General features: G+C 68.6%; 56 protein-coding genes (1 of these 56 running past the window's edge). 23 read left to right on the forward strand and 33 right to left on the reverse strand.

Annotated elements, in window-relative coordinates; genetic code table 11:
• A partial coding sequence (locus M2352_RS20420; RefSeq protein ID WP_264666374.1) for an AMP nucleosidase occupies positions 1-1,075 on the forward strand: 1,075 nt, incomplete at its 5' end.
• A gap of 35 nt (positions 1,076-1,110) precedes the next feature.
• On the opposite strand, the gene M2352_RS20425 is transcribed toward M2352_RS20420, so the two are convergent.
• The 3 genes from M2352_RS20425 to M2352_RS20435 all read right to left on the reverse strand — a co-directional run bounded on the left by M2352_RS20425 (position 1,111) and on the right by M2352_RS20435 (position 3,015).
• Positions 1,111-1,890 carry an oxepin-CoA hydrolase, alternative type gene (locus tag M2352_RS20425; protein ID WP_264666375.1) on the reverse strand — a complete coding sequence of 260 codons (780 nt, stop codon included), beginning with the start codon at positions 1,888-1,890 and terminating at the stop codon, positions 1,111-1,113.
• A gap of 61 nt (positions 1,891-1,951) precedes the next feature.
• Complete coding sequence (locus M2352_RS20430; protein ID WP_264666376.1) at positions 1,952-2,674, reverse strand: LrgB family protein; 723 nt, start codon at positions 2,672-2,674, stop codon at positions 1,952-1,954.
• Positions 2,671-3,015, reverse strand: coding sequence for a CidA/LrgA family protein (locus M2352_RS20435; RefSeq protein WP_264666377.1), 345 nt, complete (start codon positions 3,013-3,015; stop codon positions 2,671-2,673). The genes M2352_RS20430 and M2352_RS20435 overlap by 4 nt, the downstream gene beginning before the upstream one ends.
• A gap of 123 nt (positions 3,016-3,138) precedes the next feature.
• Between M2352_RS20435 and M2352_RS20440 the strand changes: the two genes are divergently transcribed.
• Both M2352_RS20440 and M2352_RS20445 read left to right on the forward strand, forming a co-directional pair.
• Positions 3,139-4,038: a LysR family transcriptional regulator gene (locus M2352_RS20440; RefSeq protein ID WP_264666378.1), complete on the forward strand. Its 900-nt coding sequence runs from the start codon at positions 3,139-3,141 to the stop codon at positions 4,036-4,038.
• 399 nt (positions 4,039-4,437) lie between these two features.
• A complete protein-coding gene (locus M2352_RS20445) occupies positions 4,438-5,973 on the forward strand; it encodes a Fic family protein (RefSeq protein ID WP_264666379.1) in 1,536 nt (511 codons plus the stop codon).
• Positions 5,974-5,990: 17 nt separating this feature from the next.
• On the opposite strand, the gene M2352_RS20450 is transcribed toward M2352_RS20445, so the two are convergent.
• The 7 genes from M2352_RS20450 to M2352_RS20480 form a co-directional block, all read right to left on the reverse strand.
• Complete coding sequence (locus M2352_RS20450) at positions 5,991-8,081, reverse strand: methyl-accepting chemotaxis protein (protein ID WP_264666380.1); 2,091 nt, start codon at positions 8,079-8,081, stop codon at positions 5,991-5,993.
• Positions 8,082-8,348: 267 nt separating this feature from the next.
• The gene (gene rplS / locus M2352_RS20455) at positions 8,349-8,747 is read right to left on the reverse strand and encodes a 50S ribosomal protein L19 (RefSeq protein ID WP_264666381.1); all 399 of its coding nucleotides are present in this window, start codon (positions 8,745-8,747) and stop codon (positions 8,349-8,351) included.
• Positions 8,748-8,751: 4 nt separating this feature from the next.
• A complete protein-coding gene (gene trmD / locus M2352_RS20460; protein WP_264666382.1) occupies positions 8,752-9,582 on the reverse strand; it encodes a tRNA (guanosine(37)-N1)-methyltransferase TrmD in 831 nt (276 codons plus the stop codon).
• On the reverse strand, positions 9,579-10,136 hold the full coding sequence (gene rimM, locus M2352_RS20465; RefSeq protein ID WP_264666383.1) for a ribosome maturation factor RimM: 558 nt from the start codon (positions 10,134-10,136) through the stop codon (positions 9,579-9,581). Before rimM ends, trmD begins: the two co-directional genes overlap by 4 nt.
• A gap of 102 nt (positions 10,137-10,238) precedes the next feature.
• Positions 10,239-10,592, reverse strand: a complete 354-nt coding sequence (gene rpsP, locus M2352_RS20470; protein ID WP_264666384.1) for a 30S ribosomal protein S16 — start codon at positions 10,590-10,592, stop codon at positions 10,239-10,241.
• An 89-nt stretch (positions 10,593-10,681) separates the two neighbouring features.
• Complete coding sequence (ffh, locus tag M2352_RS20475; protein WP_264666385.1) at positions 10,682-12,061, reverse strand: signal recognition particle protein; 1,380 nt, start codon at positions 12,059-12,061, stop codon at positions 10,682-10,684.
• 193 nt (positions 12,062-12,254) lie between these two features.
• Positions 12,255-13,040 (reverse strand): SDR family oxidoreductase, encoded by a 786-nt coding sequence (locus M2352_RS20480; RefSeq protein ID WP_264666386.1) that lies wholly within the window; start codon positions 13,038-13,040, stop codon positions 12,255-12,257.
• A gap of 131 nt (positions 13,041-13,171) precedes the next feature.
• Between M2352_RS20480 and M2352_RS20485 the strand changes: the two genes are divergently transcribed.
• Complete coding sequence (locus M2352_RS20485) at positions 13,172-13,630, forward strand: hypothetical protein (protein ID WP_264666387.1); 459 nt, start codon at positions 13,172-13,174, stop codon at positions 13,628-13,630.
• A gap of 341 nt (positions 13,631-13,971) precedes the next feature.
• Here M2352_RS20485 and M2352_RS20490 read toward each other — a convergent pair whose 3' ends face one another.
• From M2352_RS20490 to M2352_RS20505, 4 genes are all read right to left on the reverse strand, one after another.
• On the reverse strand, positions 13,972-14,943 hold the full coding sequence (locus tag M2352_RS20490) for a replication initiator protein A (RefSeq protein ID WP_264666388.1): 972 nt from the start codon (positions 14,941-14,943) through the stop codon (positions 13,972-13,974).
• A gap of 900 nt (positions 14,944-15,843) precedes the next feature.
• Positions 15,844-16,530 carry a response regulator transcription factor gene (locus tag M2352_RS20495; RefSeq protein WP_264666389.1) on the reverse strand — a complete coding sequence of 229 codons (687 nt, stop codon included), beginning with the start codon at positions 16,528-16,530 and terminating at the stop codon, positions 15,844-15,846.
• Positions 16,527-18,428, reverse strand: a complete 1,902-nt coding sequence (locus M2352_RS20500; protein ID WP_264666390.1) for a sensor histidine kinase — start codon at positions 18,426-18,428, stop codon at positions 16,527-16,529. The genes M2352_RS20495 and M2352_RS20500 overlap by 4 nt, the downstream gene beginning before the upstream one ends.
• 4 nt (positions 18,429-18,432) lie before the next feature.
• Positions 18,433-18,837, reverse strand: coding sequence for a 6,7-dimethyl-8-ribityllumazine synthase (locus M2352_RS20505; protein ID WP_264666391.1), 405 nt, complete (start codon positions 18,835-18,837; stop codon positions 18,433-18,435).
• A 190-nt stretch (positions 18,838-19,027) separates the two neighbouring features.
• Here M2352_RS20505 and M2352_RS20510 point away from each other — a divergent pair, with 190 nt between their 5' ends.
• The 3 genes from M2352_RS20510 to M2352_RS20520 all read left to right on the forward strand — a co-directional run bounded on the left by M2352_RS20510 (position 19,028) and on the right by M2352_RS20520 (position 21,560).
• Positions 19,028-20,083 (forward strand): AAA family ATPase, encoded by a 1,056-nt coding sequence (locus M2352_RS20510; RefSeq protein ID WP_264666392.1) that lies wholly within the window; start codon positions 19,028-19,030, stop codon positions 20,081-20,083.
• Positions 20,073-20,963 (forward strand): ParB/RepB/Spo0J family partition protein, encoded by an 891-nt coding sequence (locus M2352_RS20515; RefSeq protein ID WP_264666393.1) that lies wholly within the window; start codon positions 20,073-20,075, stop codon positions 20,961-20,963. Before M2352_RS20510 ends, M2352_RS20515 begins: the two co-directional genes overlap by 11 nt.
• A gap of 186 nt (positions 20,964-21,149) precedes the next feature.
• On the forward strand, positions 21,150-21,560 hold the full coding sequence (locus M2352_RS20520) for a GlcG/HbpS family heme-binding protein (protein ID WP_264666394.1): 411 nt from the start codon (positions 21,150-21,152) through the stop codon (positions 21,558-21,560).
• 34 nt (positions 21,561-21,594) lie between these two features.
• Here M2352_RS20520 and M2352_RS20525 read toward each other — a convergent pair whose 3' ends face one another.
• Together M2352_RS20525 and M2352_RS20530 are read right to left on the reverse strand one after the other, a co-directional pair.
• On the reverse strand, positions 21,595-21,792 hold the full coding sequence (locus tag M2352_RS20525; RefSeq protein ID WP_264666395.1) for a helix-turn-helix transcriptional regulator: 198 nt from the start codon (positions 21,790-21,792) through the stop codon (positions 21,595-21,597).
• Positions 21,789-22,163, reverse strand: coding sequence for a hypothetical protein (locus tag M2352_RS20530; RefSeq protein ID WP_264666396.1), 375 nt, complete (start codon positions 22,161-22,163; stop codon positions 21,789-21,791). The genes M2352_RS20525 and M2352_RS20530 overlap by 4 nt, the downstream gene beginning before the upstream one ends.
• A gap of 248 nt (positions 22,164-22,411) precedes the next feature.
• Here M2352_RS20530 and M2352_RS20535 point away from each other — a divergent pair, with 248 nt between their 5' ends.
• Complete coding sequence (locus M2352_RS20535) at positions 22,412-23,668, forward strand: DUF1835 domain-containing protein (RefSeq protein ID WP_264666397.1); 1,257 nt, start codon at positions 22,412-22,414, stop codon at positions 23,666-23,668.
• 16 nt (positions 23,669-23,684) lie between these two features.
• Here M2352_RS20535 and M2352_RS20540 read toward each other — a convergent pair whose 3' ends face one another.
• From M2352_RS20540 to M2352_RS20555, 4 genes are all read right to left on the reverse strand, one after another.
• Positions 23,685-24,527: a TIGR03915 family putative DNA repair protein gene (locus M2352_RS20540; protein ID WP_264666398.1), complete on the reverse strand. Its 843-nt coding sequence runs from the start codon at positions 24,525-24,527 to the stop codon at positions 23,685-23,687.
• A gap of 18 nt (positions 24,528-24,545) precedes the next feature.
• Entirely contained in the window at positions 24,546-25,751 is a 1,206-nt protein-coding gene (locus tag M2352_RS20545; protein WP_264666399.1) for a putative DNA modification/repair radical SAM protein, read from the reverse strand.
• A gap of 84 nt (positions 25,752-25,835) precedes the next feature.
• Positions 25,836-26,963 carry an ISAs1 family transposase gene (locus M2352_RS20550; RefSeq protein ID WP_264663417.1) on the reverse strand — a complete coding sequence of 376 codons (1,128 nt, stop codon included), beginning with the start codon at positions 26,961-26,963 and terminating at the stop codon, positions 25,836-25,838.
• Between the two features lie 223 nt (positions 26,964-27,186).
• Positions 27,187-29,436: a heavy metal translocating P-type ATPase gene (locus tag M2352_RS20555; RefSeq protein WP_264666400.1), complete on the reverse strand. Its 2,250-nt coding sequence runs from the start codon at positions 29,434-29,436 to the stop codon at positions 27,187-27,189.
• A 171-nt stretch (positions 29,437-29,607) separates the two neighbouring features.
• Here M2352_RS20555 and M2352_RS20560 point away from each other — a divergent pair, with 171 nt between their 5' ends.
• Positions 29,608-30,033, forward strand: a complete 426-nt coding sequence (locus M2352_RS20560) for a MerR family transcriptional regulator (protein ID WP_454464571.1) — start codon at positions 29,608-29,610, stop codon at positions 30,031-30,033.
• A 227-nt stretch (positions 30,034-30,260) separates the two neighbouring features.
• On the opposite strand, the gene M2352_RS20565 is transcribed toward M2352_RS20560, so the two are convergent.
• From M2352_RS20565 to M2352_RS20575, 3 genes are all read right to left on the reverse strand, one after another.
• On the reverse strand, positions 30,261-30,401 hold the full coding sequence (locus M2352_RS20565; RefSeq protein WP_264666401.1) for a hypothetical protein: 141 nt from the start codon (positions 30,399-30,401) through the stop codon (positions 30,261-30,263).
• Between the two features lie 51 nt (positions 30,402-30,452).
• Positions 30,453-30,584, reverse strand: coding sequence for a hypothetical protein (locus M2352_RS20570; RefSeq protein WP_264666402.1), 132 nt, complete (start codon positions 30,582-30,584; stop codon positions 30,453-30,455).
• A 160-nt stretch (positions 30,585-30,744) separates the two neighbouring features.
• Positions 30,745-31,302: a septal ring lytic transglycosylase RlpA family protein gene (locus M2352_RS20575; RefSeq protein WP_264666403.1), complete on the reverse strand. Its 558-nt coding sequence runs from the start codon at positions 31,300-31,302 to the stop codon at positions 30,745-30,747.
• A gap of 280 nt (positions 31,303-31,582) precedes the next feature.
• Here M2352_RS20575 and M2352_RS20580 point away from each other — a divergent pair, with 280 nt between their 5' ends.
• Complete coding sequence (locus M2352_RS20580; RefSeq protein WP_264666404.1) at positions 31,583-31,834, forward strand: hypothetical protein; 252 nt, start codon at positions 31,583-31,585, stop codon at positions 31,832-31,834.
• Positions 31,835-31,843: 9 nt separating this feature from the next.
• On the opposite strand, the gene M2352_RS20585 is transcribed toward M2352_RS20580, so the two are convergent.
• From M2352_RS20585 to M2352_RS20605, 5 genes are read right to left on the reverse strand one after another with little or no spacing between them, the layout of a single operon-like run.
• Complete coding sequence (locus M2352_RS20585) at positions 31,844-33,079, reverse strand: allantoate amidohydrolase (RefSeq protein ID WP_264666405.1); 1,236 nt, start codon at positions 33,077-33,079, stop codon at positions 31,844-31,846.
• A 16-nt stretch (positions 33,080-33,095) separates the two neighbouring features.
• Entirely contained in the window at positions 33,096-33,842 is a 747-nt protein-coding gene (locus M2352_RS20590; protein WP_319802057.1) for an amino acid ABC transporter ATP-binding protein, read from the reverse strand.
• The gene (locus tag M2352_RS20595; RefSeq protein ID WP_264666406.1) at positions 33,829-34,482 is read right to left on the reverse strand and encodes an amino acid ABC transporter permease; all 654 of its coding nucleotides are present in this window, start codon (positions 34,480-34,482) and stop codon (positions 33,829-33,831) included. The genes M2352_RS20590 and M2352_RS20595 overlap by 14 nt, the downstream gene beginning before the upstream one ends.
• Entirely contained in the window at positions 34,475-35,146 is a 672-nt protein-coding gene (locus M2352_RS20600) for an amino acid ABC transporter permease (RefSeq protein WP_264666407.1), read from the reverse strand. The genes M2352_RS20595 and M2352_RS20600 overlap by 8 nt, the downstream gene beginning before the upstream one ends.
• 30 nt (positions 35,147-35,176) lie before the next feature.
• Entirely contained in the window at positions 35,177-35,977 is an 801-nt protein-coding gene (locus tag M2352_RS20605) for a transporter substrate-binding domain-containing protein (protein WP_264666408.1), read from the reverse strand.
• Positions 35,978-36,168: 191 nt separating this feature from the next.
• Here M2352_RS20605 and M2352_RS20610 point away from each other — a divergent pair, with 191 nt between their 5' ends.
• Entirely contained in the window at positions 36,169-37,059 is an 891-nt protein-coding gene (locus M2352_RS20610; RefSeq protein WP_264666409.1) for a MurR/RpiR family transcriptional regulator, read from the forward strand.
• 13 nt (positions 37,060-37,072) lie between these two features.
• Here M2352_RS20610 and M2352_RS20615 read toward each other — a convergent pair whose 3' ends face one another.
• Positions 37,073-38,110 carry a sensor domain-containing diguanylate cyclase gene (locus tag M2352_RS20615; protein WP_264666410.1) on the reverse strand — a complete coding sequence of 346 codons (1,038 nt, stop codon included), beginning with the start codon at positions 38,108-38,110 and terminating at the stop codon, positions 37,073-37,075.
• A gap of 188 nt (positions 38,111-38,298) precedes the next feature.
• On the opposite strand from M2352_RS20615, the gene M2352_RS20620 reads away from it, so the two are divergent.
• Complete coding sequence (locus M2352_RS20620; protein ID WP_264666411.1) at positions 38,299-39,000, forward strand: SDR family oxidoreductase; 702 nt, start codon at positions 38,299-38,301, stop codon at positions 38,998-39,000.
• Positions 39,001-39,010: 10 nt separating this feature from the next.
• Here M2352_RS20620 and M2352_RS20625 read toward each other — a convergent pair whose 3' ends face one another.
• Positions 39,011-39,832, reverse strand: a complete 822-nt coding sequence (locus M2352_RS20625) for an IclR family transcriptional regulator (protein WP_319802058.1) — start codon at positions 39,830-39,832, stop codon at positions 39,011-39,013.
• 97 nt (positions 39,833-39,929) lie between these two features.
• On the opposite strand from M2352_RS20625, the gene M2352_RS20630 reads away from it, so the two are divergent.
• A complete protein-coding gene (locus M2352_RS20630; protein WP_264666413.1) occupies positions 39,930-40,553 on the forward strand; it encodes a phenylacetic acid degradation protein PaaY in 624 nt (207 codons plus the stop codon).
• On the opposite strand, the gene paaX is transcribed toward M2352_RS20630, so the two are convergent.
• From paaX to M2352_RS20645, 3 genes are all read right to left on the reverse strand, one after another.
• Entirely contained in the window at positions 40,554-41,516 is a 963-nt protein-coding gene (gene paaX / locus M2352_RS20635; RefSeq protein WP_264666414.1) for a phenylacetic acid degradation operon negative regulatory protein PaaX, read from the reverse strand.
• 85 nt (positions 41,517-41,601) lie between these two features.
• Positions 41,602-42,624 (reverse strand): 2Fe-2S iron-sulfur cluster-binding protein, encoded by a 1,023-nt coding sequence (locus M2352_RS20640; protein ID WP_264666415.1) that lies wholly within the window; start codon positions 42,622-42,624, stop codon positions 41,602-41,604.
• An 89-nt stretch (positions 42,625-42,713) separates the two neighbouring features.
• A complete protein-coding gene (locus M2352_RS20645) occupies positions 42,714-43,742 on the reverse strand; it encodes a hypothetical protein (protein WP_264666416.1) in 1,029 nt (342 codons plus the stop codon).
• Between the two features lie 379 nt (positions 43,743-44,121).
• Here M2352_RS20645 and paaN point away from each other — a divergent pair, with 379 nt between their 5' ends.
• The 10 genes from paaN to M2352_RS20695 form a co-directional block, all read left to right on the forward strand.
• Positions 44,122-45,789, forward strand: coding sequence for a phenylacetic acid degradation protein PaaN (gene paaN, locus M2352_RS20650; RefSeq protein WP_264666417.1), 1,668 nt, complete (start codon positions 44,122-44,124; stop codon positions 45,787-45,789).
• A gap of 10 nt (positions 45,790-45,799) precedes the next feature.
• A complete protein-coding gene (paaG, locus tag M2352_RS20655; RefSeq protein ID WP_264666418.1) occupies positions 45,800-46,603 on the forward strand; it encodes a 2-(1,2-epoxy-1,2-dihydrophenyl)acetyl-CoA isomerase PaaG in 804 nt (267 codons plus the stop codon).
• Positions 46,600-48,123, forward strand: coding sequence for a 3-hydroxyacyl-CoA dehydrogenase (locus tag M2352_RS20660; protein WP_264666419.1), 1,524 nt, complete (start codon positions 46,600-46,602; stop codon positions 48,121-48,123). Before paaG ends, M2352_RS20660 begins: the two co-directional genes overlap by 4 nt.
• Positions 48,116-48,574 carry a hydroxyphenylacetyl-CoA thioesterase PaaI gene (gene paaI, locus M2352_RS20665; RefSeq protein WP_264666420.1) on the forward strand — a complete coding sequence of 153 codons (459 nt, stop codon included), beginning with the start codon at positions 48,116-48,118 and terminating at the stop codon, positions 48,572-48,574. The genes M2352_RS20660 and paaI overlap by 8 nt, the downstream gene beginning before the upstream one ends.
• 28 nt (positions 48,575-48,602) lie before the next feature.
• Entirely contained in the window at positions 48,603-49,928 is a 1,326-nt protein-coding gene (paaK, locus tag M2352_RS20670; RefSeq protein WP_264666421.1) for a phenylacetate--CoA ligase PaaK, read from the forward strand.
• Positions 49,929-50,031: 103 nt separating this feature from the next.
• Complete coding sequence (gene pcaF, locus M2352_RS20675) at positions 50,032-51,237, forward strand: 3-oxoadipyl-CoA thiolase (RefSeq protein WP_264666422.1); 1,206 nt, start codon at positions 50,032-50,034, stop codon at positions 51,235-51,237.
• An 83-nt stretch (positions 51,238-51,320) separates the two neighbouring features.
• The gene (locus tag M2352_RS20680) at positions 51,321-52,463 is read left to right on the forward strand and encodes an ABC transporter substrate-binding protein (RefSeq protein ID WP_264666423.1); all 1,143 of its coding nucleotides are present in this window, start codon (positions 51,321-51,323) and stop codon (positions 52,461-52,463) included.
• A gap of 39 nt (positions 52,464-52,502) precedes the next feature.
• Positions 52,503-53,378 (forward strand): branched-chain amino acid ABC transporter permease, encoded by an 876-nt coding sequence (locus M2352_RS20685; protein WP_264666424.1) that lies wholly within the window; start codon positions 52,503-52,505, stop codon positions 53,376-53,378.
• A 2-nt stretch (positions 53,379-53,380) separates the two neighbouring features.
• Complete coding sequence (locus M2352_RS20690) at positions 53,381-54,328, forward strand: branched-chain amino acid ABC transporter permease (RefSeq protein WP_264666425.1); 948 nt, start codon at positions 53,381-53,383, stop codon at positions 54,326-54,328.
• Positions 54,329-54,332: 4 nt separating this feature from the next.
• Positions 54,333-54,869: the 5' portion of an ABC transporter ATP-binding protein gene (locus M2352_RS20695; RefSeq protein ID WP_264666426.1), read on the forward strand. It continues 225 nt past the right edge of the window; the window shows 537 of its 762 coding nt (coding positions 1-537); it begins with the start codon at positions 54,333-54,335; its stop codon lies beyond the right edge, outside the window.

A 54,869-nucleotide genomic window follows, 5' to 3' on the forward strand; every position in this document is an offset into this window, starting at 1 on the left:
GGAATTCTTCGACCTGCCCGACCTGTCCCGCACCGACGACACCATCGTCAACGGCACCTGGACCATCGGCCCCGACGGCGAACGGCCGCTGGCGTTCTTCACCGCCCCGCGGGTGGATTTCTCGCTGCACCGGCTGCGCCACTACACCGCCACCGCACCGGACGATTTCCAGAACTTCGTGCTGTTCACCAACTACCAGTTCTATGTGGACGAGTTCATCCGCCTGGGCCGCATCCTGATGGCCGGGACGGACGACCCGGCCCAGGCCGCCTACCGCCGGCAATACGACCGCTTCGTGGAGCCGTGGGGGGTGGTGACCGGCAACCGCAATCTGGGCGCAGCCCCGCCCGCCCCCGCCGATGCCGGCGCCCCGCCCCACCGGCTGCCGCAGATGCCGGCCTACCATCTGACCCGGCCCGACGGCAACGGCATCACCCTGGTCAACATCGGCGTCGGCCCGTCGAACGCCAAGACCATCACCGACCACATCGCCGTGCTGCGGCCCCACGCCTGGATCATGCTGGGCCATTGCGCCGGGCTGCGCCACACCCAGCGGCTGGGCGATTACGTGCTGGCCCACGGCTATGTGCGCGACGACCACGTGCTCGATGCCGACCTGCCGGTGTGGGTGCCGGTGCCGGCGCTGGCCGAGGTGCAGCGGGCGCTGGAAACCGCGGTGGAGCGGGTGACCGGCCTGTCGGGCTATGACCTGAAAAGCATCATGCGCACCGGCACCGTCGCCACCATCGACAACCGCAACTGGGAACTGCGCGACCACCGCGAGCCGGTGGAACGTTTCAACCAGAGCCGGGCCATCGCGCTGGACATGGAATCGGCGACCATCGCCGCCAACGGCTTCCGCTTCCGCGTGCCCTACGGCACGCTGCTGTGCGTGTCGGACAAGCCGCTGCACGGGGAACTGAAGCTGCCCGGCATGGCCGACCACTTCTACCGCGAGCGGGTGGACCAGCACCTCAAGATCGGGGTGCTGGCCATGGAGCTTTTGCGGGAGAATGGGATGGAGACGCTGCATTCGCGCAAGCTGCGCAGCTTTGCCGAGGCGGCGTTCCAATGAGAGAGGCGGGCTGCCGCCCGCACCCCCCACTTTTTTCACCCGTTGAAGCGCGGGGGCCGCTTTTCGAAGAACGCCTTCACCCCTTCGGCGCAGTCGGCGCTGTGCAGGTTGCGGGTGAAGGTGTCCGCTTCCCGGTCCAGCTGGGCGTGGAGATGGCCGGCGTAGGCGTCCTCCAGCAGCTTCTTGATGGACGCCTGGGCGCCTTGCGGGCCGGCGGCCAGACGGGCGGCACGCTCCACCGCCGCGTCCAGGGCGGCCCCCGGCGGCACCACGGCGTTGACCACGCCCAGGGCGTGCAGCCGTTCCGCGGTCAGCGTGTCGCCTTCCAGCGCCAGTTGGGCCGCCAGATGGCGCGGCATCACCTGGGACAGGAACGCCGTCGCCCCGCCGTCGGGGCTGAGGCCCACCTTGACGTACGCCAGCACGAAGCGCGCCTCCGCCGCCGACACGATCAGGTCGCAGGCCAGCGCGATGGACACGCCGGCCCCCGCCGCCACCCCTTCGACCGCCGCCACCACCGGCTTGGGGCAGTCGCGCATCATGCGGATCCAGGTGTGCAGGTGCTCCACCGCCTGGCGGGTGGTGGACGGGTCGCCGCCGTTGAGGGCGGCCAGATTCTTCAGGTTGCCGCCGCTGCAGAAGGCCCCGTCGGACCCGGCCAGCACCACCGCCCCCACATCCGGGTCGTGGGCGGCACGGTGGAAAGCGTCGGCGGCTTTCAGGAAAATCTCCAGCCCCAGCGCGTTGCGGGTGGCCGGGTCGTGCATGGTCAGCACCATCACCCGTCCGCGCCGTTCCTCGATCACTTCGGCCATGGCCGGTTCCTCCCTGGTGAACGTTGGGGCCAGCAAGCCATGACTTGACGTTTGCGTCAAGTCACCACATCACCCCATTCAACAGCGGCACCAGCACCGCCGTGGCCAGCCCGCACAGCCCCATGGCCAGACCGGAGAAGGCGCCCGCCGTCTCGCTGTGCTGAAACGCGCGGGCGGTGCCGATTCCCCCCGCCGCGGTGCCGAGCGCGAAGCCCACGTCGCGAGCCGCCCGCACCCCGCCCAGCCGCAGCGCCCACCCGCCCAGCGTGGCGCCGATGATGCCGGTCAGGATCACGAACACCGCGGTCAGCGACGGCAGCCCGCCGATGCGCTCGGCCACACCCATGGCGATGGGAGTGGTGGCGGATTTGGGCGCCAGCGACAGCACCGTCTGTTCCGACGCCCCCAGGGCCCGCCCCAGCACCACCACCCCCACGGCGGAGGTCACGGCCCCGGCCAGCAGCGCCGCGGTCATCGCCCCTGCAGCCCGGCGGATGGCGCGGATCTGGCTGTAGAGCGGCACCGCCAGCGCCACCGTCGCCGGCCCCAGCAGGAAATGGACGAACTGCGCGCCCGCGAAATAGGTGCGGTAATCGATGCCGCTGGCCGCCAGCCCGGCCACCAGCAGCACCACCGCCACCAGCACCGGGTTGGCCAGCGGGTGCCCGCCGCAGCGGGCCGACAGCCACGTCCCCGCCTGATAGGCCACCAGGGTCGCCGTCAGCCCGGTCAGCGGGCTGGCCGCCAGATAAACCCACACGTCGTGCAGACTGGCCGTGCTCATGACTCGCTCCTTCCACCCAGGATCCGCATCACCCATCCCGTCGCCAGAAGGGCGGCCAGCGTGCTCAGCACCAGGGCGGCGGCGATGGGCAGCGCCTCCCCCTCCAGCCGGGCCACGTGGGCGGCGACACCGGCCCCCGCCGGCACGAACAGCAGCGACAGGTGCCGCAGCAGCCCACCCGCCGCGTCGCGCAGGCCCTCGGGCACGCCGCCGCGCACCGACAGGCCGATGAACAGCAGAACCATGCCGATCACCGGCCCCGGCACCGGCAGGCCCAGCAGCAGCGCCGTCCCCTCCCCCGCCAACTGGCAGGCCAGCAACACCGTGATCCAGGCGATCATCGCCCCGCCCTCCCCGCTCCATCCCCTCTGGTGACGGGATGACGGTACCGCGCTGGTATGACCTTTGATAATCGCTGATTTTATGCCATCATTGTTTTGTTCAGTTTGAAAATGGGGACGGGGATGGATCAGGCGTCGGACATGGCGCTGTTCGTGCGGATCGTGGCGGCGGGCGGTCTGTCGGCGGCGGGGCGGCAGATGGGCTATTCCCCCGCGGTGGTCAGCGCCCGGCTGGCGAAGCTGGAGGAACGGCTGGGCGTGCGCCTGCTCCACCGCACCACCCGCCACATCAGCCTGACGCCCGAGGGCGCGGAATTCCACGACCGCGCCCAACAGATCCTGGCGGAGATCGAGGCGGCGGAAGCCGCGGTGTCCCAGCGGGTGGCCGACCCCCGCGGGGTCTTGCGGGTGACGGCGCCGGCGGGGTTCGGGCGGATGCACGTGGCGCCGCTGCTCACCGGCTTCCTGCACCGCCATCCGCTGCTGCGGGTGGAGCTGGTGCTGACCGACCGGGTGGTGGATCTGGTGGAAGAGGGGTTCGACATCGGCGTGCGCGTCGCCCGGCTGGAGGACGGCGCGCTGATCGCCCGCCGTCTGGCCGCCAACGCGCGGGTTCTGTGCGCAGCACCCGCATACCTGGAACACCGCGGCGTGCCGCGCAGCACCGCCGACCTGTCCCACCACGACGCCCTGATGCTGGAGGGGCAGCGAAGCTGGAGCATCCAGGGCCGCCAGGGCATGGTGACCGTGCGCCCGCAGGTGCGGCTGCAGAGCAACGACGGTGCGGTGCTGCGCGACGCGGCGCTGAGCGGTCTGGGCCTCGTCCTGCGCTCGGTCTGGGAGGTGGGCGAGGATCTGACCGCGGGCCGTCTGATGCCGGTGCTGTCGGACCACGACGTGACGTTTGGCAGCGGCATCTACGCCGTCTATCCCAGCCGCCAGCATCTGGCCGCCAAGGTCCGGGCCTTCGTCGATGCGCTGGTGGACCGCTTCACCCCGGTGCCGCCGTGGGAGGGGGGATGAAGGTTTTTTGCAGACACTCCCAATTTTTGAATCTTTTTGCAGAACCTTGAAGATTTCTGCAGCCACACCGACCAACCCTGAAGGTCCGCAGGCGTGAGTCATGGCCGCCAACCGTTGCACGCAGCTTGCTGACAGAAACAGACTCAAAAGTTTTTGCAGGCCTTATCCAATCCTTGAACTTTCTTGCAGAACCTTGAAGATTTCTGCAGCCGCTCCGGCCAAGCCCGAAGGTCCCTGAGCACGAGTCATGGCGAGCAACCGCTGCCCCACAACGTGCTGACAGAAACAGACCCAAAGGTTTTTGCAGGCTTTATCTGATCCTTGAGCTTTTTTGCAGAATGGGAAAAATTCCAGCAGCTTAATGCACGGTTTTGAAAGTTTTAGCCCCAGGAGTTTCGGATGCCTGACAGCCTGCGCGACGGCGAACGCTACACCGGGCTGATGGGGCTGGTCTCCCGCTTCGGCCTTCCGGTACCGAAACCAAGCGTCATCTCCATCGTCGGCAGCAGGCAACGGCGGCAGCGCGAAGAAGCCCACCGCACCATCGAGCGTTACAGGGCGACTCCCCATTACGGCGATACGCCCGAGATGGACCTGAAGTTTGCTCTGCGTTACGAGCCAATCGACCTTGCGATTCTAAAGCTGGCGTTCGAGCACATGGGAACCGCCGGCCTGGAATTCTGGATCAGAGCCGAGCCGAACGGAATTTTCGCCCGCCGCGCGTGGTTTCTGTTCGAATGGTTGACCGGCAAACGGCTCGATCTTCCCGACGCCGGCCCCGTCGCCTACGTCCCCGCTCTGTCCCCGGAACAGCACATCGTGCTGCCCGGTGAACCGTCGCGGCGGCACCGGGTCATCGACAATCTGCTTGGCACGCCCGCCCTCTGCCCGGTGGTCCGCCGGACGCCAGCCATCGACGCCCTGCTGCTGTCCGGCATCCGGGAAGAGGCGGCGGCTCTGGTGCAGGGGTGTGATCCCCAGATCCTCGCCCGTGCCGTCACCCACCTCTACACCAAGGAGACCAAGGGCACCTTCGCCATCGAGGGGGAAACCGCCAGCGGCACCAAGGCCGAACGCTTCGTCGCCGCCCTGCGGTCGGTCCGTGATTTCGATCCGGCCAGCGAAAAGGACCAGACCCGCCTGCAGAATGTCATCGTCGATCCCCGCTACGCCGCCGCCGGATGGCGGGACTTCCAGAATTTCGTCGGGGAATCGTCCCTCGGGTACGATGAGATCGTCCATTTCATCTGCCCCAAACCCGAGGACGTGCGCCCGCTGATGGCCGGCTTCGCGGCTCTGGCCGCCCGGCTGAAGGGGGCGGAAATCGACCCCGTGCTGGCCGCTGCCGTGATCGCCTTCGCCTTCGTGTTCATCCACCCGTTCGGGGACGGCAACGGGCGCATCCACCGCTATCTGATCCATCACACGCTGAGCGAGGCCGGCTTCACCCCGCCCGGCGTCCTGTTTCCCGTGTCCGCCGCCATCGTGCGCAACCAGCGCGCCTATGACGCAGCGCTGGAGCGGTTCTCCCGCGCCATCGCCCCCCACATCGATTGGGCGTGGAGCAACGGCAACAACGGTGACGGCGGCGGGCCGGACATCGTGGTCAGGAACCGCACCGATCACCTCTACCGTTATTTCGACGCCACCCCCCAGACGGAATACCTGTACGGCTGCGTGATCGACACCGTGCGGCAGGATCTTCGGAACGAGGTTCTGTTCCTGGAGATCTTCGACCGCGCCATGCGGGGGGTAATGGACCGCATCGACATGCCCAACCGCAAGGCGGGGCACCTGGTCACTCTGGTCCTGCAGAACGGCCGCATCGGCAAGGACAAGCGCGCCAGCCTCTATTCCGAATTGACGGACACCGAGATCGACGATCTGGAACGGATCATCCTCGACGCCCGCACGCCCCCGGCAAACGGGGAATAGCGCGCCGCCCCTTATCGTCACACCGCCCGCACGTCGCGCAGGAAATCCTCCACCGCGTGGCTCAGCCGCCCGGCGTTGCCGGTCAGGTCGTCCACCTCGCGCAGCACCTGGGCGGCGGCGGTGTCGGCGGTGACGGCGGCGGCCTTCACATGCTCGATGCGGTCCGACACGCCGTGGGTGCCGGCGGCGGCCTGCTGCACGTTGCGGCTGATGTCGGCGGTGGTGGCGTTCTGCTGCTGGATCGCCGCGGCGATGGCCGAGGCGATTTCCGACACCGTGGCGATGGTGCCGACGATGGAGCGGATCGCCGCCACCGCGTCGTGGGTCACCCCCTGCATGGCCTGGATCTGGCCGGAAATGTCCACGGTGGCCCGCGCGGTCTGGTTGGCGAGGTTCTTCACCTCGCTCGCCACCACGGCGAAGCCCTTGCCCGCCTCCCCCGCGCGCGCCGCTTCGATGGTGGCGTTGAGCGCCAGCAGGTTGGTCTGGCCGGCGATGTCCTGGATCAACTGCACCACCGCCCCGATGCGCCCGGCGCTGTCGGCCAGCATCTCCACCATGCCGTCGGCGTGGCGCGCCTCGTCCACGGCGCGCTCGGCGATGTCGGTGGAGCGGGCCACCTGGCGGGAAATCTCCTGGATCGAGGCGGTCATCTCCTCCGCCGCCGCGGCCACGGTTTCGACGTTGGTGGCGGTCTGTTCGGCGGCGGCGGCGGTGGCCGCCGCCTGGGCCTGCGCCTCGTCGGCCACCGACTGCATGGACCGCGCCGACACCCCCAGCCGGTCGGCGGACGCGGTGACCGAGGCCAGCACCCCGGCGATGGAGCGGTCGAAGGCCACCACCAGCCGTTCCATCGCTTCGGTGTGGCGGGCCTTGGCCGCCTCATCCTGCTGGTGCAGGGCGTTCAGCCGGTCGGCATCGGCCAGGGCGCGGCGGAATTCATCCAGCGCGCGGGCCATGGCCCCCAACTCGTCGGTGCGGGCGGCATGGTCCACGGTGAACGAGCGTTCGCCGCGCACGATGCGCTGCATGGCGGCGTTCAGCCCGGTCAGCGGGCGGGTGATGCTGCGCCCGATGGTCACCGGCACCACCACCACGCCGAACGCCAGCAGCGCCAGCAGCCCCAGCGTCCACAGCAGATGCAGGCGGGCCGTTTCCCGGTCGGCGGCGGTCATGGCCATCAGGTCGCCGGCAAACCGCTCCTCCACCGTGCGCAGCAGGTCGATGTAGGCGGTGGCGGCGTCGAACCACGCCTTGGCGGTGACGCCCTGGAAATCGCCGCCATAGCCCGCCGCCGTGGCCACCCCCAGCATGCGCGCCACGGCACGGCTGCGTTCGTCCGCCGCGGCCTGGTCGTAGAGGCGCCGCTGTTCCGGGGCCAGCACCCCGGCCAGTTCCAGGGACAGGGCGTTCACCTCCCCGATCAACTGCATCAGCTTGGTGTGGCGGGACGGCTCGAACACCCCGGCGCGGAAGCCGCCCGCGGCCATGGCCCGCTGCTGCCCCACCCGCTCCTTGAGTTCCGACAGCACGATCAGACTGTTGGCCGCCGCCGCCAGGGCCGGATCGTCGGGCACCGACGGCAGCGACCGCCCCAGCGTCAGGGCCGTGCGGATCAGGGTGCTGTACGCGGCCACCGCCTCTTCCGGGGCCATCTGCAGCGCCGACACCCGCCCGCGCAACGCCTGCAGCCCGGCCAGCCCGTCGCGGGCCGTGGCCAGGGAGGCGGCGACGCGCCCCCCGCCACCGGCCATCACCGCATCGATCCGGGTGCGGGCGGCGGCCACGGCACGGTCGGACTGGGCACGCTGCGTCTCCAGTACCGTCCGGTCGGCCTCGGCCCCCCTGCCCGACACGAAGATGGAGGTCAGGCCGCGCTCCTTTTGCAGCTCGTGGACCGCCGCCGCCAGCCCCATGGCCAGATCGGCGGTTTCCTCCACCGCCGCCGCCCGCTGCAGCGCCTCCACTTTGGTCCAGGCGAAATGGGCCACCAGCCCGACGCTGATCAGGGCGGGAAAGGCGAACCCGACCGCCAGCCGGTGGAGCAGATGTCCCTGCCGCCCCGTTCCGCCAAAAGACGACACGGCCCCACCGAACGACGCACCCATGGAATCCTCGCTTCGCTTCCTTGTGGTTCCGGGCTTGAAGCAAAACCCGTACCGCATACCATGGCATGAAAGAGTGAGAGAATAATCAATCCAGCCACGATGTTGACGGCCGCGCCGTCCAACCAGCCCATGCCCGGCCGTTGCAAACTGCATTGCATTTCGAGACGCGGAAAAACCGCGATGCGGAAAAGCAAAACGCCCGCCCGACGGGACATCCGTCGGGCGGGCGTTTTGGAAACGGTCCGGGGCGCAAGAGCCGGCGGACGGTTACTCGGCGCTGGCCTTGGCCTTGGCGCTGGTGCCGCGGCCGGTGATGCGCTCGGCGATGCGGGCCGACTTGCCGCGGCGGTCGCGGAGGTAGTACAGCTTCGCGCGGCGCACCGCACCCTTGCGGACCAGCTCGATCGAGTCGATGCGGGGGCTGTACAGCGGGAACACGCGTTCCACGCCTTCGCCGTAGCTGATCTTGCGCACGGTGAAGGAGGAGTTCACGCCGGCGTTCTTGCGGGCGATGACGACACCTTCGTAGGCCTGGATACGCTCACGCGAGCCTTCCACCACCTTCACATTCACGCGCAGCGTGTCGCCGGGCGAGAATACCGGGATGGTCTTGCTGCCCAGGGCCTTCTCGATCTGCTCCTGTTCGAGCTGCTGCAACAGGTTCATGGCACTATCCCTTTTCCTCGGTGCGCCTCGCGGCGGACCGTTTCTCTGTCCTGCGCCCGCGGATGCGGGCAGCCGTTTCAACCTCGGCCCGGCGGGCCTCCTCGTAGCGGGTCCACAGGTCCGGACGCCGGCTCTGCGTGATCCGCTCCGCCTCGGCAAGCCGCCAGGCGTGAACTTTTGCGTGGTGGCCCGACAGCAGCACCTCCGGCACCGCCCGTTCCACCCCCTGCCCGTCGGTCCAGACCGCCGGGCGGGTGTAGTGGGGATATTCCAGCAATCCCCGCTCGAAACTCTCTTCGTCCGTCGTCGCCACATTGCCCATGACACCGGGCAACAGGCGCACCACCGCGTCGATCAGCACCAGGGCCGCCGGCTCGCCGCCGGACAGCACGAAGTCGCCGAGGCTCACCTCTTCGACATCGTGGGCGTCCAGCAGCCGCTGGTCCACCCCTTCGTACCGGCCACAGAGCAGGGTCACCGCCGGAGCGGCCGCCAGCTCCTTCACCAGCGCCTGGTCCAGCACCCGGCCCCGCGGCGACAGGTAGATCACCCGCCCCCGCTCCGGTGATCCCGGAAGTCCGCAGGTTGCGGTCAGGGCCGCATCCAGCACGTCCGGGCGCATCACCATGCCAGCGCCTCCGCCGAACGGGGTATCGTCCACGGAGCGGTGTTTATCGCGCGTGAATGCACGGATGTCCACCGTTTCCAACGACCAGACGCCGTTTTCCAGCGCCTTCCCCGCCAGGCTGTGCCCCACCACCCCCGGAAACATCTCCGGGAACAGGGTCAGCACCCGGACCGACCAGACCTGGGGGCCGGTGGCGCCGTGATTCACGGCTCCCCCTCCCCCGCACCGGCGGCCTCGGCCCCGTCGGAGTCGCCTCCGTCGGGACGGGCCTCGACCACCGCGGGCGGTTCCACCACCAGACGCCCGCCCTTCACATCCACGACCGGCACGCAGGCGCGGGTGAAGGGCAGAAGTTCCAGAGTGCCGCCCGGCCGCTGGAGTTCCAGCATGTCGCCGGCGCCGAAGTCGTAGATGGCCTTCACCACCCCGAACCGCGCGCCGTCCGCCGTTTCCGCCGGCAGGCCGATCAGGTCGGCGTGGTAGAATTCGTCCTCGTCCTCGGGTTCCGGCAGGGCGGTGCGGGCCACGTAGAGCCGCACCCCGGCCAGCGCCTGGGCCTGTTCACGGGTGGAGATCCCCTCCACCCGCGCCAGCCACAGTTCCTTGACCTGCCCGTTCAGCGTCACGGCAAAGCGGCGCTGCCCGTGCTCGTCGGTCAAGGGGCCGTACCCGGCGATGGCCGCGGGATCGCCGGTGAAGCTGCGCAGCTTCACCAGACCGCGCACCCCGTGGGAGCCGGCGAACTGGCCGATGCAGACCATCCCCGAAGGGACATTGGAAGAAGAAGCCTGGGACATGGTTCGACAGACGAACAGAGCCGCCGGACGGACGCCAAAGGCACCGCCCGGCACACCCCGTGGGTCTTACGCTTCGGCGGCGGCGGCGCGCTGCGCTTCCAGCTTCGCGCGCTCCTGGGCCTTGGCCTTCGGCGCCGACTTCTTCGGGGTTTCGCGGATGGCGGGCTTTTCCACCAGGCCCAGGTTGGCCAGGAACAGCACCACGCGGTCGGTGGGCTGGGCGCCGACCGACAGCCAATGCCGGGCGCGCTCGCCGTCGATCACGATGCGCTGTTCGTGTTCACGGGGCAGCATGGGGTTGTAGGTGCCGATCTTCTCGATGAAGCGGCCATCGCGCGGGCTGCGGGCGTCGGCGACGACGATGGCGTAGAACGGACGCTTCTTGGCGCCGCCGCGGGCGAGACGGATCTTCAGAGCCATTGGTAAAACAGCTTTCCTGTCAGGTGGTTAGAAACAATCACGGGACTGCGGGGCTTGGCCGCCCCACCCGTGGGTTGGTGAAAAACAAATCAGCGGATGTTGGGATCGCCGCCGCGCAGGCCGCGGGGCAGCAGCCCCCCCAGCCCGTGGCGCATGATGCCCTTCTTCCCCAGCTTCTGGACCTGCTTCATCATGGAGCGCATGTCGTCGAACTGCTTCAGCAGCCGGTTCACGTCCTGCACCGTGGTGCCGGACCCGGCGGCGATGCGGCGGCGGCGCGATGCCTTGATGACCTCGGGGTTCTTGCGCTCGGCCTTGGTCATGGAGGAGATGATCGCCTCCTGCCGCTTGATGACCGAATCGTCGAGCTTGGCGTCCTTCATCTGCGCCTTCAGCTTGCCGATGCCGGGCAGCAGATTCATCATCCCCGACAGACCGCCCATCTTGCGGATCTGGCGGAGCTGCATGGCCATGTCGTCCAGGTCGAAGCCCTTGCCCTGCTCCATCTTGCGGGCGAGCTTCTCGGCCTCGTCCTGGTCGATGGTCTCGATGGCCTTTTCCACCAGCGACACCACGTCGCCCATGCCGAGAATGCGGCCGGCGACACGGTCGGGGTGGAAATCCTCCAGCGCGTCGATCTTTTCGCCGACACCGAGCAGCTTGATCGGCTTGCCGGTCACCTGGCGCATGGACAGGGCCGCACCGCCGCGGGCGTCACCGTCGATACGGGTCAGCACGATGCCGGTGATGCCGACCTTGCCGTCGAAGTTGGTGGCGACGGTCACCGCGTCCTGGCCGGTCATGGCGTCGGCGACCAGCAGCGTTTCCACCGGGCGGGTGGCATCGCGCACCGCCGCCACTTCCGCCATCAACTCCTCGTCGATGGACAGGCGGCCGGCGGTGTCCAGCATCACCACGTCGTAGCCTTCCAGCCGCCCGGTTTCCATGGCGCGGCGCGCGATGGTCACGGGATCCTGGCCGGGGATGACCGGCAGGGTGGCGACGCCGGTCTGGTCGCCCAGAACCTTGAGCTGTTCCTGCGCCGCCGGGCGCCGGACGTCCAGCGACGCCATCAGCACCTTCTTGCGCTCGCGGGTCTTGAGACGCAGCGCGATCTTGGCGGTGGTGGTGGTCTTGCCCGACCCCTGCAGGCCGACCATCAGCACCGGGATGGGGGCGGGGGCGTTCAGGTTGATCGGCTCGGCGGTGCCCAGCATCTCCACCAGATTGTCGTGGACGATCTTGATGACCTGCTGGCCGGGGGTGACGGAGCGCAGAACCTCCTGCCCCACCGCGCGTTCCTTGACCTGGGCGACGAAGGACTTGACCACCGGCAGGGCGACGTCGGCCTCCAGCAGCGCGATGCGCACTTCGCGCAGCGCTGCAGACACGTCCTCCTCCGTCAGCGCGCCGCGGCGGCGCAGCTTGTCGAAGATGTCGCCCAGGCGTCCGGTCAGACCTTCGAACATGAAATCCCTCGTTTCCCAGTCCCGTCACCCGGACCCGTGTGCCCAAACAGAAACGCGCCAGTGCGCGACACTCGCGGACTGACGGACACCCCCCACAGTGGGCGGCGCTGCTTGGAAACATGGGCCAAGGCAGGAACCCGCACCATAGGCCCCTGCCCATCCTGAGTCAAAGGATAAGTAACGTGACGTTTCCCTACAGTCCTTGAATGAGCCCGCCGTCCACCCGGATGGACGCCCCGGTGATGTAGGAGGCGCGTTCACTGACCAGGAACGCCACCGTGTCGGCGAATTCCTGCGGTGTGCCGTACCGGCCCATGGGGATGGTCTTGCGCGCCGCCGCCGCCGTTTCTTCCACCGTGCAGCCCTGCCGTTCGGCGTTGGCGCGGTCGATCTGTTCCACCCGTTCGGTCTGGATGCGGCCCGGCAGCACCACGTTGACGGTGATGCCGGTGGGCGCCAGTTCCGTTGCCAGCGTCTTGGACCACCCGCGCACGGCCCCGCGCACCCCGTTGGACAGGGCCAGATTGGGAATCGGCTGTTCCATGCCCGACGACCCGATGGTCACGATCCGCCCCCAGCCCTGCTCCCGCATCCCCGGCAGCAGCCGGTTGGTCAGGTGGAACAGCGAGGCGGCCATGGCTGCAAACTGCTGGGCCCATGAAGCTGCAGCGGCACCCTCCGCCGGACCCGGCGGCGGACCGCCGCTGTTGTTGACGAGAATTGTCACCCCTCCGTTGGCAATCACCCCGTCGGCCAGCCGGTCGATGCTGTCCATGTCCGCCAGATCGACGAAGGCCGGGGTGATCCGCGCTGCAACCGCCGGAGGCAATTGCCTAGTCCATGACTGGATTTTATCGGCGGAGCGGGCGGCGGCGGTGACGCGGACCCCTTCCTCGGCGAGTGTCCGGGCGATGGCCGCCCCCAGCCCGCGGCTGGCCCCCAGCACCAGGGCGCGCTTGCCGGTCAATCCCAGATCCATCGCGTGTGTTTCCCTTTGCCGGTGGAGATGTGGCAAGGATGCCGCGGCCCGTCCGCGGAGTCCATCGGAGCCGAAGGCAGGAGTCCGCAGACCTATGACGCGGACTGTTGTCCTGTGCTATAAACCCGCCCATGTCCATCCGCCGTTCCACCCGCCGGTCCTTGTCCAAGGACTGGCTGTCCCTCAGCCGACGCCTGCGGTTCGAGATCACCGGCCCTCATGGGGCCGGGTGCTGCTGGCAATGCGGTCGTCCTCATGGACGCGAGGTGCAGGCATTGCCGGATGGCCGTTGGCTGCATCCCGACCGCAAGGTCTGGCTGGATGCTGCAGGGCGTGACGCTCTTTGGCCGGATATCGTCGAAGCCTGCCTGGCACGCAGCACGCGTGTCGTGCTGGCCGCCTGTCGTCTGGACAGCGTGGATGCGCGTTATCATGCCGTGACCGATGGCCTGGACGATGCTCTGGCCGGTCTGGCGGTGCTTTGTCAGCGCTGCCACATCCTCTCCCGGCAATACCGTGGGCGGACCCGGCTTGCGGTTCTCTCCCGCCGTGCCATGGGTGACCTGTTCAGCGGTCTTTACCGGCGCTGACAAGCGCCGGCCTTCGCCAGGCTTCCGTTTTCAAAACGTGGGTGGACCCCGCCGGACGGCTTGAGTCCGCGCGGGCGGTAGCCCGCGCGCCCGTAGCGGCGGCTTCGGCCTTCTCTCGGGGGCTTTTCACTGCCTGCTCTGCAGCTTTCCACGGCTTTGCCCACAGGCGTGGCCGTTAGAAACGTTAGAGAAGACTCTGTTAGAACAGTTAGGGGCTTGAATCGCTCAACGATTCCAAGCGGCTGCAGCATGTTTCGTGGGTGGACTGCTGAATCGGCGTGGGCGGACTGCCGAAGGCGTGTGTGGGCGGACTGCCGAATCGGCGTGGGCGGACTGCCGATTCACGCGGCTTCAGGCGGCAAGATCTCCACAAGCGGGGCTTTCGGCTCGTTGGCGGCCCGTTTTCCCTCGTTTTTCGGCATGAAGGTGACGATCACCCGGTCGTTGGCGCTGCGGCGGCGCTTGGGTTTCGGCCCTCCGGACACGGTTGCGGCGGGATCATCCTCGTCGGGCAGGGTCAGGGCCACGCCCCGTTCGGCAAAGGCGATGTGATAGTCGGGGATGTTGTCGCCTTCGATGATGCGGGACAAATCGCGCTTGAACGACCGGAGATCCTGTGTCGTGCCGCAGCGTTCGGCCAGTTTCGGCAAGGAAATGTGCCAGAATTCCTGGTTGCCGCAGTGCTTGCGCGCCAGTTCATACAGCCGGCGTTCCATCCCGCTTTCCAGATTGTAGTAATCCTTGGAAATGGTGATGACGCGCCGGTCTTCGGTGATGGCCTTGTAGGTCCAGCGGTTGAGCGTGATTTCCACATGGGTCATCACACGGCGGCCGTTCACCTGCTTGGTCTTGATCTCGTAATCGTCCAGCCAGCCGAAGCCACGCTCCTGCGCCTCGTCGCCCGACTTGATGTTGGTTTCGATCACCGTGGTCTGAAGCCGCTGCAGCGACTTCTTCACCAGCTGATAGCCGTCCTTGCCTGTCGAGCGCCCGGTCACCCGCATATAGTCGTGTAGATTGATCGCCAAAGTCCGCGAGACGGGAAGCCCGCGGTTGATGCGGTCCATCAGAAGTGTCTGGCAGTAAATCAGTAGATCCTTGTCGAAAATCGTCGCCATGCCATAGGGGCCGGGCTTTACGTCGATTCGGATGACGCCGTGCTTGCTTTGCTTCTCATAATGAAACGGTTCGGTACGTCCATGCTTTTGCAGGGAAAACCACGGGTATTCCATCAGCTTCACGTCGTCCTTGACCGGAACGTCGATCAACGTATCGACGAACAGGCAGATCTGCCGATCATCCTGGGCAACCATGACAAGCCTCAAACCGTGGGTGAACAGCCGAATGGTAGACACCCCGTGACGGCCACGTCCACAGAAAACGTGGGCGAAATGCCGAAAGAATCGCCTTTCCCTGGTCGCGTCTGACCTGCGTCTGCAGCCGGGGAGGCAAAACCGTGGGTGAAACACCGAGTCGGCCCGGCTAAACGTGGGCGAAACGCCGATTCGCCTGCCCCTTGGTTGACTCGCGCAAAGAGAGTCACGCACGGCGTGTTGAATCGTGGTGCGAGCGGTTTTTCACCGAAACGTGGGTGAACTGCCGAATCATTGCAGAAAGCGTGGGCGAAGTGCCGACTCCTCTGCGGGTTAAGCGTGGGTGAACTGCCGAATCGGTCCCCGTCTAACCGTGGGTGGACTGCCGACTCGTACGGTGGTTTGCCGGTGCTGGGCTGCAGAAAACGTGGGTGAACCCCGCCACTGTCCCCCTGTGCGGCGGCAGCCGCGCTTGAAAGCGTGGGCGAAGTGCCGACTCGACGGCCTCTTCATCGCGGGGGGAGGGGCGAAAACGTGGGTGAAACCGCCCCGGCCTGCAGGGCGGCTGGGGTTTTGTGACGCTATCCGTGGGCGAAATGCCGAGTCCAGGCGCCCCGAAGCCTGCCGGGGGGGGCAGGGGAGGGGGCGTCCCCGCCGGGGGAGGGGAACGCGTGGGCCTGCCGCCCCCCGTTGTGCCCCCCGGTCCGACCCCGCACGGCATTCCGCCCACGTTTCCACAGCAAAAAACCCTGATGGAATCAGGCGATTCTGCGCCTTTCCCCGCTGGCCGCACCCTGGGGACAAGCGGGGCGGTTCCACCCACGTTTTCAAAAAGCGGAAAGGTCCGGGACGCCGGGCTTCCCGGATGGGGGATCGGAGCCGACGCCCCAAGCCACAGGCTTATCCCGCCGGCGTCACCCCGGCTGCCAGTGCCGCGCGGATCAGGTTCGACAGCCCGCGGACCTGAAGCTTGTCGTTGATACGGGCGCGGTGGACGTCCACGGTGCGGGCGCTGATGCCCAGGCGGTAGGCGATGACCTTGGTGGGCAGTCCGGCGACCACGCCCTCCAGCACCTCCCGCTCCCGCGGCGTCAGGGTGGCGAGCCGCCCGGCGAAATCGGCGGTTCCGGTCCGCAGGGCGGCGGTGCCGTTGCGGGCAAGGGCGCTGTCCACCGCCGTGCGCAGGGCTTCGGGCCGGAACGGCTTTTCCAGGAAGTCCACGGCGCCGGCCTTCATGGCCTGGACGGCCATGGGCACGGTGGCGTTGCCGGTCAGGATGATGACCGGCATGGCGATGGCCTGCGTGGCGAGATCTTCCAGCAGCGTCACCCCATCCAGGTCGGGCATGCACACATCCACCAGCGCACACCCCGGTGCGGCACCGGCGGCGGCGGCGGCGAACGCCCGTCCGCCCTCGTACTCCTCCACCCGGTAGCCCATGGTGCGCAGCAAGGTGGCAAGCGATGCCCGGAAGCCGGCGTCGTCGTCCACCAGATGCAGCGTTACCGCCGCCGCCGGCCCGCAGGGATGAAGGGCGGCGCCGGGACGGCAGGGATTGGTCCGGTTGGGAGTGGGGCGGTCGCTCATGCGGGTTCGGTGGGGCTGGTGGCAGCGGCGGCGGCAGGGGCCGGCACCGCGGGAAGGGTGAAACGGAAGGTGGCCCCCGACAGGGCCGGATTGCCCGGGTCGCACCACAGCCGGCCGCCGTGCGCCTCCACGATGGCGCGCGACACCGCCAGCCCGATGCCCAGCCCGTCGTCTTTGGTGGTGAAGAACGGGCGGAACAGGGATGCCTGCACCTCGGGCGTGATGCCGGTGCCGGTGTCGCTGACGGCGAACTCGACCATGGGCGGGCCGCTGCCGGGCAGGGGGCGGACGCTGACGGTGACCCGGCGGATGGGGCGCCCGGCCGTCGCCTCCGCCGCGTTGCGCACCAGATTGACCAGAACCTGCTGCGCCTGGGTGCGGTCCACCAGAACCGGCGGGCATTCGGGGGCAAGGTTGAGGAACAGGTTCACCCCCGTCCCCGCCATGCCCAACAGCCCCAGCGAGCAGGCGTCCTCGACGATGGCGTCCACCCGTTCCTGGGTCCAGTCGCTGCCGCGGTTGGCGGCGAAGCCGCGGATGCGGCGGATGATGCGGTCGGCCCGGTCGGCCTGTTCCAGCGCCCGGTCCAGGATGGGGGCCAGGGCGTCCATCTGTCCCTCGCCCAGGTGCATCCGCGCCGCCTCCACATAGTTGGACACGGCGGCCAGCGGCTGGTTGATCTCGTGCGCGACGGTGGAGGCCACCTGCCCGATGGCGCTGAGGCGGGCGGAATGGAGCAATTCGGCCTGCAGCGTCTTGGCCCGCTGCTCGGCGGCGTCGCGTTCCCGCGCCCGGCGGTCCAGGTCGGCGCCGGCCTGCCACAGCACCGCCCCCACCCGGTCCACCTCCACCAGGCCGGAATCGAGCGGCGCGGCGGGAATGCGCTCCCCCCGGCCCAGGGCGGCGGCGGCGTTGGCCAGCTCCTGAATGGGCCGCCCGATGCTGCGGGCGATGGTCAGGGCCAGGGCCACCCCCACCAGCGACAGCACCACGCCGGCGGCGGCCAGCAGCCCCAGCGACCGGCGCATCGGCCCCTCCACCACCGTCTGCGGCACCCCCAGCACCACCGACCACGGGGTGCTGCGGGTGGCGCTGTAGCCGCTCAGCACGGGGATGTGTTCCTGGCTGGTGCCCGACAGGGTGCCGTCGCGGCTGGTGGCCAGGATCGCCTTCAGCCGCGGGGTGACGGGGGCGCCGACGAAACGGTCGGCGGATTGGGTGCGGGCGATGATGATCCCGTTGCCGTCCACCACCGACGCCATCCAGTCGGGCGGCAGCCGCTTGGCGGCGATGCGGGCCAGCACCTTGTCGGCCTGGATCTCGCTGCCCAGCAGACCCGCCAGCTCGCCGCGGCGGAACACCGGCTCCAGGATGATGAGGGCGTAATCGCCGCGCATGCGGGCGGCGAAGCGGTTGGAGACCTGGGTCGTCTGGGTCTTCAGCGCCCGGTCCACCAGATCGGGCAGCGGGTGCGGCGGGATGGGCGCGCCATAGGGGGCGAAGGTGTTGAACACCCGTTCGCCCTCGGCGCCGATGAAGCCGATGGGGGTGCCGTTGATGGCCGCCACCTCCTTGGCTTCCAGATAGAGCCGCTCGTAATCCTTGTCCTCGAACGCGCGGGTGACCGACAGGCCGCTGAGACGGGCGCCCAGGATGGCGACCTCGGTGTCCAGATCGTCGGCCACCTCCCGCGCGGTCAGCAGCAGGCGGTTGCTGATCTCTTCCTCTTCCCGCGCCACGTACTGCAGCGTGGCGGCGGTGGCCAGCAGGAACATGGGCACCATGCTCGCCACCGACAGCAGGACCAGACGCCGCTGCAGCCCGCCCCGCTGCAGCAAAAAGCCCCCCCGCCGTTCCTGACCGGCGCCGGCCGGCGGGATGGACGTGGGGGCGCCCATGGGATCAGCCCTGTTCCAGCATGGTGGCCGCCGCCGCCACCGCCGCGGCGGCATAGGGGCGGACCCGCGCCGGGATCTGCGACGGGTTGATGCCCGGCCCCAGGATGCCCACGCCCACCGGCTTCATGAAGTCCAGCTGCAGGTCGATCAGGCTCTTGATCACCGCGTGGCCCATCACCGATCCGTGCTCGGTCTCCCCCCGCTCGATGATGCCCAGCACCACCGCCGCGGCCACGTCGTCGCGCGCCAGCAGCCGCTTGACCGCCAGCGGCTTTTCCATGGAGCCGGGAACCCACACCTCCGCCACGATGGTCAGCCCGCGGGCGGCGGCCACCGTGCGCGCCTCCTCCAGCATCTCTTCGCCCTCGCGGCGGTGGAAGCTGCCCAGCACGATTGCAATGTTCGGCATGCGGTCCTCTCGGTTGAAGAAACGGTTCCTCTGGTTGCCGGTCTACCCCAAACCCCCGATTCGCGGAAGGGGCAAACGGCGCCCGTCCGCGTGTGACGCATTGTGGAGCACACAAGCATCACAGCAATTGACACACACCATCAACCGCGCCAAGGTGCCGCCCGCAAGGGGGAAGCCGAAGGGGGTATCCATGGCCCATGAGATGAGCGGCGAGGAGCTGCGCAGCTACCGCGAGCAGCGGGGCATGAATCAGCAGGAACTGGTGACGTGGCTGAACGAGCGGATGGGCCGCCGGTACGACCGCGCCAAGATCTCCCGCTGGGAAACCGGGGCGGAGCGGATCCCCCAGACCGTGGCCGCGGCCCTGAAGACCGCGGTCAGCCCCGTGGGCATTCCCGCCGCGTCGGTCCGCGCCGCACCCATCGTGTTCTGCGCCGCCAACCAGAAGGGCGGGGTGGCCAAGACCACCACCTGCGTCAACGTGGCGTGGCTGCTGGCCGCCGCCGGGCGGCGGGTGCTGCTGGTGGATTGCGACCCCCAGGCCAACGCCACCGTGCATCTGGGCGTCGATCCCCACGAAACCGAGCTGGCCAAGGCCACCCTGACCCACGCGCTGAAATCCACCCGGCCCATGCGGGAATTCGTGACGCCGGTGTGCGACGGGGCGTTCGACCTGCTGCCCTCGTCCATTTCCCTGGCGGCGGCCGACCGGGAACTGCTGCGCCAGCCCAACGGCACGCTGATCCTGCGGGCCAAGATCGCCCAGCTTGCCGGTCTCTACGACGTGGTGGTGCTCGATTGCCCGCCGCACCTGGGCGAGCTTACGGTGTCGGTGCTGAACGCCGCCGACCAGCTTCTCATCCCGACCCAGACCGAGATGCTGTCGATGATGGGCATCCCGCAGCTTTTCGAGACCATCGCGGGCGTGCGCGAGCTGGTGAACCCGCGGCTGCGGGTGCTGGGCATCCTGCCCACCATGTACAGCCCCCGCCGGCTGCAGGACGAGCAGGTGATGGCGGAGCTGCGCGAGCTGGCGGCGGTGGAGCAGTTGCGCCTGTTCTCTCCCGTCAAGCGGGCGGCAGACTATTCCAAGAGCGTGATGGCCGGGCGGCCCGGTCTGGCCATCAACCCCAACTCCGCCGGGGCGGAAAGCTATCAGGAAATCGCCGACGCGCTGCTGGTGCTGATCAACGACGATACCGGGCGGGCCAGTGCCGGGCCGGAGGGGGTGACCCATGGTGCGTAAGCTGGACACCACCAACACCGGCCTGTTCAAGCGGGCCATGAGCCGCACCGGGGCCGGAGGGGGCAGCAACAGCGCCCTGTTCGGCCTGTCCAGCGCGGTGCGCTACCGCGAGATCCCGCTGGCCCAGATCGAGCCCAACCCCGGCCAGCCCCGCCGCAATGCCCGTGGCGCGGAGATCGCGGCGCTCGCCGCCTCCATCGAGCAGAAGGGGCTGCTCCAGCCGCTGAACGTGCGGGAGGTGGCGCCCGACCGCTTCCAGATCATCGCCGGGGAGCGGCGCTATTGGGCGCTCATGTCCCTGGAGCGCGCCACCGCCCCGGCCCTGGTGCTCGACACCGACGATGTGCAGGTGCTGGCCCTGATCGAGAACGTCCAGCGGGTGGACCTGCACCCGGTGGACCTGGCCCTGTCGCTGAAGGGGCTGATCGGGGACAAGGGGCTGACCCAGGAACAGGCGGCGGTGCTGATCGGCAAGTCGCAGGAGTATGTGGCCCGTCTGGTCGGCATCCTGCGGCTGCCCGCCGACATCCTGGACGACGCGCCCAACCACCCGCAGGTCTCCGCCTCCCTGCTGATGGAACTGGCGGAACTGGGCGACGAGGCCGCGTTGCGCGCCCTGTGGGCACGGGTGGGGGAAGGGCTGACGGTCAAGGAGGTGCGCGCCGCCAAGCGCGAGCGCCGCGAGATCCGCCCCCCGGCGGCAGCCCCGGCCACCCCCTCGGCGCTCTATGTGCCGGTGCTGCGCAGCCTGCGCACCTCCGTCCTCAAGCTGCGCAACCTGTCGGACGAGGGGACGCGCATCGACGAGGACCAGCGGCGGGAGCTGCTGACCCTGCGCAACGCCATCGACGCCGTGCTGAACGAGACATTAGACGGCTAATAACTGAGTGAGACAGTCGGAAAAATGTCAACAACGGGGCGATCATTGCCCCGTTGTTGACATTTTGCCTTTGATGAGGCGCTTTCAACCCAGCCCGAACACAGTGTTCGGCGGAGGGTGGGGTCACGGTGGGCGGTTCCGGTGGTATGACCAGCCATCTCAAAGCCCAAAAAGGGATTCCGCCTCATGAAGTCCGTTTCCATTCTCACCCTGTCCGACGCCAAGACCATTGCCGCCGCCGCCGAGGACGAGGCCCGCCGCCAGGGCTGGAACGTGGTCGTCGCCATCGTCGATGCCGGTGGGCACCTGATCTATCTGCAGCGGATGGACGACACCCAGGTGGGGTCGGTGGTGGTGGCCCAGGAAAAGGCCCGCACCGCCGTGCTGTTCCGCCGCCCGTCCAAGGCGCTGGAAGACACCGTGCTGGGCGGCAAGCCGCACATGATGACCCTGCCGGGGGCCACCGCCATCGAAGGCGGCCTGCCGCTGGTCCACAATGGCCAGGTGATGGGCGCCATCGGCGTGTCGGGTGTGATGTCGCACCAGGACGGCATGGTCGCCAAGGCCGGTGCGGACGTGCTGGCAACGCTGGCGTGAGATAAGGGCGGCGGGGCCAACCCGGCCCCGCCGGTCATTCGTCCGAATCCTCGAAGATCTCTTCGATGGTCAGCCCGAACACGCGGGCGATCCTGAAGGCCAGCGGCAGGCTGGGGTCGTAGCGCCCGACCTCGATGGCATTCACCGTCTGGCGGGAGACGCCGAGCAGACCGGCCAGGGTGGCCTGCGACCAATCCCGCGCGCCGCGCAAATCACGGACCCGGTTCTTCATGCGTAGCGCCGGCTGACCAGCAGCAGCGCGCCCACCCACAGCGCCGCCATCAGCGGCCATACGGTGAACATGGACAGTCTGGGCAGGCCGGTTCCTTCCAGAAAACCATAGCTGAAGGTGATGAGGGCGGTGCCGGCGAAGGCAAGCGCCAGCGCCTCCACCTGCACCCGCCGCTGCAACTCGTCCATCCGCCGCACCTGCCGGACGATCACGGCGCAGAGGCCGGTGGCCGGCACCATGGGCAGCAGGGCCACCGCCGTCAGCCATGGCTGTTCCAGCCCCCCCTGCAACAGGATCCGCGACATGAAGAGAGCCGTCCCATAGGCCAGCAGGCCGAGGGTGAAACGGCGCAGATACGCAGGCAGGGGCATGGGACACTCTCTCCACCGGATGTAAAGGATACTTTACAGTGACGGCGGCGCCTGGTCATGTCAAGGAAGCTTTACATTGCCTTGTTCCTTGACCCGTGGGGTGGACCCGGCCATGCTGGTGACGGGCGCTGCCGGCGCCTCCCCGTCCGCGGAAAGGGCTGCGCCCACGGCTTGCCTGGATCGGTTTCCCTGTCCTGTCCCTTTTCGGTCTTTCCGGCGGACGAAGACGCGTGGGAAAGGGATGTGTGATGAGCGAGCGCTCACCATCGGGTGCCGGCCCCTTCCGGCTCACTCTCGAACAGCAGAAGAAGCGGGCGAAGGAGTTGCTGGCCGTGGTGCGGGCCGGCGACGGCGATGCCCTGGTCCGGTGGAACCGCCACCGGCCCGACGGGGCCGCCCTGTGCCTTGCCACCGCCCAGCATGTGATCGCCCGTGAACTGGGCGTGCCAAGCTGGCCGCGGCTGAAGGCCCATGTGGAGGCCATGGACCGGGCGCGCCGCGTCATGGGGCGGGGGGGTGCCCTGGACGGGGAATCCCGCACCCTGCACATCCGTTGCGGCTCCGACATCCGCGAACGGTTGCGCGATGCCGGGCTGGCCGGCGATTTCCTGGAATATGCCAACCCCTTCTGCCAGGGGCCGGTGACCGATGGGCCGGACTTCCTGGACCGGCGGGCGGCGTTCCTCGCCGTGTCCTATGGCCCGGCCCTTGGCCTCTCCGCCGCCGATCTGCGCACCCGGCTGGAGCGGGAGGAAGCGGGGCTGGCCGCTGCCAACACCTATGACCGCGTGGTGCTGTGGTTCGAGCACGACGGTTATGACCAGTTGATCCTGGCCCGCTGCCTGGAGCGTTTCGCCGTCCTCGGCCCGCCGCCGGTGCTGGAGATGGTGTCGCTCAACCACTTCCCCGGGAGCACCCGCTTCATCGGCCTGGGGCAGTTGCCGCCCGAGGCCCTGCGCCTGCTGTGGGCGAAGCGCCGAGTCGTTCCGTGGGCGGACTGCCGGGTGGGGCAGGGGGTGTGGCAGGCGCTGACGGTCCCGGACCCGGACGGGCTGGCAGCACGGCTGCGGCAGGGGTTCGGTGGATTGCCCTATATGGCCGCGGCGGTGCGCCGGCATTTGCAGGAACTGCCCGGCACCGGCGACGGCCTGGGCCTGACGCAACGGCTGATCCTGACGGCGCTGGCCGAACGGGACCGCACCGTCGGCGACGTCTGGCGCGTGCTGATGCGGAAGACGGACCCGCTGCCCTTTCTGACTGACCTGATGCTGTGGGAGTGCGTGGGCGGACTGCTGGATGCTGCAGACCCGGCGGTCACCGCGGACACCGCCCCCTGGCCCAACCGCCGTCTGGCGCTGACCGGGACCGGGCGGGATGTCCTGGCCGGGCGGCGGGACTGGCTGTCCTGCGGCCCGGCGGAGCGCTGGGTGGGCGGTACGGCCATCCGCCCCGGTGCGCCCATGTGGCGGTGGGACGACGCGGCGGATGCGATACGGTGTTATTAGCCGTCGAATAACCCCGTCACCCCCGCCGCCGCGCCACCGCCTGACCGAAGCGGGACGGGGCGGTGGGGGCGGCGTCCACCATGCGGCGGGTGCGGTCCGCCGCCCCCTTCACCAGTTCGGGGATCAGGGCGGCTTCGGGCAGGTTCTCCCAATAGCGCTTGGGCATGTTGGTCTGCAGCACCGCCGGGTTGACCCGCGCCGGGTTGAAGGTGGCGGCGTAATAGGTGCGCCACAGATCGTCCAGCGCGTCACCGTCCGGGGCGGCGCTGCGCTGGACGCCGGGGGAAAAGCTCATGTCCGTCCCATCCCAATGAGCGCAGCGCAGCGGCGTCAGGATCGACCAGCGCATGGCGGTGAAGCGGCGCACGAAGAACGGGACCGCCGCCTCCACCACGGGGTGGGCCGGCTCGAACCACGCCACATAGGGGCCGTCCTCCCCCGCCTCGGGGGTTTCCACCTGACGGAAGCGGACGAAGGCGTGCATGTGGTGGATCTCCCGCCGCACGGCGCGTTCCAGGCTTTCCACCCGGCGGACCAGCGGATCGGCGGGGTCGTTCAGCACCTCCCGCTCGCCGCGGTTGACCCGCCACAGCAGGCCGTAGAGCAGGGCGAAGCGCTCCGGGTCGCTGTGGCACAGGGCGAGATCGGCCAGCTCCACGAACCGCCGCGGCACCCGCACCGCGGTGGCGGGGGTGTCCGCCGGCAGGGTATCGGCGGGATCGCCGGCAAACAGGGCCGGCTGCTCGCCAGCCACGGTCCAGGTGACGGACACCGGCGGCACCCCGTGGGCCAGCAGCCGGCGGGCGGCGGTGCGCCACCCGTCCACGTCGGCGGGGTGGGCCAGGGTGATCTCGGGCATGGGGCGTTCTCCCGGTTTTCAGAACAGGCTCAGTTGTTCCGGCGGCGGGGCCAGCAGGCTGCGCAGATGGTCCCGGTCCAGCAGGCGGGTGGGGCGGTGGTCCGCCGTGACGACGAAGGGGGTCAGCGTGCGCAGCGGCACCCGCATCCGCCCCAGATCGTCCAGCCGCAGGCGGCGGTGGCGGCGGCTGTCGATCAGCCGGTCCACCGTCTTCACCCCCAGCCCCGGCACCCGCAGCAGCATCTCCCGCGGGGCGGCGTTGAGATCCACGGGGAAACGGTCGCGGTGGGCAAGCGCCCAGGCCAGCTTGGGGTCGATGTCCAGATCCAGCATGCCGCCATCGCCGCCGATCTCCTCCACCCCGAAGCCGTAGAAGCGCAGCAGCCAGTCGGCCTGGTACAGCCGGTGCTCGCGCACCAGCGGCGGCGCCTTGGACGGCAGGGCGTGGCTGGTGTCGGGGATGGGGCTGAAGGCGGAGTAATAGACCCGCTTCAGCCGGAACCGCCGGTACAGCGTGTCGCTGGTCCGCAAGAGCGTGCGGTCGTCGGCCCCGTCGGCGCCGACGATCATCTGGGTGCTTTGCCCGGCGGGTGCGAAGCGCGGGGCGCGCCGTTCGGCCAGCGTCTCTTCGATGCGGCGGTGCAGATGGCCCATGGAGCGGCGGATGGCCGGCAGCCCCTTCTCGGGCGCCAGCGCGGCCAGCCCCTGCTCGGTCGGCAGTTCCATGTTGACGCTGAGCCGGTCGGCGTAGCGCCCCGCCTCCTCCACCAGTTCAGGCGAGGCTTCGGCGATGGTCTTCAGATGGATGTAGCCGCGGAACCCGTGGTCGAGCCGCAGGCACCGCACCACCCGCACCAGCTCCTCCATGGTGTGGTCGGGGGTGCGGACAATGCCGGAGCTGAGGAACAGCCCCTCGATCATGTTGCGCTTGTAGAAGCCCAGCGTCAGCCGCACCACCTCGTCCACCGTGAAGCGGGCGCGCGGCACGTTGCTGGAGCGGCGGTTGACGCAATAGAGGCAGTCGAAGACGCAGACGTTGGTCAGCAGGATCTTCAACAGCGCGATGCACCGCCCGTCGGGGGCGAAGGAATGGCAGATGCCCATGCCGGTGGTGGACCCGATGCCCCCCGACAGCGCATCGCGCTTCTGTCCCCCGCTGGACGCGCAGGAGGCATCGTACTTGGCGGCATCGGCCAGGATTTCCAGCTTTCGGCGCAGGTCCATCGTTCTACCCCCTCACCTATGGGCGGGGGGCAGTATGTTCCCTAATTGTTCCATCTTCAAGAGGGAACGGCCACGCCCCCAGGGTCATCGCATTTGCCCAAGGATGGATCTTGCGAAGTCGTCGGACCATCCTGAGCGTTTTCGCTTACGGCGGACGGAGACGTCAGGTCGGGCGCGGTTGAGGACGTTGAGGGCGAGCTTGCGCAGGGTAGCGAGGTTTTCCGGGCCGTGATCCTTTCGGTTTCTGGCGCGGTCCTCGTCGAAGGTAACGTCGAGAACCCAATGGAGGCCGTTCTCCACCGACCAGTGTGCCCGAGCGGCGTTGAGGTACTCTTCGGCGCCAAGCGGTCGCGAGGCGAGGTGATAGTGGCGGGTGACGGTGGTTTTGCCATTGCGTTCGATGGCGGCCTCGATCATGCCCAGGCAGGCCATGTCGGGGAGCAGAACCGGCTCCGAGCAAGCCGACTTGGGACCGCGCAGCCAACTCAGGTCGTGGCTGACCCAAGCCCGGCGGGTCTCGATACGGCCGTGATCAGCATCGGTGGTTTCGTACGTATTCAATTCGGCCAGCGTCAGCGGATCGGCGAAATAGTCCACCACCATGCCATGCAGGGCGGGGTGGTTGGCCTTGAGCCGCAGAAGGTAGTCGCCCCCTTGGTCGCGAATGATGCGCGCGGTGTCCATTTGGCAATGGATGGCGTCGGCGGTCACCAGCCATCCCGTCAGGTCCATGCATCCCAGCAAGGCCCGCGCCGCCACGATCTCGCTGTCGCCCTCGGCCACCCGGAAGCTCTGCTGGCCCACCACCACGCGCGTGGCCGAGGCGAACGCCGTGACCACCGCCAGCGGGTTGGCGCGCGCCGCGTCGTCGAAGGAGCGGCGTAGCGTCTTGCCGTCGATGGCGAGCACGCCCGCGCCTGCCGCCCCCAGTTCGTCCAGAAACCGCCCGAAGCACGCCGCAAAGGCGGCCGGATCGAGAAGCCGGAAGATCCGCGAGAATGTATCGTGGCTCGGAATCCCGTTCTCCAGCCGCAAGAAGTCCCGGAACAAAGCCTCCCGATCCACCGCAAAATCGGCATAGTCCGAACAGCTCTCAGCCCCGCAGATCGACGCCGTCAGCGCGATCGCGAGAACCTCAAGGAGGTCGTGCCGCTTGGCGTTCCCAGTGCGAGGGTCTGGTAATGCGGCAAACACTTTGGCGTACCACGACATCGGGGGCTCCTCCTCTGACAGTCAGAGCTTCCCTACAGAATCCTTTTCAGAGCGCCGCGCTACCGTCTTTTCTCAAATGCGATTCCCCTGGCCACGCCCCCGGTTCCGGCCACCCGGCCCTGGCAAACGGGCTGGATCTGCGCCGTGGGGCTGGAGGATGTGGAACCGGCGGCGTGGACCGGCCAGGGGCGGGGGAGGGGGACATCCTCGTGGGCGGCCTCTTTCAACGGTCTGCGCGCAGCAACCGCAAGGCATTCATGGTGACGATGACCGTTGCCCCGGTGTCGGCCAGGATGGCGGGCCACAGGCCGGTGACGCCGGCGATGGTGGTGACCAGGAACACCGCCTTCAGCCCCAGCGCCATGGCGATGTTCTGGCGGATGTTGGCCATGGTCCGGCGCGACAGGGCGACCATGGCGGCCACGTCGCCGACCCGCCCGTGCAGCACCGCGGCGTCGGCGGTTTCCAGCGCCACGTCGGTGCCGCCGCCCATGGCGATGCCCACGTCGGCGGCGGCCAGGGCCGGGGCGTCGTTGATGCCGTCGCCGATCTTCGCCACGGTCAGGCCGTCCCGCTTCAACTCGCCGACGATGCGCTGCTTGTCGGCGGGCAGCAGCCCGGCCCGCACGCCGATGCCCAACTGCGTGCCGATGGCCGATGCGGTGCGTTCGTTGTCGCCGGTCAGCATGATGGTCTTGACCCCGGCCGCTTCCAGCGCCCGCAGCCCGGCCAGGGCGTCGGCGCGCGGCTCGTCGCGCAGGGCGATGCAGCCGGCCGCCACGCCGTCGGCGACAAGGACCGAGACGGTCTTGCCCGCGTCGTGCAGGGCGGCGATGCGGGTGGTCTGCTCCGGCGTCAGGGCGGCGCGCTCGGCGGCGGCGGCGCCGGAGCCGAGGAACAGCGCGGTGCCGCCGACGGTGCCGGTCACCCCCTTGCCCCCCACGGCGGCGGCATCCAGGACCGGCGGCACGGCCCGCCCGGTTTCGGCGGCGCGGCTCAGGATCGCCTTGGCCAGCGGGTGGCTCGATCCCGTCTCCAGCGCGGCGGCCAGGGCCAGCACCTCTTCGGCGGGGCGGGCGAAGGCCACCACGTCGGTCACCTGCGGCGTGCCGCGGGTCAGGGTGCCGGTCTTGTCGAAGGCGGCGGCGGTGATGGCGCCGATGCGTTCCAGCACCGCCCCCCCCTTCATCAGCAGCCCCCGCCGCGCGCCCGCCGACAGGCCGGCGGCGATGGCCGCGGGGGTGGAGATCACCAGGGCGCAGGGGCAGCCGATCAGCAGGATCGCCAATCCCTTGTAAACCCAGTCCCCCCAATCCCCGCCCAGCAGCAGCGGCGGAACCACGGCGGTCAGGGTGGCGATGACGACCACGGCGGGGGTGTAATAGCGCGAGAAGCGGTCGATCAGCCGTTCGGTGGGGGCCTTGCTTTCCTGTGCCTCCTCCACCAGCCGGACGATGCGGGCGATGGTGTTGTCGGACGCCGCCGCGGTCACGTGGATGCGCAGGGCTGCTTCCCCGTTCACCGTGCCGGCGAAGACGGGGGCGCCCGGCCCCTTGCGTACGGGTGTGCTCTCGCCGGTGACGGGGGCCTCGTCGATGGCGCCGTCGCCGGTGAGGATGGTGCCGTCGGCGGGGATGCGGTCGCCGGGCCGCACCAGGATCACCGCCCCGACGGCCAGCCGGTCCGCCGGGATCTCCTCGGTTTTGCCGTCCCGTTCCACCAGCGCGGTCTTGGGCACCAGGGCGGCCAGCGACTGGATGCCGGCGCGCGCCTTGCCGGCGGCCACCCCCTCCAGCAGTTCGCCGATGAGAAAGAGGAAGACCACGGCGGCGGCCTCCTCGGTGGCGCCGATGACCACCGCACCGGTGGCGGCGATGGTCATCAGCATCTCGATGGAAAAGGGCGTGCCCGCCCGTGCCGCGGCAAAGGCGCGGCGGGCGATGGGCACCAGCCCCACCAGCAGGGCGGCGGCGAACAGCCACAACTCCGCCGCCGGCACCAGCTTTCCCGCACCATAGGCCACGGCCACCGCCGCCCCGCTGGCGATGGTCAGCCGCCCCTTGCCCGACCGCCACCACGGCCCCGTCGAGGGACCATGGTCATGGGCGTGTGCGTGGTCATGGCCGTGCCCGTGCCCGTGCCCATGATCGTGTCCATGATCGTGATCGTGGGTATGCCCGTGCTCATCCCCGTGTCCGCAGCCGCACGCGGCCCCACAGGATTCGGCGCTGGGCGCGGGCACCGCGGAGGGAAGCGGGGCGATGCGGTAGCCCAGCCCCGTCACCGTACGGGTGATGGCCTCGTCCGGTATGCCCTCGGGGGCGTGGTGGACGGTCATGGTGCCGGCGGTGACGGAAACCGACACCTCCTCCACCCCGGCCACACGCCGGACGGCGGTGTTGATTTTGGCCGCGCAGGACGCGCAGTCCATGCCCTCGATCCGGTAGCGTGTCTGTTGCGATGGGTCCGTCATGACCGTTCCCCGTCGGAGTGTTCACCGGACTCCTGGCTACATCCTCCAGCCACTGGAGGATCAAGAGGAAAAATCCGTCCCCCCGGCCGATCGGGCCGCTCCTTGTCCGCGGGGCGGGGCGGGCCTACAGTCTCCTGTGACGGGGGCATGGCGAAGGCAGGAGGAGGGGCGGTGACCAAGCTGTTGTCCATCGGGGAACTGGCCGCGCAGACGCAGGTGAAGGTTCCCACCATCCGCTACTACGAGAGCATCGGCCTGCTGCCCGAAGCGCCGCGCACGGGGAGCAACCGGCGCCTGTACGACGCCGCCATGGTCCGCCGGCTGCGCTTCATCCGCCACGCCCGCGAGCTTGGGTTCGAGATCGACGCGATCCGCCAGCTTCTGATGCTGGCCGGCGACCCCGCCCGCCCCTGCGGGGAAGCGGACGAACTGGCCCGCGCCCACCTGGCCGACATCGATTCCAAGATCGAGCGGCTGCAGGCGCTGCGCGCCGAGGTGCACGGCATGCTGGACCACTGCGCCCAGGGGCAGGTGCGCACCTGCCGCGTGATCGAGGTGCTGGCCGACCACGCCCTGTGCCAGCACGAGGCGCACTGACGCCCCACCCCTGAGGTGTTTTCGTATGCAGGGTGACGGCAGGGAGAGAATCTCCGCCGCTCGGTTTCGTCTGCATTCATTTCTTGCCCGTGCGGCAGCAGGCGCTCTAAAATTTTGGAAAACCTATTCATTTCCAAAAAATTATCTCGGGCAGCGTGTCCCAAGTCTTCTGGCGTACGGGCCGATATCTCGTTTTATACAGGCGGGATATATGCCGGGGCGGGGCTTTACGGAATGCGCGGCCCCGCGCCCCCGTTCCGTTTCGGCGGACGCCGGTTCCGCCCGGCCCGGCGCCGCAGGAAGAGTTCCAGCAGATAGCCGTAGAACAGCAGCAGCACGAGGCCGCCGAGAATGTAATCGACGATCACGGTCTTCCCTCCGGCCTTTGGGCGCTGGGCAAAGCCCCGGCGCCGCACCGTTCATGCCCCCAGGAAACGGGCCAGCCACTCCATCATCAGGACGAACGCCAGGCTGGCGGCGATCATCGCCAGGATCTCCACGATCATCCGGCCCCCCGACGGAGGCGGCTCGTCATCGGGCAAGAAAGCCATGGGGGGCCGTTTCTTCCGCATGGAATCCTCGTGAGAAAGGAGTCTCGTCCAGACGCCCCCAGAAAACACCCGCTCCGCATATAAAAGCGATTGGGCGCGTCCGGTGCCGGAAATATAGGCGGGGTATATGGCGGCGTGCCGCCATCAGACCGGTGGGCGGTCAATCGGGGGCTTTCTGTTCCGCCATGAGCAGCGGCACAGCCGTTTCCCCATCCGGGCGGGCTGGCGGAGCCTTCTTCGCCCGTGTCCGCGTGGCCGGGGCGACGGACACCGGGGGCAGCACGTCCAGCCTGACCATCACGATCCCCGCATCCGTGATGCCGAGGTCGTGGGCCGCCCGCCAGGAAAGGTCGATTATACGGCCGGGGACATGGGGGCCACGGTCGTTCACGGTGACAAGGACGCTGCGCCCGGAGGCTGGATCGGACACCTGCAATCGGGTGCCCATCGGCAACGCCGGGTGAGCGGCTGTCCGCTCCCGCATATCAAAGCGCGCGCCGCTGGCCGTGCGGCGTCCCTGATGATGCGGCCCGTACCAGGACGCGAGACCTGACAGCGCCACCGTCCGCGGGGCGGTGCCGCCGGGCGGCTGTCGATGGACGGTGGTGGGCGTGGCTGCCGTCCCGGCGACAGCGATCGGGGTGCCATCGGGGGCAGGGGAAACGGTGCAGCCGGCCAAAAAGGCACACGCCACCGAAGCGGAGAAGGTGCGGAGCATGGACTTACACCCAGCTCTGCCAGGAAATGGCCGCGGCGAAGAGGCCGGCGGCCGGCACAAGCATCAGAAGATCGGACATCCGTCGTCTCCACGATCAAGGTATCGTCCGTTCCAGGGGGAGCGGGCGGCATGGGGGGATCATGGAGCGGCGGGGGATATAAATGCGATGCGGCCCCGGCGTGGGCGGCGTATAGGCGCCGTATATGGCGGGTGGGGGTGATGTGTTGACAAGACCCCGTGATGGAGGAATCCTTGATGAAACCAGGGGGAATCCGGTGCCATGGATGACGAGCTGAAGGCTGTCCTTGCCAGGCTGGTGGAGCGGATCGAGACGGAAAGCGCCGTTCAGGCCGCGTTCCGTGATGAGCAGGCCGCGTTCCGTGCCGAGGTCACCGCCGAGTTCAAGGCGATCCATGCGGAGTTCCGGCACCTTGGCGAGCGTGTCGCCCGTGTGGAGGGGCGGCTTGAGGAGCAGTCGAAAGTCCTCCAGGTCGCCCTGGCCGGGCGGCTGCCGCGCAAGCCCGCCGCCTGACCATTCCCCTTACGCCGCCGCCGGGCGGAACCCCTCGATGAACCGCAGCAGGGTGCGGGCGCCGGCCTCGGCGTCGGCGGCGGTGATGGATTCGGCGGGGTTGTGGCTGATGCCGCCGCGGCAGCGCACGAACAGCATCCCCACCGGGCACAGGGCGGCCATGGCCATGGCGTCGTGGCCGGCCCCGCTGGGCAGGCGCTGGGCGGTGAATCCCTCGGCCACCGCGGCCCCGGCCATCTGTGCGATGAGGGCGGGGGAACAGGCCACCGCCGGGGCGGCGTGGGTACGGGTGACGGCCAGCGTCACCCCGCGGCGGGCGGCGATGGCGTCGAACCGGGCCCGCGTGGCGGCCAGGGCGGCGTCGCGGTCGCCGTCCCGTTCCGAACGCAGGTCCACGGTGAACACCGTCTGGCCGGGAATGACGTTGACGGCCCCCGGTGCGGCGGCGATGCGGCCCACGGTGCCCACCACCGGCGGGCGGGCGGCGCACTCCTCCTCCACCGCCAGCACCATCTCCGCCGCCGCGGCCAGCGCGTCGCGGCGCAGGCCCATGGGCACGGTGCCGGCGTGGCCGGCGGTGCCCCCCACCGTCACCGACAGCCGCACCGCCCCGGCGATGGCGGTCACCACCCCGACCGGCTGATCCAGGGATTCCAGCACCGGCCCCTGTTCGATGTGCAACTCGGCATAGGCGAGGATCTCGCCGGGCCGGCGGGCGGCGTCGCCGATGCGCGCCGGGTCCAGCCCCCAATCGGTCAGCGCCCGGGCCAGCGTCACCCCGGCGGCGTCCACCGCCGCCAGGGCCGCGGGATCGAGCATGCCGGCCACCGCCTTGGACCCGATCAGGGTGCTCTGGAACCGCGTGCCCTCCTCGTCGCCGAAGCCGATCACCTCCACGGCACAGGGCAGGCGGCGGCCCCGGCGGTGCAGATCGCCCACGCAGGCGATGGCGGTCAGCACCCCCAGCATGCCGTCGTACCGCCCGGCGTCCCGCACGGTGTCCAGATGCGACCCCAGCAGCAGCGCCGGGGCGCCGGGGGCGTCCCCCTCGTACCGTCCGATGATGTTGCCCACGGCGTCGGTGCGCACGGCCATGCCGGCCTCCGCCATCCAATGCCCCACCAGCGCGTTGGCACGGCGGTGTTCGTCGGTCAGGTACAGCCGGGTCAGGCCGGGGCCGGCGGTGATGGCGGCCAGCGCGTCGGCCCGCTCCAGCAGGGTGGCGCCGTCCAGGGGGGTGCTCATCTCACGCCTCCTCCGTTCACGCCTGCCCGATCATGCCGATGAACTGGGCCAGTTCGGGGGTCTGGGGGCGGGTGAACACCGTTTCCGGCGCCCCGTGTTCGGCGATGCGCCCGCCGTGCATGAACACCAGCGTGTCGCACACCTCACGCGCAAAGCGCATCTCGTGGGTGACCAGGATCAGGGTCATGCCGTCCTCGGCCAGTGTGCGTACCACCGCCAGCACCTCGCTCACCAGTTCGGGGTCGAGGGCCGAGGTGATCTCGTCGCACAGCAGCACCTTGGGCCGCATGGCCAGCGACCGCGCGATGGCGACCCGCTGCTGCTGCCCGCCCGACAATTGGTCGGGGTAGGAGTCGAACTTGTCGGCCAGACCGACGCGGGCCAGGGCGTCGCGGGCGATCTCCTCCACCTCTTTCTTCGACTGTTTCTTGACCACGGTGGGGGCCAGCATGACGTTGCGCCCGGCGGTCAGGTGGGGGAACAGGTTGAACTGCTGGAACACCATGCCGACCTGAAGCCGGAGTGCCCGCAGGTCCGTCTGCCCGGCGTCCACCGCCGCCCCGCCCACCTCGATGGAACCGCCGTCGATGCGTTCCAGCCCGTTGATGGTGCGCAGCAACGTGCTTTTGCCGGAACCGCTGCGCCCGATCATCGCCACCACCTCCCCCTCGGCCACGCGCAGGTCGATGCCCTTCAGCACCTCCAGCGGGCCATAGGATTTGCGGATGCCGTGCAGCTTGACCAGCGGATTAGCGTGCGACATTGACCAGATTCCTTTCCAGACGCTTGGCCGCCACCGACAGCGGGTAGCACATCACGAAATAGAACAGCCCCACCAGCCCATAGACCAGGAATGGCTGGAACGTGGCGTTGACGATCATGGTCCCGGCCTTGGTCAGTTCGACGAAGCCGATGATGGAGGTGACGGCGGTGCCCTTGATCACCTGCACCGAAAACCCCACCGTCGGCGGCACCGCCAGCCGCAGCGCCTGCGGCAGGATGACATAACGCATCTGCTGGCCGTAGCTCATGGCGAGCGCTGCCGACGCCTCCCACTGGCCGCGCGGGGCGGCATCGACGCAGCCGCGCCAGATTTCCGCCAGATAGGCGCTGGTGAACAGAGTCAGCGCCGCCGCCGCCGCCGCCCACGGCGTGGTTTCCACCCCCGCCAGCGGCAGGGCGAAGAAAATCACGAAAAGCTGCATCAGCAGCGGCGTGCCCTGGAACAGCTCGATGTAGAGCACGGCGGCCCGGCGCAGGGCCGGCACGGGGGCAACCCGCAGCAGCGTCACCGCCAGCCCCACCAGCCCGCCGCACACGAACGCCACCAGCGACAACAGCACGGTCCAGCGGGCGGCCAGCGCCAGATTGGACACGATGTCCCACAGGGTGAAATCAACCATGGCGGCGTCTCCCGAACGCGGCGGCCCCGATGCGGCCCAGCGTCCAGCGGGTGGCGACGGCCAGCGCCAGATAGAGCGCCGTCGCCACGAAATAGACCTCGAACGGGCGGAAGTTGCGCGACTGGATGAAATTGGCGGCGAAGCTCAGCTCCTCCGCCGCGATCTGGGAACAGACCGACGACCCCAGCATCACGATCACCACCTGGCTGGACAGCGCCGGCCAGATCTTCGTCAGGGCCGGCACCAGGATCACGTGGCGGAAGATCTGCGCCCGGCTCATGGCCAGGCTTTCGCCCGCCTCCACCTGGCCGCGGGGGGTGGCGTCGATGCCGGCGCGGATGATCTCGGTGGAATAGGCGCCGAGGTTGATGGTCATCGCCAGCAGCGCCGCCTGCCATTCCGCCAGCTTGATGCCCAGCGACGGCAGGCCGAAGAACACGAAGAACAGCTGCACCAGAAAGGGCGTGTTGCGGATGGCCTCCACATAGACCGCCGCCAGCCGGCGGGGAAGGGGGTGGGGAGCGGTGCGGGCCGCCGCCCCCGCCACCCCCACCGCGATGCCCATGGCCGTGCTGGCCGCCGTCAGGGCGACGGTCAGGGCAAGGCCGTGGGCCAGGACCGGCGTGTAATCCCACACCGACGAGAAATCGAACCGGTATGCCATGGGCGGCGGCCTTTCCTGACGCGCGCGCCGTTACAGGTCCGCCGGCAGCGGCGCCTTCAGCCACTTTTCCGCGATCCGGTTCAGCGAGCCGTCGGCCTTGGCCTTGGTGATGGCGGCATTCACCCGTTCCAGCAGCGCCGTTTCGCCCTTGTTCAGCCCGACGAAGCAGGGGGAATTTTTGATCAGGAACTTCATCTCGGGCTTGCGCGGCGGGTTCCTGGCCAGGATGGCGGCGGCCACCACGTTGCCGGTCGCAACCAGCTCCACCTGACCCGACAGGAACGCCGAGATGGTGCCGTTGTTATCCTCGTAACGGTTGACCGTCACCTTGTCGCCGACGATCTTGCTGAGTTCGATGTCCTCCACCGACCCGCGGGTGACACCGACCTTGCGGCCGTCCAGCGCCGCCGGGCCGTCGGCCTTCACGTCCGGCGGGCCGAACACGCCGTTGAAGAAGGGGGCGTAGGCGACCGAGAAGTCGATGACCTTTTCCCGCTCCGCGTTCTTGCCCAGGCTGGAGATGATGAGGTCGGCCTTGCCGGTGGTCAGATAGGGGATGCGGTTGCTGCTGGACACCGGCACCAGTTCCAGCTTAACCCCCAAATCCTTGGCGATCAGGGCGGCGGCGTCGATATCATAGCCCTGCGGCTTCATGTCGATGCCGACCGAACCGAAGGGGGGAAAATCCTGCGGCACCGCGACCTTGAGCACGCCCTGCTTGACGATGCTGTCCAGCGCGTCGGCGCGGGCCGCGGGCGATGCCATCACGGCGGCCCCGGCGGTCACACCGATCACCAGACCGAACGCTTTCATCAACGTGCGCAGCGACATGAAACTCTCCTGTACCGGATGGGGATGGGGCGTTGCCCGATCCCCCTCTTTACAAGCGCCGTGCCAGCCGCCCGCGGCATCGTTCCCCTTGCCGTAGAGTCCTGAAATGTTACGCTTATACCGTCAATCACCAAGCCATGTTCTACGTGTAACATTTTTCCCGTCCCGCTGTCTGCATAATGGGCAATCAGATGACTGATGAGAATTTGGGCATACGCCCGGATGGCGGGCTGACGGCGCGCATCCGCCGGCATTATGGCGACCTGACCCGGCTGGAACGGGCGCTGGCCGACGTGATTCTGGACCGTCCGGGGGAGGTGGCGGCCTACAGCGCCACCGAACTGGCGGCTTTGGCCGGGGTGTCCAAGATGACGGTCTCGCGGCTGGTGCGGCGGCTGGGCTATGCCGGCTTCGAAGAGGCGCGGCTGGCCTCGCGCGGGGCGGCGGAGTCCGGCTCGCCGCTCTATCTGCTGGGCAAATCAGCCCCCGGCGGCGGTGCCGGGACGCACGCGGGGAATGAGCCGCCGGGGCCGGAGGCGCATTTCCGTTCCAGCATCGACGCCATTGCCGCCACCGCCCGGCTGTGCGGCCCCGAACGCATCGCCGCGGTGGCGGCGGCGCTGGCCGGAGCCCGGCGGGTGTGGGTGTGCGGCCAGCGCAACAGCGCCTTTCTGGCCGGCTACGCCCGCTGGCAGTTCATCCAGTTCCGCGGCGAGGTCCACACCCTGACCGCGGCGGGGGAAACGTGGGGGGAGGCGCTGGCCGACGTCGGCCGGGACGACCTGCTGTTCGTGGTGGCGATCCGCCGGCGCAGCCCCGCGGTGGTCCGGCTGCTGAAGACGGCGGAAGCCCGCGTGCTGCCGCTGGCGCTGCTGACCGACAGCCACACGCCGCTGGAAATCCTGGAGCCGCCCATGACGCTCCACTGCCACACCCGCAGCCTGACGGCGCTGGACAACCACACGGCGGCGGTGGCGGTGATCCACGCCCTGACCGCCGAGCTGATCCGCCTGAGCGGACCCGCGGGCCGCGACCGCATCCGCCTGATCGAGGCGCTGCACGAGGACCTGGGGGAGGTATGAAAAAGACGGCGGGTCAGGCGTGGGCGGCGGTGCGGGTGGCGTTGTCCCGCCGCAGCTTCTTGTTCAGGTACATCTGGGCGTCGGCGTTGCGCACCGCCTCGTCCGGGGTGGCGGTGACGGGGTCGGCGGTGACCACGCCGACGCTGGCCCCCGGATAGTCCAGGATGCAGGCCCCCAGCGCGAAACGGCCGCGGATCAGCGGGGTCAGCCGCTGGTGCACCCGCTCCACGGTGGAAAACCCGTTTTTTTCCTCGGCGGGGCTGGTCAGGCCGACGATGATGAACTCGTCCCCGCCCAGCCGGCCCAGCACGTCGCCGGCCCGCAGACCGGCGGACAGCCGGCGCCCGACCTCCACCAGAAACGCATCGCCCGCGTCGTGGCCGTGGGTGTCGTTGATCGCCTTGAACCCGTCCAGGTCGATGAAGGCGACCATCACCCGCTGGCCCGTGCGCCGGGCCAGCGCGAACAGCCGTTCCAGCTCCGCCATCACGAAGCGCCGGTTGGGCAGGCCGGTCAGGGCGTCGGTGGACGAATCCGCCTCCAGCGCCGCGTTGGTCCGCTGCAGCCGTTCCAGCAGGTGTTCGCGCTCGATGTGCTGGGCGATCAGGATCGAGAAAAGCCGCAGGATATTCTGCCCTTCCGGCGTCAGGGGCTGGATCTGGGTGCTGGCGGCGCACAGCGTGCCGTACAGCACGTCGCTGCCCAGATAGACGGGGGTGCTGACGTAGGTGCGGATGCCCAGTCCGCGTGCCGCATCGGAATCCCCCCAGCAGGCGGTGACATCGGTGGTGTAGAACCGCCCTTCGGCCAGCGCCCGCTTGCACAGCGTGTCGTTCCACGGCACCGACAGCCCCTCGGGGATCTGCATGGTGTGGCTGTTGCGGGAGAAGATGATGGTCTGGACGCCGGCTTCCAGGTCGATGCGGGTCAGATAGGTGCTCTCCAGCCCCGTGATCAGTTCCAGCAGTTCCAGCAAGGGGCGCGTCAACTGCTCGATCGTCTGAGCGGACGCCAGCGTGCTGGAAATTTGGTCGAGCAGTTGGGCCGGCATAATTCCCCCCTTTTCAAATGTGGGTAAGATACAATCCCGGTCAGCGTTGTTGTCAAGCGTGACATCAAAATATTATTTCCGATTGGATTTCCCTTTATGATCTCTGGTCCTGAGAGTGGCGGTATGGATCAATGTTTGTTTCATCCGTCACCGTAACGCCAGACGCGCACACGGAAAGGATGCAAGCCATGGGAGAGAAAGTTGCCGTTCTGACCGCTGCCGGCAGCGGCATGGGGGCGCAGGCGGCGCGCCGTCTGGCCGCCGACGGCTTCAAGGTCGCGGTCCTGTCGTCGTCCGGCAAGGGCAAGGCGCTGGCGGAGGGTTTGGGCGGCATCGGCGTCACCGGCTCGAACCAGTCCAACGACGATCTGAAACGTCTGGTGGATGAAACGGTGGAACGCTGGGGCCGCATCGACGCGCTGGTCAACAGCGCCGGCCACGGCCCCCGCGGCCCGTTGCTGGATCTGACGGACGAGGAGTGGCACCGCGGGTTCGAGGTCTATTTCCTCAACGTCGTGCGGGCGGTGCGGCTGGTGGCCCCGGTGATGGTGGCGCAGAAGGGGGGTGCCATCGTCAACATCTCCACCGCCTGGGTGGCGGAGCCCAGCCCGATGTTCCCCACCTCGGCGGTGGCGCGGGCGGGGTTGGCGGCCTACACCAAGCTGTTCGCCGACCAGTATGCCGCCGACAACGTGCGGATGAACAACGTGCTGCCCGGCTGGATCGACAGCCTGCCCGCCACGGAAGAACGGCGCCAGACCGTGCCCATGGGCCGGTACGGCACCAGCGATGAGATCGCCGCCACCATCGCGTTCCTGGCGTCGCCGGGGGCCGCCTACATTACCGGCCAGAGCATCCGGGTCGATGGCGGGCTGATGCGGTCGGTCTGATCCGGGCGGGTCAGGAAACCGGCTCGGGACCGGGCAGGGACGATCCCAGCCGTTCCGACAGGGTGTGGGCGGCGGCGCGCAGGTCCGCCGCCAGCGCTCCCTGGGGGGACAGGTCGATGGTGTCCTTCACCCCCACCACCACCAGGGCCATGGTCACCTCGTCCTTGAAGTTGAAGACGGGTGCAGCCATGGCCTCCACCCCCGACGCGAAATAGCCGTCGGAAATGGCGGCGATGCCGGCCTCGCGGATGGAGGCCAGCAGGGCATCGACCCCGGCCCGGGTGCGCAGCCCCTCGGGCAGTTTCAGCGTCTTCAGTTCCTGTGCGATCATGGCGTTGGTGCGCGCCTTGGGCAGCCACGCGGCGAACGCCCGCCCCGCCGCCGAATTCAGCAGCCGCAGCGGCACCCCCGTCATCACGTTGACGGTGACGGGGCGGCGTGGACGCTCCCACCGCACGATCACCGGCCCCATGTCGCCCCAGATGGCCAGGGCCGTGGTTTCGTTGACGCGGTCGCGCAATTCGGCGATGGCGGCCAGCCCGAAGCGCAGCCGGTCCATCCGGTCGATGGCCACCAGCCCCATGCGCAGCGCGAACGGCCCCAGATCGTAGCGCGAGGTCAGCGGATCCTGCTCCACCAGCCCGGCGCGCACCAGACTGACCAGATAGCGGTGGACCTTGGGGGCCGTCATGCCGGCGGCGGCGGCGATGTCCTTCAGCATCATGGAGCGGTGTCCCTTCACCATGGCCCGCAGGATCGTCATGCCGATCTCCAGGGATTGGACACCGTGTTTTCCGTCGCCCGCGTCCGTCATCTGCTGCCCCGTTCTCATTCACTAATCAGGAATGTATTCTAAATGGATGAACCGCGGTATGCTACCGCCGTTCCGTCCTTCCGCTCAATTTCCCTGCATTTTCAGAAGGCAGACGATGACCCAGCCCCCCCGCGTCTTCGCCATCGACGGCATCGTGCCGGTGGTCGATCCCACCGCTTACGTCCACCCCGCCGCGGTTCTGATCGGCGACGTGATCGTCGGGCCGGGGTGCTATGTGGGGCCGTGCGCGGTGATGCGCGGCGATTTCGGACGGCTGATCCTGGAACGGGGCGCCAATCTGCAGGACACCTGCGTCATGCACGGCTTTCCCGGCACCGACACGGTGGTGGAGGAGGACGGCCACATCGGCCACGGTGCCGTTCTGCACGGCTGCCGCATCGGGCGCAACGCCATGGTCGGCATGAACGCCGTCGTCATGGACAACGCCACCGTGGGGGAATCGGCGATCGTCGCCGCCTGCGCCTTCGTCAAGGCCGGGATGGTTGTGCCGCCGCGCGCCCTGATGGCCGGCACCCCGGCCAAGCTGGTGCGCACCCTGACCGACGGGGAGGTGGCGTGGAAGACCGACGGCACCCGCGTCTATCACGATCTGGCCCGCCGCAGCCTGGCCACCCTGGTGGAAACCCAGGCGCTGACCGTGGTCGAGCCGGACCGCCGGCGCATGGCGCTGGACGGGTACGAACCCCTGTCCACCGCCCGCGCCGCAAAGCCGGAGTAATCAAACGGCGGCAGCCACGGTCCGCAGCGAATCATCGTCGGCGAACCGTGGCGGCATGTGCGGGTCGGGGGCCGGCACCGTGTCGTCGGCCAGCCGCATGTGATGGTCCAGATGGGATTCCGACGGCGCCCACAGGCGGCGGTAGATGTCCTTGCACAGCAGGCGCGCCTCGTGCCCCGGCCAGCCGGCGGGCAGCAGCACGTCGGGCAGTTCGGGGTCGCGCAGCAGCAGCCGGCGGTAATCGTGGATCAGCAGCACCCGCAGCAGAAAGGCGCTTTCCGCCATCCGTTCGTCGTGCCGCTCGTGGCGCATGCCGTCCAGCAGCGGGCGGTAGGTATCGACGAACGCCCGGTAATCGCCGGCCAGCCCGCTCAGATCCCACGCGCGGGCCACCAGATCGGCGTTGCCGGCGGCCAATCCTGAGCGGATGTCGGCGGCCATCAGCGGCATGAGCTGTTTCAGGTGCTCTTCCATCCCGTCGGCGGCCAGCGTGTCGAGCGCTGCCGCCAGATCGGCGCCGGGATGGACGAAGCATTGGTTCCCCAGCGCGCCGAACCCCTGCCAGAACAGGGCGCGGCGCAACTGTTCGCGGTCCTTGGGCTCGATGTCGCCCACCACCAGGATCAGCCGCCACCGCCGGTCCCAGGTGGGGGCGTTGGAGGCGTAGATGTGGCGGGACGCGTCCTCGAACCGGCGGCGGCCCGAGGCGGTGAGGCGGTAGTTGGACCGCCGCCCGTGGGTCTCGGTCTCCAGCCAGCCTTCCTTGACCAGCCGGAACACGGCGGTGCGCACCAGCCGTTCGTTCATGCCCAGCGGCTCCAGCAGGCGGATCAGGCTGCCCAGCCAGATGCCCCCGCCCCGCGGCAGCACCGCATCCCCGAACAGCGACACGATGAGCGAGCCGGTCTGCAGGGTCTTTTGCTGGCGGATGTCGTTCAGATGCTGGTCAATGACGCTGTCCATGGGCGCTTCCCGAACCATCGGCAGGGACATGCCGCCGCTGCCGCCGGTATGAGATAAAAGCTTTGCCACGGGGGGGCAACCGGCTTCAGCCGACGGGCTGCTGCTGGGCGAAGAAGCCCTCGGTGTGGATCAGCTCCTTGCGTGCCCCCAGCGCCTTGGCGGCACCGACGCAACTCTCCACGAATTCGGGGCTGCCGGCGGCGAACACGGTGTGCTTGGACAGGTCGGTGAACAGGCCGGGCAGCAGCGTGTCGATGCGCCCGTTCAGATAGCCTTCCGCCGTTTCGCGGGTCAGCGTGATCTTGTAGTCGAAATTGCGGTGCTTGGTGCGCCACCACGCCATCATGCCCAGCCCATAGACGTCATCGCGCGTGCGGGCGGAATACATCAGGATCACCGGGCGGCGGTAACCGCGGCGCAGCGCCGCTTCGGCCAGCGACAGGATCGGGGCCAGACCGGTGCCGGCGGCCAGGCACAGGACCGGCGTGTCCACCGACGGATCGCCGATGAAGGTGCCGTAGGCGCCGCACAGCTTGACCGCATCGCCCACGTTCAGGCTGTCGTGAACCCAGGTGCTGGTGACCCCGCCCTCGGCCCGCGCCACCTGCAGCACAATCTCCCCATCGACCCGCGGGGCGTTGGCGATGGAATATGCCCGCGCCGGCACGCCGTTGCGCGGATCGCCCAGGGTCACGTACTGGCCCGGCCAGTAGCGGATCGGCTGGCCCACGGGGCGCAGGCGCAATTCCACCACGCGGGCGGCCACGGGGCGCTTTTCCACCACCACGAACAGCACGTTCTCGCGGGGCGGGAACAGCTTGGGCCGGGCGTCCTCGGTCCCCCATTCGATGACCAGCTCGTCGGAGATCGGCTTGGCCATGCACATCAGGCCATAGCCGTTGCGGCGCTCCTCCTGCGTCAGCGCCATGTCCAGGACCATGCCCTGGTCGAACTGTCCCGACCGAACCTTGACCTTGCATTCCCCGCAGGCACCGGCACGGCAGTTGTTGGGGAGCGCGTAGCCCGCCTTTTCCAGGGCCGCCAGAACGGTGTCGCCGCTCTTGCACTCCACCGCCTTGCCCGAGGGCTGCATCACAATTCGCGCCATGGCTTCTCTTTCATCCGCAATCGGGGACTTCACGGGTGGGCGCCGGCCGCCCGCGGGGGACGGCCGGCGCCCGTCAACAGCACCGGGCCTTAGAAGACGGGGATGATGTCTTCCATGGCGGTGTCGGAGATTTCCTCGCCGGTGATGCCCACTTCGGGGATGGCGGGGAAGGGGATGTTGTAGCGGTCCAGAACCCCCTTGAGGTTCAGGATCGCGTTGCGCCAGTTTTCCTTCTTGGCTTCATAGGTGGGGATGCCGAAGCCGGCGGAGCGGGCGATCTCTTCCGCTTCGCGCTGGTTGGTGATGAAATCGTCCGGCAGATCCCAGAAATCCATCGGCGGCTCGAACAGCACGGCGGACAGGAACAGGTAGCCGGCGCGGATCTGCTTGGTCACCACCGCCTTGTTTTCCGGCCCCATCTTGGGATAGTCGCGTTCCATCACGGCCATGCAGATGGCCATGTGACGGCCCTCGTCACGCCCGATGTTGCGGAAGGCCTCCTTGAACACCGCCTCGCGGGAGTTGTCGAACATCTGCTTGAAGATGGTCGCCGCCGCGATCTCGCCCATCAGGAACGAGCTGAACAGCACCGCCAGATCGTACTTCGGCACCGCCTGCTTGTAGCCCGACCAGTAGCGGCCGCCGTTGAAGTACAGCCACTTGGCATTCTTCTGCAGCCGTTTGCCCAGCTCGGTCTTGGGCTCGTAGGTCAGCGGATCGGGGTGGGCCAGGAGCTTGGTGATCGCCAGACCGCACATGATCTCGTGGTTCTGCTCGTCACGGGTGACGGAGAAGAAGCACTTGCGGACCGGATCTTCCTCGTGGACCTCGTAGGTCTTGATCAGCGCCTCGGCGAACACCGGCGGGGCCGACGCGTCGAACACCGACAGCAACGTCCACCAATAGGCGATGGCCTCGCGCTCTTCCCAGGTGTAGCTCTCGACGTCCAGCGTGTCCCAGGGGAGCTTTTCCGGATCCCAGTTTTCACGAAGGGACGCTTCCCACACTTCCTGAAGCTTTTCCGTGTGGCAGTGCCAGGACAGGGGATAGATGTTCGGCTGCGGGGTTTCCGGCGGAAATTCCATCGTGTTGGACAGGCGTTCCTTAACGGATGCCATGGGGAATCCTCCCGATCGTTTGATTGTGCCGTTTGTTTGGGGGTGTGGAGGGCCAGCCGCGCCGGCTGCCGTCCCGCTGAGATATGATACGTATCTGAACGGCAGTCAACGCAAAAACGTATCATAAATCAAAAAATGAGTCCGGGAACCCATTCCGAAATGCGGAAACTTCATCCCGCAACCGCAAAATTTATGAGCTAATTTATTGTTTTAATTCATGTTTGAGTGCGAAGACAGAATTCATTCCAAAAAACCGGCTTGCGGCTCATTCGCTTAACATGATACACGCAATGCAGAAAAACCGGCATCAAGCGAATGATGTCGCCGTGGCTGGAGCGGCCTTCGTGCCCCAGGCGGCGTTTCGAGGAGGATGAAGCTCATGACCCACCCGATGTTTGAAAAGCACCGGGCCACGCTGGACGCCGCGGTGGATGCGGTGCGCAGCCGCGGCTACTGGTCCCCCTACAGCGAAGCCCCCAGCCCGCGGGCCTATGGCGAAACCGCAGCCGCAGATGGCAAGGCGGCGTTCGACGCCCTGCTGGGCGCCCGCTTCGCGCTGGACCAGCCGGGGCAGCAGGGCTGGCTGGGGGGCGAGCGTTCGCCCTATGGCATCGACCTCGGCGTCGAATACCCGGTGTGCGACACCGACGCGCTGATCGCCGCCGCGCAGAAGGCCATGGCCGGATGGGAAGCCATCGGTGCGGCCGGGCGCACCGGCGTGTGTCTGGAGATGCTGGACCGGCTGAACCGCCAGAGCTTTGCCATCGCGCACGCGGTGATGATGACGACGGGGCAGGGCTGGATGATGGCGTTCCAGGCCGGCGGCCCGCACGCCCAGGACCGCGGGCTCGAAGCCGTGGCCTATGCCTGGATCGAGCAGAGCGCCATCCCCGCCGAGGCGCGCTGGGAAAAGCCCCAGGGCAAGAACCCGCCGCTGGTGATGACCAAGCAGTACCGCATCGTCGGGCGCGGCGTGGCGGTGGTGGTCGGCTGCGGCACCTTCCCCACCTGGAACACCTATCCGGGGCTGTTCGCCGCACTCGCCACCGGCAACCCGGTGATCGTGAAGCCCCACAGCAACGCCATCCTGCCCGCAGCGCTGACCGTGCGCATCCTGCGCGAGGTGCTGGCCGAAAACGGGCTGGACCCCAACCTCGTCACCCTGTGCGTGGCCAAGGACCGCAAGGCGACCCAGGATCTGGTCACCCGCCCGGCGGTGAAGTCGGTGGATTTCACCGGCAGCAACGTGTTCGGCCAGTGGCTGCTGGACAACTGCCGGCAGGCGTCGGTCTATGCCGAACTGGCGGGGGTCAACACCATCGTCATCGACAGCACCGCCGACTACAAGGGGATGCTGCGCAACATCGCGTTTACCCTGTCGCTCTATTCCGGCCAGATGTGCACCACGTCCCAGGCCATCCTGGTTCCCGCCGGCGGCATCGCCACCGACCAGGGGCCGAAGAGCTATGACGAGGTGTGCACCGACCTCGCCAAGGCCATCAGCGGCCTGCTGTCCAAGCCCGAGGTGGCGCACGCCGTGCTGGGCGCCATCCAGTCCGCCGACACGCTGGGCCGCACCGACGACGCCAACGCCGGCAAACTGGGCCGCGTGATCCTGGCCTCCGAACGGCTGGAAAACCCCGAGTTCCCCAAGGCCGCGGTGCGCACGCCGGTCCTGCTGGCCTGCGATGCCGCCGACGAGGCGCTTTACATGGAGGAGCGTTTCGGCCCCATCAGCTTCATCGTCAAGACCGCGGGCACCGCGGCCTCGGCGCAGCTGGCCGAGCGCATCATCGCCACCCACGGGGCGCTGACGCTGGGCGTCTATTCCAGCAACGACGCCTTCCTCGATGCCATGACCGAGGTGTCGTGCCGGGCCAAGGTGGCGCTGTCCATCAACCTGACCGGCGGTGTGTTCGTCAACCAGTCGGCGGCCTATTCCGACTACCACGGCACCGGCGGCAACCCGGCGGCCAACGCCTCCTATTCCAACGCCGCCTTCGTCGCCAACCGCTTCTGCGTCGTGCAGCGCCGGTTCCATGTGTGAGGGCCATGCCGTGACCGACACCTCTTTTGACACCATCCGCTTCACGGTTGACGGCGGCGTGGCGACGCTGGCCTTCAACCGCCCGGACAAGCTGAACAGCTTCATCGAGCAGATGCACCGCGAGGTGCGCGCCGCCCTCGACACCGTGCAGGAGGAGACATCCATCCGCGCGCTGGTGCTGACCGGCGTGGGCCGGGCGTTCTGCACCGGCCAGGATCTGGGCGACCGCGCGGTGATGATCGACTCCGGCGCCAAGCCCGACCTGGGCACCACGGTGGAGCGCAATTACAAGCCGCTGATCCTGAAGCTCGCCAACCTGCGCGTTCCCACCATCGCCGCGGTGAACGGTGTGGCCGCCGGGGCGGGGGCCAGCATCGCGCTGGCCTGCGATCTGGTGGTGGCGGCCAAATCCGCGTCCTTCATCCAGGCGTTCAGCAAGGTCGGGCTGATCCCCGACACCGGCGGCACGTGGTTCCTGCCCCAGCGCGTGGGCATGGCCCGCGCCATGGGTCTGGCGCTGCTGGCCGACAAGCTGAGCGCGGAGCAGGCCGCCGCCTGGGGCCTGATCTGGAGCGCGGTGGACGACGACGCCTTCGCCGCCACCGTGGACGGTCTGGCCAGGAAGCTGGCCGCGTCTCCCACCAAGGCGCTGGTGCGCACGCGTCAGGCCATGCACGCCGCCGCCACCAACACGCTGGACCAGCAACTGTCGCTGGAGGGGGCGTTCATGCGCGAGCTGGGCTGGTCCGCCGATTACGCCGAGGGTGTCGCCGCCTTCATCGGCAAGCGCCCGCCGCAGTTCCGGGGGGAATGATGGCCGCGCTGGACACAGCGGTGGCGGTGGGCGTGGTCGGTGCCGGCGCCATGGGCGGCGGCATCGCCCAGGTGGCCGCCGCCGCCGGCCACCCGGTGGTGCTGTTTGACGCCCGCGAGGGGGCCGCCGAACAGGCGGTGACCAAACTGCGCGGCGTCTTCGCCACCCTGGCCGCCAAGGGCCGCATGAGTGCGGAGGCCGCCGAGGCCGCCGGTTCGCGCCTGTCCGCCGCCGCCACGCTGGCCGCCCTGGCCCCCGCCGGGCTGGTGGTGGAAGCGGTGGTGGAGGATCTGGCGGTCAAGCAGGGGCTGTTCCGTGACCTGGAGGCGCTGGTGGCCGACGGTGCCATCCTCGCCACCAACACCTCGTCCCTGTCGGTGACGGCCATCGGCGCGGCGCTGGCCCGTCCGGGGCGTCTGGCCGGTCTGCACTTCTTCAACCCCGCACCGCTGATGCCGCTGGTGGAGGTGGTGTCGGGCCTGGGCACCGACGCGGCGGTGGCGGAAACCCTGTTCGATACGGCCAAGGCGTGGGGCAAGACCCCCGTCCACGCCGCGTCCACGCCGGGGTTCATCGTCAACCGGGTGGCCCGTCCCTATTACGCCGAGGCCATCCGCCTGCTGGAGGAGGGGGCCGCCGACAGCGCCACCATCGACGCCCTGTTCCGCGAGGCCGGCGGCTTCCGCATGGGGCCGTTCGAATTGATGGACATGATCGGCCACGACGTGAATTTCGCGGTGACGCGCTCGGTGTGGTCCGCCTTCTTCCACGACCCGCGCTTCACCCCGTCGCTGACCCAGCAGGAACTGGTGGCCGCCGGCTTCCTGGGCCGCAAGAGCGGGCGCGGCTTCTATGATTACCGCGAGGGTGCAGCGCGCCCGGCGGCGCGCACGGCGGATGGGCCGGCGCCCGCCCGCATCACCCTGCACGGCACCTGCGCCATGGCCGCGAGTCTGGCGGCGCGGCTGGACGCGCAGGGCGTGGCCTTCGCCCGCGCTGACGCCGATGACGGGCGGGTGGCGACGGTGGACGGGGTGGCGGTGTTCGTCACCGACGGGCGCACCGCCGCCGAACGGGCCGTTGCCCTCGGCACCCCGGCGGTGGCGGTGGTGGACACGGCTTTCGATCCCGCCACGGCGGGGCGGCTGGCCTTCGCCACCGCGCATTCCTGCCCGGCGGGCGGGGGGGAGGCCGTGGCCGGTCTGCTGGCCGCCGCCGGCATCGCGCCGACGCCGGTCGCCGATTCCCCCGGTCTGGTGGTGATGCGCACGGTCGCCATGCTGGCGAACGAGGCGGCGGACGCGGTGCACCGCGGCGTCTGTGCGGCGTCGTCCGCCGACACCGCCATGCGGCTGGGCACCAACTACCCGCGCGGGCCGCTGGCCTGGGCCGATGCGCTGGGTGTCGCCACGGTGGCGGAGGTTCTCGGCAACCTTGCCGCCTTCTACGGAGAGGACCGTTACCGCCTGTCGCCGTTCCTGCGGCTGCGGGCCATCACCGGACGGGGATGCCATGACTGATGCGCTTCATCTGGCCCGCGACGTCGGGCAAGCCATGTGGGACCGCGACCGCGCCACCAAGTTCCTGGGCATGGAACTGGTGGAGGTGATGCCGGGCCGGGCGCGGCTGACCATGACGGTTCTGCCCGACATGGTGAACGGCCATGGGCTGTGCCACGGCGGCATGATCTTCACGCTGGCCGACAGCGCCTTCGCCTATGCCTGCAACAGCTACAACCAGAACACGGTGGCGTCGGCCTGCGGTGTGGATTTCCTGGCCCCCGCCCGCGTGGGCGACGTGCTGGAGGCGGAAGCGGCCGAACGCTCCCTGGCCGGGCGCACCGGCGTCTACGACGTCACGGTGCGCATACAAGGGGGTGCAACCGTGGCGCTGTTTCGTGGAAAATCCTACCGCATCAAGGGCGAGGTGATCGCCGGCCTGGAGGCCGCAGGCGACCCCCGTCCGTCATAAAAAAATTCGTCTTTAGGGAGGCGATCCGGTGCCCAGCAAAACCATCGACCGCGACGGCTTGGAACCCATCGAACGGGCCAGCCGCGACGAAATCTCGGCCCTGCAGCTCGACCGCCTCAAATGGTCGCTGCGCCACACCTACGACAACGTCGAACCCTACCGCCGCAAGTGCGAGGAAAAGGGGGTGCACCCGGACGATCTGAAGACTCTGTCGGATCTGTCCCTGTTCCCCTTCATGACCAAGTACGACCTGCGCGACCACTACCCCTTCGGCCTGTTCGCGGTGCCGCGGGACAAGCTGGCGCGGCTGCACGCCTCGTCCGGCACCACGGGCAAGCCGGTGGTGGTGGGCTACACCAGCCACGACATCGACGTGTGGGCCGGGCTGGTGGCGCGGTCGCTGCGGGCGGCGGGTGCGCGGCCCGGCGACATGGTGCACAACGCCTATGGCTACGGCATGTTCACCGGCGGCCTGGGCGCCCATTACGGCATCGAGCGGGCGGGGTGCATCGCCGTGCCCATGTCGGGCGGCCAGACGGAAAAGCAGGTGCAGCAGATCCTCGACTTCCGCCCCGACATCATCATGGTCACCCCGTCGTACTCGCTGGTGATCGCCGATGAATTCCAGCGGCTGGGCATCTGCCCGTCCGACATCTCGCTCAAGGTCGGCGTGTTCGGCGCCGAGCCGTGGGGCGAGGGCATGCGGGCGGAGATCGAACGGTCGCTGGGCATCGACGCCATCGACATCTACGGCCTGACCGAGGTGATGGGGCCGGGTGTCGCGTCGGAATGCATCGAGACCAAGGACGGCCCGGTCATCTGGGAAGACCATTTCTACCCCGAGATCATCGACCCCGACACCGGCGAGGTGCTGCCCGATGGCCAGGACGGCGAACTGGTCTTCACCTCCCTGACCAAGGAGGCGTTCCCGGTCATCCGCTACCGCACCCGCGACCTGACCCGCCTGCTGCCGCCCTCGGCCCGCTCGTTCCGCCGCATCGGCAAGATCACCGGGCGGTCGGACGATATGCTGATCATCCGCGGCGTCAACGTCTTCCCCGCCCAGATCGAAGAGCAGATTTTGGCCGACAAGCACCTGTCCGGCCATTACCAGCTCGTCGTCGGGCGCGAGGGGCACATGGACACGCTGGAGGTCCGCTGTGAACTGCTGCCCGACTGTGCCGCCACCATGACCCCGGCGGAGATGGCGTCGGTGTCCAAGGCGGTGCAGCGCCACATCAAGACCATGGTCGGCGTGTCCACCACCGTCACGGTGCTGGAGCCGGGCGGCATCCCCCGCACCGTGGTGGGCAAGGCCAAGCGCGTCATCGACCAGCGCCCCCGCGCCGTCTAACCCCCATGTTCCCCCCTCATCCGTCCGTTTCCATCCGCCGGACCGGTTTTCCGGTTCGGCGGCAAAGGCCGGGTTTTGCCTTATGCCTGAAGGAGTTGCTGTCATGGGAGAAGCCTTCATCTGCGACGCGGTGCGCACGCCGGTCGGACGCTACGGCGGCACGCTGGCAGCCGTGCGCGCCGACGATCTGGGGGCGGTGCCGATGCGCGCCCTGATGGCGCGCAACCCCGGCGTGGACTGGTCGGCGGTGGACGACGTGATCTACGGCTGCGCCAACCAGGCGGGCGACGACAACCGCAACGTGGCGCGCATGTCGGCCCTGCTGGCCGGACTGCCGGTGGAGGTGCCGGGCACCACGGTCAACCGGCTGTGCGGGTCGGGCATGGACGCGGTGGGTCTGGCCGCCCGCTCCATCCGCGCGGGCGAGGCCGACCTCATCATCGCCGGCGGGGTGGAGAGCATGAGCCGCGCCCCCTTCGTCATGGGCAAGGCCGATTCGGCCTTTTCCCGCAAGGCCGAGATTTACGACACCACCATCGGCTGGCGCTTCGTGAACCCGGAGATGAAGCGGCTGTACGGCGTGGATTCCATGCCCCAGACCGCCGACAACGTCGCCGCCGATTTCAAGATCGGGCGCGAGGACCAGGACGCCTTCGCCCTGCGCTCGCAGCAGCGCTGGGGTGCCGCCAACGCGGCCGGGCGCTTCCGCGATGAGATCGTTCCGGTGACCATCCCCCAGAAGAAGGGGGAGGCCAAGGTCTTCGACACCGACGAGCACCCCCGCCCCGACACCACCCGTGAGGCGCTGGCCAAGCTGAAGGGCGTCAACGGCCCCGATCTCAGCGTCACGGCGGGCAATTCCTCGGGGGTCAACGACGGGGCCTGCGCGCTGATCGTGGCGTCGGAAGCGGCGGTGCTGCGCCACGGCCTGACCCCGCGGGCGCGTGTGGTCGGCATGGCGGCGGCGGGTGTCGCCCCGCGGATCATGGGCTTCGGCCCGGCCCCGGCGGTGCGCCATCTGCTGGCCCGCACCGGCCTGCTGCTGGACCAGATGGACGTGATCGAACTGAACGAGGCGTTCGCGGCCCAGGCTTTGGCGGTGCTGCGTGGTTTGGGCATCCCCGACGATGCCCCGCACGTCAACCCCAACGGCGGCGCCATCGCCATCGGCCACCCGCTGGGCATGAGCGGCGCGCGGCTGGTCACCACCGCCGCCTATCACCTGGCCCGCACCGGCGGGCGCTATGCGCTGTGCACCATGTGCATCGGCGTGGGCCAGGGCATCGCCATGGTGATCGAGAAGGTGTGACCGGACGGGGGGCGCCAGCCCCCATGCCTGCCGAACGGGCCGCCTTCATTAAACGGCTAATAACAAGGACGGAGAGGAAACCCATGAAGACGCTTGCGAAGACCCTGGCCTTTTGCGCCGCCACCCTGCTGCCGCTGATGGCGCAGGCGGCGGACCCGATCCGCATCGGCTCGGTGCTGTCGGTGACCGGCCCCGCCGCCTTCCTCGGCGACCCGGAAGCCAAGACGCTGGAACTCTACGTCGCCGAGATCAACAGGCAGGGCGGCCTGCTGGGCCGCGAACTGAAGCTGATCCAGTACGACGACGGCGGCGACGCCAGCAAGGCCAACGGCTTCGCCAAGCGCCTGATCGACGACGACAAGGTGGATGTCATCATCGGCGGCACCACCAGCGGCTCCACCATGTCCATGGTGCCGCTGGTGGAAAAGGCCGGCATCCCCTTCGTCTCGCTGGCCGGTGCGGTGGTCATCATCGAGCCGGTGAAGAAGTGGGTGTTCAAGACCCCGCACACCGACCGCATGGCGGCGGAAAAGGTCTTCGTCGATATGCAGAAGCGCGGCTTCACCAAGGTGGCGCTGCTGTCGGAGACCAGCGGCTTCGGCCAGTCGGGCAAGAAGGAATCCGAAGCGGTCGCCGCCAAGTACGGCATCACCCTGGTGGCGAACGAGACCTATGGTCCCAAGGACACCGACATGGGGCCGCAGCTGACCAAGATCAAAAACACCCCCGGCGTGCAGGCGGTGTTCGTCTTCGGTCTGGGCCAGGGTCCGGCCATCGTCACCAAGAACTACCGCCAGCTTGGCATCAGCCTGCCGCTGTACCAGTCGCACGGCGTGGCCTCGGACGAGTTCCTGAAGCTCGCCGGCCCGGCGGCGGAGGGTGTGCGCCTGCCGTCCCCGGCCCAGATCATCGGCGACAAGCTGCCCGACAGCGACCCGCAGAAGCCGGTGGTGAACGCCTACAACGCCGCCTATAAGGCGAAGTTCAATGACACGGCCTCGACCTTTGGTGGGTATGCCTATGACGGGCTGATGCTGACGGTGAAGGCGGCCACCGCCGCCGGCAGCGTGGAGCCGGCCAAGCTGCGCGACGCGCTGGAAGCCACCAAGGGCCACGTGGGTGTCAGCGGCACCTTTACCATGTCGCCCACCGACCATATGGGCCTGGATCTGTCGTCGTTCCGCATGCTGGAGGTGAAGAACGGCGACTGGACCATCCTGCCCTGATCCCCCTCTTGTCCTGAACCATAACGCGGGAGACGGGCGATGCTGGCCGAGTTCTTTCAGTATCTTTTTTCCGGCTTCACGGTCGGGGCCACCTATGCCATGGCGGCGTTGGGCTTCACGCTGATCTACAACGCCAGCAACGTCATCAACTTCGCCCAGGGTGAATTCATCATGCTGGGCGGCATGCTGGCGGTGCTGTTCACCCAGGCGGGATTGCCGCTGCCGGTGGCGGTGCTGCTGGCGGTGGCGGTGCCCACCCTGGTGGGGGTGGTGATGGAAAAGACGGTGATCGGCCCGGTCAAGGGTGCGGACACCGTGAACATCATCATCATCACCATCGGCGCCTCGCTCGTCATCCGCGGTCTGGTGCAGGTGACGCTGGGCAAGAACACCCGCGCCCTGCCGGCCTTTTCCGGCGATGCCCCCATCACGCTGCTGGGGGCGGTGCTGCCGTCGCAAAGCCTGTGGGTGACCGGGGGCACGGCGGTGGTGGTGCTGGGCCTGTGGTACTATTTCAGCCGCACCATGGGCGGCAAGGCGATGCTGGCCACCGCCATCAACCGCACCGCCGCCCAACTGGTCGGCATCAACACCGGCTGGGTGCTGACGCTGAGCTTCGCCCTGTCGGCGGCCTTGGGCGCGCTGGGCGGGGTGCTGGTCACGCCCATCACCATGACCTCCTACGACGCCGGCGTCATGCTGGGGCTGAAGGGCTTCGTCGCCGCGGTGGTGGGGGGCTTGGGCAACGGCATGGGCGCGCTCGTCGGCGGCTTGCTGGTGGGGGTGCTGGAGGCCATGGGGGCCGGCTACCTGTCGTCCGCCTACAAGGACGCGGTGCCGTTCGTGCTGATCCTCCTGATCCTGTTCTTCATGCCGCGCGGGCTGTTCAGCGCGAAGACCACGGAAAGAGTGTAACCATGCGCGATCCCCGACATGTGGACCCAAGGCATTGGGGCCTCGCCGCCCTGGCCGCGGTTCTGGCGGTGCTGCCGTTCGTGCTGCCCAACAGCTTCTATCTGGATCTGACGATCCGCATGGCGATCAACGCCATCATCGTGCTGGGTCTGAACCTGCTGATCGGCTTTGCCGGGCAGATCAGCTTCGGCCACGCCGGGTTCATCGGCATCGGCGCCTATGCGTCCGCGGTGCTGCCCACCCATTACGGGGTGCCTCCCATGCTGGCGCTGGGGGCCGGGGCGCTGGCCGCGGGCGCGCTGGCGGCGGCGGTCTCCTATCCCATCTTCAAGCTGAAGGGCCATTACCTGGCCATGGCGACGCTGGGGCTGGGCATCATCCTGACCATCGCCTTCCGCAACGAGGCCGCCCTGACCGGCGGGCCGGACGGCATGCCGGTGCCGACGCTGGAGATTTTCTCCGTCGCGCTCAGCAGCGACCGGCAGTGGTACTGGGTGGTGGCGGCGATGCTGGTGTTCAGCGTCTGGGCCTCCCTCAACCTCATCGATTCCCCCTTCGGCCGGGCGCTGCGCGCGCTGCACGGGTCGGAGGTGGCGTCCAAGGTCGTGGGCGTGGACATCGCCCGCTACAAGATGGCCGTCTTCGTCATGTCCGCCGTGTTCGCCAGCATCATGGGCAGCGTGAGCGCCCATTACGTCGGCTTCGTCACCCCCAGCGTGTCGGAATTCTTCCACTCCATCGAACTGGTGACCATGGTGGTGGTGGGCGGCATGGCGTCGGTGTTCGGGTCGCTGGTGGGGGCGGTGCTGCTGACCGCGTTGCCGCAGCTTCTGGCGACCTTCGAAGGGTGGGAGACGGTGGCCTTCGGCGGCATCCTCATCCTGTTCATGATCGTGTTGCCGCGCGGGCTGGTGCCGACGCTGGCCGCCCGTCTGGGAAAGGGGGGGTGATCCCATGGCCCTGCTCGACATCCACGACCTGTCCATCGAATTCGGCGGCGTCAAGGCGCTCCAGCACGTCAGCTTTTCCATCGACGCCGGCATCGTCTATTCGGTGATCGGCCCCAACGGGGCGGGCAAGACCACCCTGTTCAACCTGATCACCGGCGTCTATACGCCGACGGGGGGCGAGATCCGGCTGGACGGGGCCGCCGTCCATGGGCGCCCGCCCAACGAGCTGGCCCGCCGCGGCATGGCCCGCACCTTCCAGAACCTGCAGATCTGCCTGAACATGACGGCGCTGGAAAACGTCATGGTCGGCGCGCACCTGCGGCTCGACCGGAACCTCGTCAAGGCCGCCCTGCGCTGGCCGTCCATCCGCCGCCGCGACGGCGAACTGCGGGACGAGGCGGCGGACCTGATGCGCTTCGTCGGGCTGGAGAGCTACACCCGCGCGCGCGCCGATTCCATGCCCTATGGCGCGTTGAAGCGGCTGGAGATCGCGCGGGCGCTGGCGATGAAGCCGCGCATCCTGTTCCTGGACGAACCCGCC

Origin of the sequence: Azospirillum fermentarium (assembly GCF_025961205.1) — a bacterium.
GTDB lineage: Bacteria > Pseudomonadota > Alphaproteobacteria > Azospirillales > Azospirillaceae > Azospirillum > Azospirillum fermentarium.

What these genes read in the sequence shown, in the direction of transcription:
- M2352_RS20485 (WP_264666387.1), top strand. Translation starts at nt 13,172, where the DNA reads ATGTCCATCCGCCGTTCCACCCGCCGGTCCTTGTCCAAGGACTGGCTG.
- M2352_RS20580 (WP_264666404.1), top strand. Translation starts at nt 31,583, where the DNA reads ATGGATGACGAGCTGAAGGCTGTCCTTGCCAGGCTGGTGGAGCGGATC.
- M2352_RS20575 (WP_264666403.1), bottom strand. Translation starts at nt 31,302, where the DNA reads ATGCTCCGCACCTTCTCCGCTTCGGTGGCGTGTGCCTTTTTGGCCGGC.
- M2352_RS20600 (WP_264666407.1), bottom strand. Translation starts at nt 35,146, where the DNA reads ATGGCATACCGGTTCGATTTCTCGTCGGTGTGGGATTACACGCCGGTC.
- paaX (WP_264666414.1), bottom strand. Translation starts at nt 41,516, where the DNA reads ATGGACAGCGTCATTGACCAGCATCTGAACGACATCCGCCAGCAAAAG.
- M2352_RS20605 (WP_264666408.1), bottom strand. Translation starts at nt 35,977, where the DNA reads ATGTCGCTGCGCACGTTGATGAAAGCGTTCGGTCTGGTGATCGGTGTG.
- M2352_RS20660 (WP_264666419.1), top strand. Translation starts at nt 46,600, where the DNA reads ATGATGGCCGCGCTGGACACAGCGGTGGCGGTGGGCGTGGTCGGTGCC.
- M2352_RS20625 (WP_319802058.1), bottom strand. Translation starts at nt 39,832, where the DNA reads ATGAGAACGGGGCAGCAGATGACGGACGCGGGCGACGGAAAACACGGT.
- M2352_RS20590 (WP_319802057.1), bottom strand. Translation starts at nt 33,842, where the DNA reads ATGTCGCACGCTAATCCGCTGGTCAAGCTGCACGGCATCCGCAAATCC.
- M2352_RS20595 (WP_264666406.1), bottom strand. Translation starts at nt 34,482, where the DNA reads ATGGTTGATTTCACCCTGTGGGACATCGTGTCCAATCTGGCGCTGGCC.
- M2352_RS20610 (WP_264666409.1), top strand. Translation starts at nt 36,169, where the DNA reads ATGACTGATGAGAATTTGGGCATACGCCCGGATGGCGGGCTGACGGCG.
- M2352_RS20440 (WP_264666378.1), top strand. Translation starts at nt 3,139, where the DNA reads ATGGATCAGGCGTCGGACATGGCGCTGTTCGTGCGGATCGTGGCGGCG.
- pcaF (WP_264666422.1), top strand. Translation starts at nt 50,032, where the DNA reads ATGGGAGAAGCCTTCATCTGCGACGCGGTGCGCACGCCGGTCGGACGC.
- ffh (WP_264666385.1), bottom strand. Translation starts at nt 12,061, where the DNA reads ATGTTCGAAGGTCTGACCGGACGCCTGGGCGACATCTTCGACAAGCTG.
- M2352_RS20495 (WP_264666389.1), bottom strand. Translation starts at nt 16,530, where the DNA reads ATGAGCGACCGCCCCACTCCCAACCGGACCAATCCCTGCCGTCCCGGC.
- M2352_RS20680 (WP_264666423.1), top strand. Translation starts at nt 51,321, where the DNA reads ATGAAGACGCTTGCGAAGACCCTGGCCTTTTGCGCCGCCACCCTGCTG.
- M2352_RS20545 (WP_264666399.1), bottom strand. Translation starts at nt 25,751, where the DNA reads ATGGACCTGCGCCGAAAGCTGGAAATCCTGGCCGATGCCGCCAAGTAC.
- M2352_RS20500 (WP_264666390.1), bottom strand. Translation starts at nt 18,428, where the DNA reads ATGGGCGCCCCCACGTCCATCCCGCCGGCCGGCGCCGGTCAGGAACGG.
- M2352_RS20550 (WP_264663417.1), bottom strand. Translation starts at nt 26,963, where the DNA reads ATGTCGTGGTACGCCAAAGTGTTTGCCGCATTACCAGACCCTCGCACT.
- M2352_RS20690 (WP_264666425.1), top strand. Translation starts at nt 53,381, where the DNA reads ATGCGCGATCCCCGACATGTGGACCCAAGGCATTGGGGCCTCGCCGCC.
- M2352_RS20525 (WP_264666395.1), bottom strand. Translation starts at nt 21,792, where the DNA reads ATGAAGAACCGGGTCCGTGATTTGCGCGGCGCGCGGGATTGGTCGCAG.
- M2352_RS20425 (WP_264666375.1), bottom strand. Translation starts at nt 1,890, where the DNA reads ATGGCCGAAGTGATCGAGGAACGGCGCGGACGGGTGATGGTGCTGACC.
- M2352_RS20520 (WP_264666394.1), top strand. Translation starts at nt 21,150, where the DNA reads ATGAAGTCCGTTTCCATTCTCACCCTGTCCGACGCCAAGACCATTGCC.
- M2352_RS20645 (WP_264666416.1), bottom strand. Translation starts at nt 43,742, where the DNA reads ATGGCATCCGTTAAGGAACGCCTGTCCAACACGATGGAATTTCCGCCG.
- M2352_RS20530 (WP_264666396.1), bottom strand. Translation starts at nt 22,163, where the DNA reads ATGCCCCTGCCTGCGTATCTGCGCCGTTTCACCCTCGGCCTGCTGGCC.
- paaI (WP_264666420.1), top strand. Translation starts at nt 48,116, where the DNA reads ATGACTGATGCGCTTCATCTGGCCCGCGACGTCGGGCAAGCCATGTGG.
- M2352_RS20510 (WP_264666392.1), top strand. Translation starts at nt 19,028, where the DNA reads ATGGCCCATGAGATGAGCGGCGAGGAGCTGCGCAGCTACCGCGAGCAG.
- M2352_RS20540 (WP_264666398.1), bottom strand. Translation starts at nt 24,527, where the DNA reads ATGCCCGAGATCACCCTGGCCCACCCCGCCGACGTGGACGGGTGGCGC.
- M2352_RS20615 (WP_264666410.1), bottom strand. Translation starts at nt 38,110, where the DNA reads ATGCCGGCCCAACTGCTCGACCAAATTTCCAGCACGCTGGCGTCCGCT.
- M2352_RS20570 (WP_264666402.1), bottom strand. Translation starts at nt 30,584, where the DNA reads ATGGCTTTCTTGCCCGATGACGAGCCGCCTCCGTCGGGGGGCCGGATG.
- M2352_RS20630 (WP_264666413.1), top strand. Translation starts at nt 39,930, where the DNA reads ATGACCCAGCCCCCCCGCGTCTTCGCCATCGACGGCATCGTGCCGGTG.
- M2352_RS20430 (WP_264666376.1), bottom strand. Translation starts at nt 2,674, where the DNA reads ATGAGCACGGCCAGTCTGCACGACGTGTGGGTTTATCTGGCGGCCAGC.
- M2352_RS20450 (WP_264666380.1), bottom strand. Translation starts at nt 8,081, where the DNA reads ATGGGTGCGTCGTTCGGTGGGGCCGTGTCGTCTTTTGGCGGAACGGGG.
- M2352_RS20620 (WP_264666411.1), top strand. Translation starts at nt 38,299, where the DNA reads ATGGGAGAGAAAGTTGCCGTTCTGACCGCTGCCGGCAGCGGCATGGGG.
- rimM (WP_264666383.1), bottom strand. Translation starts at nt 10,136, where the DNA reads ATGGTCTGCATCGGCCAGTTCGCCGGCTCCCACGGGGTGCGCGGTCTG.
- paaN (WP_264666417.1), top strand. Translation starts at nt 44,122, where the DNA reads ATGACCCACCCGATGTTTGAAAAGCACCGGGCCACGCTGGACGCCGCG.
- M2352_RS20585 (WP_264666405.1), bottom strand. Translation starts at nt 33,079, where the DNA reads ATGAGCACCCCCCTGGACGGCGCCACCCTGCTGGAGCGGGCCGACGCG.
- M2352_RS20505 (WP_264666391.1), bottom strand. Translation starts at nt 18,837, where the DNA reads ATGCCGAACATTGCAATCGTGCTGGGCAGCTTCCACCGCCGCGAGGGC.
- M2352_RS20480 (WP_264666386.1), bottom strand. Translation starts at nt 13,040, where the DNA reads ATGGATCTGGGATTGACCGGCAAGCGCGCCCTGGTGCTGGGGGCCAGC.
- M2352_RS20515 (WP_264666393.1), top strand. Translation starts at nt 20,073, where the DNA reads ATGGTGCGTAAGCTGGACACCACCAACACCGGCCTGTTCAAGCGGGCC.
- M2352_RS20435 (WP_264666377.1), bottom strand. Translation starts at nt 3,015, where the DNA reads ATGATCGCCTGGATCACGGTGTTGCTGGCCTGCCAGTTGGCGGGGGAG.
- M2352_RS20535 (WP_264666397.1), top strand. Translation starts at nt 22,412, where the DNA reads ATGAGCGAGCGCTCACCATCGGGTGCCGGCCCCTTCCGGCTCACTCTC.
- M2352_RS20685 (WP_264666424.1), top strand. Translation starts at nt 52,503, where the DNA reads ATGCTGGCCGAGTTCTTTCAGTATCTTTTTTCCGGCTTCACGGTCGGG.
- rpsP (WP_264666384.1), bottom strand. Translation starts at nt 10,592, where the DNA reads ATGGCTCTGAAGATCCGTCTCGCCCGCGGCGGCGCCAAGAAGCGTCCG.
- rplS (WP_264666381.1), bottom strand. Translation starts at nt 8,747, where the DNA reads ATGAACCTGTTGCAGCAGCTCGAACAGGAGCAGATCGAGAAGGCCCTG.
- M2352_RS20555 (WP_264666400.1), bottom strand. Translation starts at nt 29,436, where the DNA reads ATGACGGACCCATCGCAACAGACACGCTACCGGATCGAGGGCATGGAC.
- M2352_RS20490 (WP_264666388.1), bottom strand. Translation starts at nt 14,943, where the DNA reads ATGGTTGCCCAGGATGATCGGCAGATCTGCCTGTTCGTCGATACGTTG.
- M2352_RS20640 (WP_264666415.1), bottom strand. Translation starts at nt 42,624, where the DNA reads ATGGCGCGAATTGTGATGCAGCCCTCGGGCAAGGCGGTGGAGTGCAAG.
- M2352_RS20445 (WP_264666379.1), top strand. Translation starts at nt 4,438, where the DNA reads ATGCCTGACAGCCTGCGCGACGGCGAACGCTACACCGGGCTGATGGGG.